Source organism: Kribbella lupini, assembly GCF_039529595.1.
GTDB classification, from domain to species: domain Bacteria; phylum Actinomycetota; class Actinomycetes; order Propionibacteriales; family Kribbellaceae; genus Kribbella; species Kribbella lupini.
Genome location: NZ_BAAANC010000002.1, coordinates 572654 through 626752 on the forward strand (window position 1 = coordinate 572654; position 54099 = coordinate 626752).

Sequence of the window (54099 nt, forward strand, 5' to 3'; positions counted from 1 at the left end):
CCACCACCAGACCCGGGCACCGACGGACCGGGCCGCCGGGTTCCCGCGGGGGGATCAGCAGCACGCCACCACCAGACCCGGGCACCGACGGACCGGGCCGCCGGGTTCCCGCGGGGGGATCAGCAGCACGCCACCACCAGACCCGGGCACCGACGGACCGGGCCACCGGGTTCCCGCGGGGGAACAGCAACACGCCACCACCAGACCCGGGCACCGACGGACCGGGCCGCCCGGGTTCCCGCGGGGGTAGGACAGCAGCGCGCCGGCCGGCAGACCAGGCACCCCCCAAGCGCGTCGCTTGCCGGCGTTGATGACCACAGAAGTTTCCGGCCGGAGCGGCCTTCACCACAGCGCGGCTGCTCGGCCGCATGCGCTTCGGCGGCAACCACAGGCCTGTTCCGGCTAGTTCGCGGGTGGTGAAGGCTGCTGCGGGGAGGCTGCGTCTGATGACGGGCCGGCGGGGGCGGGGCGCTCGACGGCCGGCTCGGTGGTGGAGGCCTGGGCGTGCTCGGTGGTGGAGGCCTGAGCGGGCTTGGTGGTGGAGGCCTGAGTGTGCTCGGCAGTGGAGGCTTCCGCGCGCTCGGCGGCGGACGGCTCCGGGGGAACAGGAGGCTGGTCGGCCTCGCGGGTGATCTTCTTCAGCTCGAGCAAGGCGCGCGCGGTGTTGCGGGTCAGTTCGGGCAGCCGGTTGGCGCCGAAGAGCAGGACCACGACGACCAGCAGCACGATCCACTCGCCGCCTTCGGGCAGCGCCAGCAGTGTCTCCATCGAAAGCCTTCTTTCTCCCCGACCACATTAGCCCCGAATACGAAACGTAGGCTGCGGGCATGGCCGGAACCCTGCCCGAACTCTTCGCCGCCGCCGTTCGCCGCGACGGCGCCAGTCCGTTCCTCACCTACTACGACGACGTCACCGGCGAGCGGATCGAGCTCAGCGCGGTGACCACCGCGAACTGGGTCGCCAAGACCGCGAACCTGCTCGTCGACGAGTACGAGCTGGAGCCGGAGGAGACCGTCGCGATCGGTCTGCCGCCGCACTGGCTCGGCGTCGTCTGGGCGCTGGCCACCTGGTCGGCCGGCGCGTCGGTGACCACCGGCGAGGGCGACCTGGCGATCACCGGCCCGGACTTCCGGGTCCGCGGCAACCGCGAGTCGGTCGCGTCCGCGCTGCTCCCGCTCGGCGGGCGCTTCCGCGACCCGGTGCCGGACGGCGTGCACGACTACGGCGCCGAGGTCTACAACCACCCGGACCTGTTCGTCCCGTTCACCCCGCCGACGCCCGGCAGTCCGGCGTACGACGGACGCACGCACGCCGAGCTGATCGCGGCCGCGACGCCGATCGCCCAGCGGATCCTGGTCACCCGCGACCTGGTCGACCCGGTCGGGCTCGGTCTGCTGGTCGGGGTGATCCTCGGAGGTGGTTCGATCGTGCTCTGCCGCAACCTCGATCCGGCCAAGCTGGAACGACGGCTCGCGGACGAGAAGGTCGACCGAGTGGTGGAGGACTGAGGTGCAGCGGTTCGCGGAGAAGGTCGCGCTGGTCACAGCGGCGGCGCAGGGCATCGGCGCCGCGGTGGCGCGGAGGATCGTCGCCGAGGGCGGCGCGGTCGTCGTCACCGACCTGCAGCAGGACAAGCTCGACGAACTGGTCGCCGAGCTCGGCAGCGACCAGGCCCTCGCGGTCAAGCTCGACGTCACCAGCCGCGAGGAGATCGACGCGGCCGTCGGGGCGGCGGTCGAGCGCTTCGGCCGGCTCGACGTCCTGGTGAACAACGCCGGCGCCTGCATCATCAACTCCAGGCCCGAGGACACCCTGCCCGAGGACTGGCACCGCCAGCTCGACCTCACGCTGGTCAGCGCCGCGCAGTGCATCCAGTCCGCGCTCCCGCACCTGCTCGAGTCCCGCGGCAACGTGGTGACGATCAGCTCGGTCAACGGTCTCGCCGCCTTCGGCAACACCGAGTACTCCGCCGCCAAAGCGGGCCAGGTCGCGATGACCCAGAACTTCGCCGCTCGCTTCGGATCCCGGGGCGTCCGCTTCAACGTCGTTGCCCCCGGCACCATTCGGACGCCCAACTGGGACAACCAGCCGGGCGCGCTGGAGCGGCTCGGCAAGCTGTACCCGCTGCGCCGCGTCGGCGAGCCCGAGGACATCGCCGCCGCCGTCGCCTACCTCGCCTCCGACGACGCCGCCTGGGTCACCGGTCTCACCCTCCCGATCGAAGGCGGGGTCCTGCTCGGCGCCGCCGCCCTCAACCTCGGCGTGACGGACTAACTCGCGAGCTGCTCCAGTACGGCGTACCCGCTCTCCAGCCCCGCCTCGAAGCCCGAGGCGAGCACGGCGTCGCGATTCGCCTTGTCCCGCGAGCGAATCAGCACGCTGAGCGCCGTCGTCCCCTCGCCGGCGTCGGCGAACTCGGCGGTGACCACCGTGCTCTCCTCCTCGGGCGCACCCTCGTAGACCTCGCTCCACACCAACCGCTCGAACGGCACCACCTCGGCGTACTCTCCGTGAAAGCTCACCTCGCCGCCATCGGCCATCAGCAGCACGTACCGCCAGGCTCCACCCGGCCGCAGGTCGACGTCGGCGACGGTGTGCTCGCCGAAACCACCGCTCCACCAGCGGCGGATCAGGTCAGGCGTCGTCCAGGCCCGCCACACCGAGGATCGCGGCGCGGCCAGCGACGTGCGCACCAGGATCGTGGTGTCGTCCGGCGTGGTGATCTCCAGAGGCTCCATCGGCCCAGTGTTCACCATGTGGACGGTCACCCGAGGTGAATGTGTAGTAACTCTATCGTCTTTGTATGACTACTACCCCGAGCTGGTCCTTCGAGACGCGGCAGATCCACGCCGGTCAGACCTCCGACGCGGTCACCAAGGCGCGGGCGCTGCCGATCTACCAGACCACGTCGTACACCTTCGACAGCACCGACCACGCGGCCAGCCTGTTCGGGCTGCAGGAGTTCGGGAACATCTACACCCGGATCCAGAACCCGACCCAGGACGCCGTCGAGCAGCGGATCGCCAGCCTGGAAGGCGGAACGGCGGCGCTGCTGGTCTCGTCCGGCCAGGCCGCGACGTCGCTCGCGCTGCTCAACGTCGCGGAGGCCGGCGACCACGTGGTCAGCAGCCCGAGCCTGTACGGCGGCACGTACAACCTGTTCCACTACACGTTCCCGAAGCTCGGCATCGAGGTGAGCTTCGTCGAGGACCCGAGCGACCTGGAGTCCTGGAAGGCCGCGATCAGGCCGAACACGAAGGCGTTCTTCGGCGAGACGATCGCCAACCCGAAGAGCGAGATCTTCGACATCGAGGGCATCGCGGGCGTCGCGCACGAGTTCGGCGTCCCGCTGATCGTCGACAACACCGTCGCCACGCCGTACGTCCTGCGTCCGCTCGAGCACGGCGCCGACGTCGTCGTGCACTCGGCCACGAAGTACCTGGGCGGTCACGGTACGGCGATCGCCGGCGTGATCGTCGACTCCGGCAAGTTCGACTACGCCGCCGATCCCGAGCGCTTCCCCGGCTTCAACCAGCCGGACGCGAGCTACCACGGCCTGACCTACGGCACCGCGCTCGGCGTCGGCTCCGACCTCGGCAACCTGGCCTACATCCTGAAGGCCCGGGTCCAGTGGCTGCGTGACCTCGGGACGGCGGTGTCGCCGTTCAACGCGTTCCTGATCGCCCAAGGCCTGGAGACCCTGTCGTTGCGGATCGAGCGGCACCTCGACAACGCACTCGAGGTCGCCCAGTGGCTCGAAGCGCGCGACGAGGTGGACAGCGTCGCGTACGCGAGCCTGCCGTCGAGCAAGTACTACGAGCTCGCGCAGAAGTACACGCCGCGCGGCGCCGGTGCCGTGGTCGCGTTCGAGATCAAGGGCGGTGTCGACGCGGGCAAGCGGTTCGTCAACGCGCTGCAGCTGCACAGCCACGTCGCCAACATCGGCGACGTCCGGTCGCTGGTGATCCACCCGGCCTCGACCACGCACAGCCAGCTGTCCGGCGACGACCAGCTCGCCTCCGGCGTCACGCCGGGCCTGGTCCGGCTCGCCGTCGGCCTGGAGCACATCGACGACATCCTGGCCGACCTGGAGGTCGGGTTCGCCGCGGCCAAGTCGGCCTGACCCATGGACCAGGATCGCCCGCCCGTGGAGGCGGACCTCTCACCAGGTCAGGTGGCCGGTGGGTGGCGGGCGGGCGATCCTGCCGGCGCCCGGAAGTTCGCCGGCCTCGGCGGACTACCGCTGGAGTACGGCGGAACGCTGCCGGACGTGACGATCGCGTACGAGACCTGGGGGCGGCTGAACGCGGCCGCCGACAACGCCGTACTGATCTGCCATGCGCTGACTGGGGATGCGCATGTGGTCGGTCCCGCCGGGCCGGGGCAACCGACTCCGGGCTGGTGGGACGGACTGATCCCGACGTACCTGAATCCGGACGACTGGTTCGTCGTGGCGGCCAACGTGCTCGGCGGATGCCAGGGCTCGACCGGGCCGTCGTCGCAGGCGCCCGACGGGCAGGCCTGGGGCAGCCGGTTCCCCGCGATCACCATTCGCGACCAGGTCGCCGCCGAGGCCTCGCTCGCCGACCAGCTGGGCATCGACCGCTGGGCCGCGGTGATCGGCGGCTCGATGGGTGGGATGCGGGCGCTCGAGTGGCCGCTGCTCTATCCGGATCGCGTGGCGACGTCCGTCGTCCTGGCGTCGACCGGGTACGCGACCGCGGAGCAGATCGCCTGGTGCGCGCCGCAGCTCGCCGCGATCGAGTCCGACCCGCACTGGTTCGGCGGCGACTACTACGCGACCGGCAAGGCTCCGGTCGCAGGGCTCGGCATCGCCCGGCGGATCGCGCACGTGACCTACCGATCCGAGTACGAGCTCGCGACGCGCTTCGGGCGCGATCCCCAGGGCGACGGCCGGTTCGCGGTCGAGTCCTACCTCGACCACCACGCGACCAAGCTGGCCCAGCGGTTCGACGCCGGCTCGTACGTCGTCCTGACGCGGGCGATGAACTCCCACGACGTCGGCCGCGACCGCGGCGGGCTGAGCGAGGCGCTCAGCGGCCTGAAAGCGCGGCTGGTCGTCGCCGCCGTCGACTCCGACCGGCTCTACCCGCCGCGGCTGTCCGCCGAACTCGCCGAAGCGAGCACCGGCCCGCTGCACCTGGTGAAATCGCCGTACGGCCACGACGGCTTCCTGCTCGAACTCGACCAGGTCGGCCACCTGATCGCCGAGGCGCTGATCCGGTAAGAGATCCTATGACGCATGCGGACGACCCGTAGACACACCGTGACCACCCGCCTACAGTGTGCGGAATTCATCGGATCTCTGTGGGGGCTCGGATGCGCACAGCTGGTTTCGCCCTACTCGCTGCGGCAACCCTGATGGCCGGACTGACGATGCCGTCCGAGCCGTCCGAAGCGGCGCCTCCGCCGAAGAGCCCCGGCGAGCTGGCGCTCTGGTACACCGCGCCGGCGACCGACTGGGAGTCCGAGGCGTTACCGATCGGCAACGGCGCGAGCGGCGCGATGGTGTTCGGTGACACCGGGACCGAGCACCTGCAGCTGAACGAGAAGACCTTGTGGACCGGCGGGCCCGGTTCCCAGCAGGGCTACGACTTCGGCAACTGGCGCACGCCGCGGCCGAACGCGCTGACCGACATCCGCACCATGATCAACCGCGATCTCAAGGTCGCGCCCGACGTGGCCACGAACATGCTGGCCCAGAACGAGATCGGCTTCGGCGACTACCAGCCACTGCTCGACCTGAAGCTCGCGATGCGGCACGGCGGCGCCGCGACGGCGTACCGCAGGCACCTCGACATCGAGAACTCGCTCGCCGGCGTCCAGTACGCCGTGGACGGCGTCCGCCACTCCCGCGAGTACTTCGCCAGCGCGCCCGGCAACGTGATCGTCGCGCGGATCGGCGCCGACCAGCGGGGCAAGGTCGGCTTCACCGCCGGCCTGACCGGCGAGGCGAACCGCACGCTCACGGCGACCGCCCGGCGCGGCCGGATCACCGTCAAGGGCGCGCTGCTCGACAACGGACTCAAGTACGAGTTGCAGGCCCAGATCCTCACCACCGGTGGCACGAGGACCGACAACGCCGACGGCACGGTCACGGTCGCAGGCGCTGACTCGGCCGTGATCGTCATGAGCTCCGGGACCGACTACTCCGACGTCTACCCGACGTACCGGGGCCAGGATCCGCAGGCCGGCGTGACGAGCCGGGTCGATGCCGCGAGCAAGCTTCCGTACGGCGTACTGAAGGCGCGGCACGTCGCCGATCACCGGAAGCTGTTCGACCGGGTGAACCTGGAGCTCGGGCAGGTGATGCCGGACGTGCCGACCGACGAGCTGCTCGCGCAGTACCAGCAAGGGACGGCGACGCCCGAGGCGCGGAAGGCGCTGGAGACGCTGTTCTTCCAGTACGGGCGGTACCTGCTGATCGCATCGTCGCGCGGGAACTCGCCGCTGCCCGCGAACCTGCAGGGCGTCTGGAACCACTCGACGACGCCGCCGTGGCGCTCGGACTACCACGTCAACATCAACCTGCAGATGAACTACTGGCCGGCCGAGACCACGAACCTGAGCGAGACGACGGCGCCGCTGTTCGACTTCGTCGACGCGCTGGTGCCGCCTGGCCGGGTGACCGCGAAGGAGATGTTCGGGGCGGACGGCTGGGTGGTGCACAGCCAGACGAATCCGTTCGGCTTCACCGGCGTGATCGGGTACCCGCTGGCGTTCTGGATGCCGGACGCCGGCGGCTGGCTCGCGCAGCACTACTGGGAGCACTACCGGTTCACGCAGGACAAGCGGTTCCTGAAGGAGCGGGCGTACCCGCTGATGAAGGAGCTGGCCGCGTTCTGGATCGACGAGCTGCAGGTCGACCCGCGCGACGGGAAGCTGGTGGTCAGTCCGAGTTTCTCGCCGGAGCACGGCGACTACTCGGCCGGGGCGGCGATGCCGCAGCAGATCGTGTGGGACCTGTTCACCAACCTGTCCGAGGCGGCGCCGCTGGTCGGCGAGTCCTCGGCGTACCGGGCTCAGCTTGCGTCGATCCTCGAGCGGCTCGATCCGGGCACGAAGGTTGGTTCGTGGGGGCAGTTGCAGGAGTGGAAGGAGGACTGGGACGACCCGACCGACCAGCACCGGCACACGTCGCAGCTCTTCGGGCTGCATCCTGGGCGACAGATCCTGCCTCTGGAGAACCCCGCGCTGGCTGCTGCCGCGGTGAAGACGCTGGAGGGTCGCGGCGACGGCGGCACCGGGTGGAGCAAGGCGTGGAAGATCAACTTCTGGGCTCGCCTGCTCGACGGCAACCACTCGCACAAGATGCTGTCCGAGCTGCTCAAGACGAGCACGCTGAAGAACCTGTGGGACACCCACCCGCCGTTCCAGATCGACGGCAACTTCGGCGCGACCGCCGGAGTCGCGGAGATGCTGCTGCAGAGCCACGCCGGGGTGGTCGACGTACTGCCCGCACTGCCCGACTCCTGGGCTGCCCAGGGCTCGTACGACGGCCTGCGGGCGCGCGGAGCGATCACAGTCGGCGCGACCTGGCAGTCGGGCACCGCGTCGGAGCTGCGGATCCGGCTGGACCGCGTCGGGAACGTTGCCCTGCGCAACAAGATCTTCGCGGGGCCGTTCACGCTGACCGATCCGCACGGGCGGGCGGTCAAGTACCAGCGCACCGGGGCCGACACGATCACCTTCGATGCCGCGGGTGGGCGTACGTACTTTGTCCGGTCCAAGGCTCAACTGCAGCTCACGGCACCGGCTGCCGCGGCACTGAAACCCGTTGAGGTGAAGGCGTCGCTGACCGGCACGCTCGCCGCCGGCGATCTCGAACTGACTGCGCCGGACGGTTGGACGGTCTCTCCCGCTGTCAAGGTTCCTGCGGTGAAGCCGGGCAAGCCCTTCACCACAACCTTCACCGTCACCCCCACGATGGCTTCCGGCGAAGGCGACTTCACGCTGACAGCCACGCACACCAGCCCCGACGGCACTCTCACCGCCCGCGCCGGTACCGGCCTGTGGCGCGTCAACCTCGCCCGCGGCAAACCCGCCACCCAGAGCACCACGGCACACAATGCCGACGCTTCCCGCGCAGTCGACGGCAACACCAGCGGCAGCTGGGGTGACAACTCCGTCACCCACACCGCCGAGCCCTCCACCGAAGCCTGGTGGCAGGTTGACCTCGGCCAGTCCGAAGCGCTGTCCCAGCTGGCCCTCTACAACCGCACCGACTGCTGCTCCGACCGCCTCAGCAACTACTGGATCCTCACGTCGGAGTCCCCCATCACCGCTGTCTCGCTGGAGGACGCCCGCAACACCCCCGGCGTCACAGCCCTCCACCAAACCACGACCGCCGGCAGCCCGTCCCTCGTGAACCTCGACACCACCGCCCGCTTCGTCCGCATCCAACTCGCGTCCCGGTCCGACCCGCTCTCCATCGCCGAGGTCAAGCTGCACCCCGCGGGTGGTTAGCGTGATCAGGTGGAGATCACCCGCGAGGTAGCCGACCAGTACGACGAACTACCGCTGTGGTCGGCGCCGTTCGGCCAGCTGATCCTCGACCGCGTCCCGTTGCGACGCGGCCAGACGATCCTGGACATCGGCGCCGGCACCGGCTTCCTGACCGTCGAACTCGCCCAGCGCTCAGCCGCCCGCGTGATCGCCGTCGACCCGTGGGCCGATGCGATGGACGTACTTCGCCGCAAGGTCGAGTACCTCGGCCTTGAGGACGTCGAACTCGTCGTCTCGGACGCGGCGTCGCTCGACCTGCCGGACGAGTCGGTCGACGTCGTGGTTTCCAACCTCGGCATCAACAACTTCGCCAACGCGTCCGTCGTACTGACCGAATGCCACCGCGTCCTGCGTCCGGGCGGACACCTGCTGATCAGCACGAACCTGGTCGGACACATGCAGGAGTTCTACGACGTACTGCGCGAGCACGTCGACCAGCAAGCGCTGGACGAGCACCTAGCTCACCGCGCGACAATCGACGGCACTCTGGAGCTGCTGACCGCAGCAGGCTTCGAGGCAACGGTCGACCACACCGCCTTCACCTGGCGCTTCGCCGACGGAACCGCCCTGCTCAACCACTACTTCATCCGCCTCGGCTTCCTCGACGGCTGGCTCGAGGTCGCCGACGACCTGACCGCCGTCGAGCAAGAACTCAACCGCCGAGGCGAGCTCACCCTGACCATCCCCGCCGCCTGCTTCGACGCGATCAGACGCTGACCTCTGTGCCGCCGTTGTCGTCGCGCAGGGAGTGGATCATGCTCTGCAGGATCGTGAACGCGCGTGCTTGGTCGGTCTCGGTCAGGCCGGTCAGCATTCTGCGTTCGACGGCGCGGACCGCCGCGGAGGCCTCCTTGAGGCTGGCTCGGCCGCTGGGTGTGAGCTGCGTGGGAAGCACCTTCCCGACGGGCGCCTGCGCGGGTCTGACCACGTAGCCGTCTCGTTCCAGGGCCTGGAGCAGGACGTTCATCGACTGCCGGGTGACGAACGCGCCGCGGGCGAGCTCGGAGTTCGACAGGCCCGGGCGTTGCGCCAGCAGCTCCAGACAGGAGTAGTGCGTCACCGTCATCCCGAGCGGTCGCAGGACTTCCTCCATGGCCGCGCGCAGGGCGCTCGACGCCTCCTTGAGCAGGTAGCCCAGTGACGTCGGCAGGTCGACACCGTCTTGACTCATGTCAGTATCCTGACATAGCTTAGGCGTGTCAGGAAACTGACACAACCTCGAAGGAGCCTCACCGTGCCCGTCACCGGACCCGACTTCATCTCGTTGCAGGCGCGCGACCTCGCCGCCTCTCAGGCGTTCTACGAGCAGTACCTCGGCCTCGTCCGCTCGCCGGCCGGCCCGCCGCACGCCGTTGTCTTCGAGACGAAGCCGATCGCGTTCGCCCTCCGCGACGTCGTCCCCGGCACCGACCTCGACGCCGTCCCCCAGCCCGGCATCGGCGCCGCGATCTGGCTGCACGCCACCGATGTTCAGGCCATCCATGACGCCCTCGCCGCCGACGGCCACCCCATCGTCGCGGCCCCCGTCGACGGCCCCTTCGGCCGAACCTTCACCTTCGCCGACCCCGACGGCTACCAGATCACCCTCCACGACCGCGGCTGAGGTACGGGCGCGGTACGGGCAGTACGACGACAGCCGCGGCTCCTAGCCTGGCGCCGTCCGAGACCCACCGAAGGAGCGTCCGTGAAGTTGCCCGTACGAAGTGCGTCGATGCCGAACCGAGCCGCGTCGATCGTCCTGCTGCTCGCCGCGACCAGCCTGTCCCTGACCGTCGGCACCACCCCGGCCGAGGCCCGTGAGCCGTCGCCGCCGACCAACTGCGTCTCAGGCGTCGACCGCAGGGCGCAGGCGTGGGCGATGTGCAAGTCCGGGTACGGCACCTTCCGCGTCTGGGCCCGCTGCAACTGGAGCGCGTCCAAGGTGCACGGCCCCTGGATGCGTCCGAGCAAGTTCGGAGACTCTTCCGTCTTCTGCGCAACCAGCGGCAACCCGGCCGGCATCGTGATGGCCTACGGCATCGAGAAGCGCGACGGCTGACTCGCCTGGAGCTGACCGGTCGCCGGTGCGCGGGTGGAGATCACCCCCGCGGCAGGCACCGATGACGTCCTAAGCCCGCGGCCAGGACTCCCACGCGGAGGCGAACATCTCGTCGACCGTGTGGGTGTTCTTCCACTCCAGGTCGCGGGCGGCGAGTTCGCCGGAGGCCACGACGCGGGAGGGGTCGCCGGGGCGGCGGGGGGCCTCGCCGGGGGTGAAGTCGATGCCGGTGACGCGGCGGGCGGCGTCCATGATCTGGCGGACGCTGGTGCCGGTGCCGGAGCCGAGGTTGTAGACGGGCTCGAGGGTCTTGCCCGAGTCCAGCGCGCGGGCGGCGGTGACGTGCGCGCGGGCGAGGTCGGCGACGTGGACGTAGTCCTTGACCGACGTACCGTCCGGCGTCGGGTGGTCGGTGCCGTAGATCTGCGGCACCTTGCCCTGGGTCAGCAGGTTGCAGACGATCGGGAACAGGTTGTACGGGCTCGCGTCGTAGACCTTCGGGTCGCCCGAGCCGACCACGTTGAAGTAGCGCAGCGAGGTGTGGTTCAGCTCGACGGCCTTCGCCTGGTCCGCGAGCAGCCACTCACCGACGAGCTTCGTCTCGCCGTACGGGCTCTGCGGGTCGGGCGTCGTCTGCTCGGTGACGACCTCGTCCTCCGGCGTGCCGTAGACGCCCGCGCTGGAGGAGAAGACGATGTTGCGGACGCCGGTCTCGGCCATCGCGTTCAGCAGCGAGACCATCGCGGTGACGTTCTGGGTGTAGGTGTGCATCGGCTTCTCGACCGACACCCCGGCGTACTTGTAGCCGGCCAGGTGCACCACGCCGCTCACGCCGGCGAGCGTCTTCCGCACGACCTCGGTGTCGAGCAGGTTCGCCTCGACGAACGGCACCCCCTCGACGAGGAACTCCGGCTTCCCGCTGGACAGGTCGTCGATCACCACGACGTCGATCCCGTCCGCCGCGAAGGCCCGCACCACGTGCGCGCCGATGTACCCCGCCCCACCAGTCACCAGCCAAGTCATGAGGCCCATCCTGCCAGTTCGCCGATCCCCTGTCCGAACAGGCCCGAATCGGTATCCTCGGCCAATGATCGGACTAGTTCTCGCCGCCGGGGCCGGCCGCCGCCTGCGCCCGTACACGGACACGTTGCCCAAGGCGCTGGTTCCGATCGACGCGGAGACCACCCCGCTCGACCTGACCTTGGCCAACTTCGCCGAGGTCGGCCTGACCGACGTCGCGATCGTCGTCGGGTACGCCGCGGGCGCGATCGAGGCCCGCGTCCCCGACCTGCAGAACCGGTACGGCGTCCGCCTGCGGCTCGTCCACAACGACAAGGCGGAGATCTGGAACAACGCGTACTCGCTGTGGTGCGCGCGGGACCTGTTCGCCGAGGGGGTCGTGCTCGCCAACGGCGACACCGTGCACCCGGTCTCGGTGGAGCGCACCCTGCTCGACGCCCGCGGCGACGACCGCCGGATCATCCTCGCGCTCGACACCGAGAAGACGCTCGCGGACGAGGAGATGAAGGTGGTCTGGCACGACGACCACGGCGTCCGCAGCATCACCAAGCTGATGGACCCGGCGACCGCGAGCGGCGAGTACATCGGCGTCACGCTGATCGAGGCCAGCGCGGCCGACGACCTGACCGCCGCGCTGCGCAAGACCTGGGAGAACGACCCCGACCTGTACTACGAGGACGGGTACCAGGTGCTCGCCGACGCGGGCTTCCGGATCGACGTCGCCCCGATCGGCAAGCTCGACTGGGTCGAGATCGACAACCACGCCGACCTGGCCCGGGCCCGCGAGATCGTATGCCCGTCCTAGCCCGCTTCGTCACCGCGCCGCTGGTCGTCGACGTCCGCCGCGGCGCGCTGAAGGAACTGGCCCAGGTGCTGGCCGACCAGCGCATCTCGACCTCCGGCCGGGTCGCGATCGCGGTCGGCCCGACGTACGGGCCGATCGTGCAGAACACCTTCGAGCACGGGCTGGTCGACGCCGACTGGTTCACCGTCGACGGCGGCACGATCAACACCGCGATCCGGCTGGTCGACCAGATCAAGCAGCAGCGGTACGACGCGATCGTCGGGATCGGCGGCGGCACGGTGCTGGACGTGACCAAGTTCGCCGCCGCCCGGCTCGGACTGCCCATGGTCGCGGTCGCCACCAGCCTGGCCCACGACGGCATCGGCTCCCCGATCAGCACGCTGGACAACGACGCCGGGCGCGGCTCGTACGGCGTACCGGCGCCGATCGCGGTGGTCGTCGACCTCGACCTGATCGCCCAGGCCCCGCCGCGGTCGGTCCGCTCGGGCATCGGCGAGATCGTCTCGAACCTGTCCGCGATCGCCGACTGGGAGGCCGCGCACGCCGCGCACGGCGAGGAGATCGACGGTCTCGCGGTGTCGCTCGCGCGGACGTCGGCGCAGGCCGTGGCCAACCACCCCGGCGGGATCGCCGACGAGGTCTTCCTGGCGACGCTGGCCGAGGGCCTGGTGCTGTCCGGGATCTCGATGGTGGTCGCCGGGACGTCGCGGCCGTCGTCGGGCGCGTGCCACGAGATCTCGCATGCCATCGACCTGCTGCACCCGGAACGGCGCGCCTTCCACGGCGAGCAGGTCGGGCTCGGGGCCGCGTTCGCGTGGTACCTGCGCGGCGACGAGGCGGCGTTCGCGACCACGGTCGACTGCCTGTACCGGCACGGGTTGCCGGTCCGGCCGGCCGAGCTCGGCTTCGGGCTGGAGGAGTTCGGCGAGGTCGTCGCCTACGCCCCGCAGACCAGGCCCGGGAGGATCACCATTCTCGAAGAGTCCGCGCTGACGCCGGAAGGCATCGCGAAAGCGGTCGCCGACTTCGACGACCAGGTCAGTACGCGGATCAGCTGATGAAGCTGGACTGGCCGGAGTGCCGCAACGTCCGTGATCTCGGTGGGCTGCCGACCACCGACGGCGGGCGGATCCGCGAGAACGCGCTGATCCGCGCGGACAGCCTGCAGTACGTGACGCCCGCCGCCGTCGAGACGATCCGCGCGGCCGGGGTGAGCCGGATCATCGACCTGCGTTCGCACGGCGAGGTGAGCGGCTTCCCGACGCCGTTCACGCAGGACCCGCTCGGCCTGCACCTGCCGCTGCAGGACCCGGCCGACCCACCCAGTACGGCGACCACGATCGTCGACTCCTGCAACGAGATGCTCGACCTGCACCCCGACCTGTTCGCCGCGGTCTTCCGCGCGATCGTCGACGCACCCGAGGGCGCGGTGGTCGTGCACTGCTACGGCGGCAAGGACCGGACCGGCGTGATCGTCGCCCTCGCGCTCGCGGTGGCCGGCGTCCCGGAGGACGAGATCGTCGCCGACTACTTCCTCACCCGGGACAACCTGGCCTCGATGATGGCCGAGCAGTTGGCCGCCGAGCCGGACGAGTCCCTGCACCCGGAGATGCTGGAGTTCCGCGAGACCCGTGCCGAGTCGATGACGGCGATCCTGCGCCACCTCGACACGACGTACGGCGGCCCGGTCGCCTACCTGCGCCAGGCCGGCCTGACCGACGACGAGCTGGACGCCCTGAGGGCCCGCCTGACGAGTTAGACCCGCGCGGTCGTGGCGGCGCTCGCGCGGGTGACCTCGACCGGCTGCTCGATCAGCTCGGTGACGATCGAGCCCTCGGCCGGGATCAGCCATGGCGTGCCCGGCGCTCCCTCGGGGTTCGCCTTCCACTCGCGGCAGACCTCCGGGACCTTGATCGGGTAGATCGTCAGCGCGCCCTCCCGGTCGATGTGCAAGCGCAGGAAACCCTTGTAGTCCTCGAGACTCTGCCCCGCGAACACCTCGTTGGTGTTGAACCCGAACCGGCAAGCCACGAGCAGGTAGACGCCGACCACCAACGAGTCCACGAAGCCCACCACCACCGGCGTACCGACCAGCGCGACCACCACGGTGATCCACTGCTCGGCACTGGCCTCCAGCCGGTACAGCACCACCGCCCAGAACCCGGCGAGCGCCAGATGCGCCGCCGAGTGCAGTACGCCGGCAACCCCGGCAGCGAACGAACTTCGCTCCAACCCCAACCGGGCGAACAGCACTCCACCGACCACGGTCCCCAATGCGGCAAAGGCAGCCGGCGTCCAGACCGCCAGCGTCCCGAACACCCCCTGCGGATCCGACGCCAGCCCGAACTGCACCAGCAACGCGATCACCGTCTGCAGGAACGCGGTCAGCCCCCAGAACCCGGGATTGCGCCAGGGCAGGCGGAAGATCCCGTTCGCCAGCCGCGACGACTGCTCGCGCGACGGGTACGTCTGCGCGCGGTCGAACTTCGTGTGCTCGTCGGTCTCGGTCACCCGCGACGTCTTCGGCGGCAGCTCGAGCGTCTTCGGCAGCAGGTGCGTGGCGGTCAGGTAAGCGCCACCGCCGCCGCTCGTGATCCGCTGCCCGGTCCCGTCCTGCTCGGCGTACCGGGCGTAGTGGTGCGAGTCGCCGGACAGCATCACGTGCACGGTCGCTCCGGCGGGCCGGACGATCTCCCGCTCGAAGAACCGGATCGCGTCGTACCCGCGGGCGTCCCCGCCCGAACCGGCCTTGATCCACGCGGGTTTCGGCGTGCACAGGATCACGCCGTCGCCCTCGCGCATCTGCGTCGTCGCGCGGCGGAAGTACGCCAGTTGCGGGGCGTCGATGTACTCGTCGAACTGGGTGTCGATCGCCAGCAGCCACCAGCGCTGCGGCAGCTGGATCGCGAAGTAGCTGCGGGCCTGCTCGGTGTCCCACCCGCCGACCGGCCGGCTCTGCGCGAACACCCGCAGGAACGCCGTCAGGCCGTCGTACCAGTCGTGGTTGCCCGGCAGGGCGAACAACGTCGGGCGATCCGGTACGTCGTCCTCGCGGGGAAACGCCGCCCGGTACGGGCCCTTCGTGCGGTCCTCGTACGCCGTCGCGGACGCGGCCGGGTAGGCCTGGTCGCCGCCCATCACGAGCACCTGGCCACGCGGCAGATGCAGGTTGTCGGCGGGCGACAGCTGCGGCGCCGCGAGCACCGACGCGATCGAGTACGTCGCGTCGAAGCCGTCGCCGAGATCGGCCACGAAGTCGAACCACAGCTCGTCGTCGCCGTGGTGGTAGATCTCGGCCTGCAGGCCGCTCTGCAGCTCGCGCTTGTCGGCGTACGCGCCGAAGATGCCGGCCAGCACGGCCTTCAGTCCGGCGCTCGCGAGGACGGTCGGGAGGAGCCAGCGAACAGCTCCCCGGCGGCGGAATCCGAGCTGCTCCTCGGACAGGTCGTGCGGGCGGGAATCCTTCACCCGCAGAAGGTATGCGGTGCCCGGCGCGCCCGCGCAGACCGTGGCGAATTGTTGTGGAGCCGCGACCTTCCGTCACCGACTGAAACGGTTCAGAGCGCGCCGATGTGAGGACACGGGCCAGGGCCCAGTAGATTGGCCCGCATGTCAACCGCCGCCGAGTCGGCCACCACCGCGGACGCCGCGGCACTGGCCGAACGCTACGGGTTGTCCAAGAGCGCGGCACGTCCGCCGTTCTGGGGCTACCTCCGTGAACTGTGGGGCCGTCGCCAGTTCATCTACAGCTACGCCCGCGCGCGCACGTACGCGCTCTACGCGGGTGCGCGGCTGGGATCGGTCTGGCAGATCCTCACCCCACTGCTGAACGCCGGGGTCTACTACCTGGCCTTCGGACTGCTGCTGGGCACCGCCAAGGGCATCGCCAACTACCCGGCGTTCCTGATCTGCGGCATGTTCGTGTTCACCTACACGCAGCGGTCGATGACCGAGGGTTCGCGGGCGATCTCGACGAACATGTCGCTGATCCGCACGCTGCACTTCCCGCGCGCCACCCTGCCGCTGGCCTACGTGGTCAACGAGCTCAACCAGATGTTCATCTCGATGGGCATCCTGCTTGTACTGGTCGGCGCGACCGACGGGGTGGCCTGGCGGTGGGCGCTGATCGTGCCGGCGCTGCTGCTGCAGACGATGTTCAACATCGGCATGACGCTGATCTTCGCCCGGCTGGGCACCTTCCTGACCGACATCAGCCAGCTGCTGCCGTTCATCACCCGGACCTGGCTCTACGCCTCCGGCATCTTCTTCTCGATCCCGGACAAGCTGGCCTCGCTGGACGCTCCGAGCTGGGTGATCCACGCGCTGGCGCTGAACCCGATCTCGGCCTACATCGACATCGCCCGGCGGGCCCTGCTCGACGAGCACAGCAAGCACGCGCTGCCGAACGCGTGGCCGATCGCGATCGGCTGGGCCGTGGTGGCCATGGTCGGCGGATTCATCTACTTCTGGCGGGCGGAGGACAGGTATGGCCGTGGCTGAGACGGCAGCTCCGACGCCGGCGGCACCCGCGCCGGCGTCCGACGCTGTCCCGACGGTGATCGCCGACAACGTCAACATCATCTACAAGGTGACGGCCGGCTCCGGCGGCAAGGGCACCGCGGCGACCGCGTTCCGGCGCATCCTCAAGCGCCAGGACCGGCCGACCATCCGCGAGGTGCACGCGGTCAAGAACGTCACCTTCACCGCGCACAAGGGCGACGCGATCGGCCTGATCGGGCGCAACGGCTCGGGCAAGTCGACGCTGCTGCGCGCGATCGCCGGGCTGCTGCCGCCGGCCTCGGGCGCGATCTACACCGGCGGCCAGCCGTCGCTGCTGGGCGTCAACGCCGCGATGATGAACGACCTGACCGGCGACCGGAACGTCGTGCTCGGCTGCCTGGCGATGGGCATGACGCCGGAGGAGATCGACAAGCGCTACGACGAGATCGTCGAGTTCTCCGGGATCGGCGACTTCATCGACCTGCCGATGTCGACGTACTCCTCGGGCATGTCGGCCCGGCTGAAGTTCGCGATCGCCTCGGCCAAGACGCACGACATCCTGCTGGTCGACGAGGCGCTGGCCACCGGCGACGCGGAGTTCCGGGTCCGCTCGGAGCAGAAGATCAAGGACCTGCGCGACCAGGCCGGCACGGTCTTCCTGGTCAGCCACTCGCTCGACGTCGTGCTGGACACCTGCAACCGGGCGATCTGGCTGGACAAGGGCGTCCTGCGGATGGACGGCGACGTCAAGGAAGTCGTCGACGCGTACAACCAGGAAGCCACCGGCAAGCGCTGAGCCTGCTCGAACCCCCGGAACCCGCGTGGTCCCGGGGGTTCTTCTGTGAGGGCTTGTGCAACCGACGGTTGCGTGACTACAGTGATGTGCAACCAAACGTTGCAGATCATTCAGGAGTCCCCTCATGGAGTACGGCACCCTCGAACGCGAGATCCACATCGACGCCAGCCCGGACGTGGTGTTCGAAGTGGTCAGCAGCCCCGAGCACCTGACCGAGTGGTGGCCCGACGAGGCCGACTTCCCGCTCGTCCCCGGTGGCACCGGCCGGGTCGTCTTCGACCAGGGCACGGACGACCCGAAGGCGGTCGCGATCACCGTGGTCGAGGTCGAGAAGCCCCGGCTGTTCTCGTTCCGCTGGACCCACCCGGTCGGCGAGCCGGCCGCCACGGCGAACTCGCTGCTGGTCACCTTCGAGCTCGTCCCGAGCGGGACCGGCACGACGCTCAAGCTGACCGAGACCGGCTTCCGCGAGCAGGGCTGGGAGGTCGCCGTGCTGGAGGAGCAGTACCGCGACCACGAGAACGGCTGGGACCACTTCCTGCCCCGGCTCGCCCGGTACGTCGGCAAGCTGGCCGCGCGATGATCGACGACGACCTCTGGTCCGCCATCGGCGACCCGACCAGGCGCCGGCTCCTCGACCTGCTGCTCGCCGACGGTCCCGGTACGGCGACCAGCCTCAGCGACCAGCTCCCCGTGACCCGCCAGGCGGTCGCCAAGCACCTCGGCGTCCTCGACCGGGTCGGGCTCGTGCACGTCGCCCCCGCGGGCCGCGAGATGCGCTACCAGGTCGACGACGCGCAGCTGGCCCGGGCAGCAGCCCAGCTGGCCGACGTCGGCGCCACCTGGGACCGCCGCCTGCAGCGCATCAAGCGCCTCGCCGAAACCATCCAGAAGAAGTCCGAATCCGTTCCACCGAAGAAGAAGGAGCACTGACCATGCCCGACATCCTGCACCGCATCGCCACCAAGTCCACCACCGCGGCCGACGTCCTGCCGGCCCTCACCACCATCGACGGCCTGGCGTCGTGGTGGACCACCGACACCGAGGGCGACGCGTCGGTGGACGGGATCATCAAGTTCCGCTTCGTTCCCGGCGGGTTCGACATGAAGGTGGTCGAGATCAAGCCCGACCGGGTCCGCTGGGAGGTCGCCGAAGGCCCCGAGGAGTGGATGGGCACGACGATCACCTTCGACCTGAAGCAGGACGGCGAGCACACCGTCGTGCTGTTCGCCCACGAGGGCTGGAGGGAGCCGGTCGAGTTCATGAACCACTGCTCGACCAAGTGGGCGTCGTACCTGCTGAGCCTCAAGGACTACGTCGAGACCGGCAAGGGCGCGCCGTCCCCGGACGACGTGCAGATCTCCAACTGGCACTAGAGATTCTCGGCCCGGGTCCGCAGGTAGCGGCGTTCGACCTCGTTCGCGGTGAGGTCGGCTGCGGCCAGATAGGCGGCCCGGGCTTCGTCCTGACGGCCTGTGGACTCGAGCAGGTGCGCCCGTACGGCGGCCGCGCGGTGGTGGACCAGCGGGTCCCCGGCCAGGTCGAGATCGTCCAGCAGCGCCAGGGCGCGGTGCGGGCCGAAGGCCTTGGACACCGCGACAACTCGGCTCAGGCGGATCGGGGCCGTGGGGGTGAGCCGTTCGAGCCAGAGGTAGAGCGCCGCGATCTGTGGCCAGTCGGTCTCCGCGGCGTCCTTGGACTGGGCGTGAATGGCGGCGATGGCCGCTTGGAGTTGGTACGGCCCGACCTGGCGATGGACCCAGGCGCCCTCGATCAGCGCGACGCCCTCGGTGATCAGCGCCTGGTCCCATCGCGAGCGGTCCTGGTCCTCGAGCTGGACCAGCTGGTTCTGCTCGTCGGCGCGGGTCGCGTCGCGGGAGACGGTCAGCAGCATCAACGCGAGCAGGCCGGCGACCTCGTGATCGTCGGGGAGCAGGCGATGCAGCATGCGGGTCAGGCGAATGGCTTCGGCGGACAGGTCGGTCCGGGCCAACTGGTCGCCGCCGCTGGCCGTGTAGCCCTCGTTGAAGATCAGGTAGAGCACGTGCATGACGGCCGCGATCCGCTCGTCCTGGTCGTCGGCCGGCGCGCTGAAGCGGGCGCCGCTGTCCTTGAGGGTCTGCTTGGCCCGGCTGATCCGGGTCGACATCGACCGCTCGGCGGCGCCGTACGCACGGGCGATCTCCGCGGTGGTCAGGCCGCCGACGGCGCGCAGCGTCAGGGCGACCTGGGACGGCGGGGAGAGCGCCGGGTGGCAGCAGAGGAAGAGCAGCAGGAGGCTGTCGTCCTGGTCGGGGACCTGCGGCGCGGGGCCGGTCGGGTCGGCCTGGGCTCGGGCTGCTTCCTGCTCGCGGCGGCGGTCCGCCTGCTCGGAGCGCAGCAGGTCGACCATCCGGCGGTAGCCGACGCGGATCAGCCAGCTCCGCGGTTCGTCCGGGATCCCTTCCTCGGGCCAGCGCCGGCTCGCCACCAGCAGGGCCTCCTGGGTTGCGTCCTCGGCGGTGTCGAAGCGGCTGAACCGCCGGACGAGCGCACCGAGCACCTGCGGCGCCTCGGTGCGCAGCAGGTGCTCGATCTCTTCCGGTGAAGGCATCTCAGGAGGCGAAGTCGTCGCCCATGATCGGCCGGATCTCCATCGGCTCGCCCAGGACGTCGACCATCCGCTTCACGATGTCGGTCGCCCGCTCCAAGCTCACGCAGTCGATCACCGCGAAGCTCGCCAGCACCTCCTTCAACTCCGCGAACGGCCCGTCGGTCGCCACCACCCCCGCGCTCGTCTTCCGCACGGTCGTCGACACCACCGGATGCCCGAGCCCCTCACTGGTGACGAACTCCCCCGTCTCCCGCAGCTCCTTCTCGAACACCTGGTACGCCGCGAACGCCGCCAACGCCTCCTCCGACGGCACGTCCGCCGTCTCCCCGTCCCAGCTGTCGGCCGGGGTGTAACTCAGCACCAGAAACTTCATCGCGTCCTCCGGTCGGTCAGGCGCCGCAGCTGTACGGCGTACAGAGTGGTCCACGTGAAGGCCACGACCCCAGTCAACGCGATCTGCAGGCTCGACTCGGTCGGCGACATGGGCAGCAACATCACCACCGCGACGACGCCGTGCCCGACAGCGGCCTTGGCGGACCGGCGCCGGACCGCGTCGACGACCAGAACGATGCACGCGACCGCGAGCGCGGTGAAGGCGACCACCGCGCCGATCGAGTGGACGACGCTGTGCCACGACAGCGCGACGGGCCCGGCGGGTGCGCCGGCCGGGAAGCCGTTCTGCGGGTCCATCGGGAACAGGCCGGCGACGACGAAGCCGCCGCCGTACAGGCCGAGCAGCAGCGGGACCGCGCGGCGACCGGTGCCTTCGGTGATCAGGCGGCGACGGGCTAGGGCGAGCGCGATCACGCCCAGGCCGGTGAGTACGAAACTGATCATCTGGATCCAGCCGAGTGATCCGGTGGCCAGCTGACTGATCGGGTGTTCCCGCAGGTCGAAGCCGTCGCGGGTCAGCATCTGCGCGATCGCGACGGCGTAGAAGAACGGCCCGGCGATGGCCGCGGCGGTCAGCAACGGGCGGGTGGTGGACGGTCTGGTGGCGGTGAGAGTGGTCATCGGGTGCTCCTCGGGGTCGAAGTGTCACCGCTACCTCGGTGCCGACCGAGCTGCTTCAACATCGACCGACGTGACCCAGGTCACAGCAGCTGGGATGTTGAAGCAGGCGCGGCAGGTCCGAGGTGGCGGTGAGTGTGCAGGAGCTGCGCACCGGAACCGAGGAGACTGCGATGACCGAGAACCACGTGCCGCCTGCCCCGACCGCCGGACTGAAGGCTCTCGACCGCCTGGTCGGCGAGTGGACCGTGACCGGCGGCGCCGAGGGCGTCGTGAAGTACGAGTGGATGGACGGTGGCTACTTCCTGCTGCAGACCGTGGAGCTCGAGCAGTACGGGCAGCAGGTCCGCGGGATGGAGATCATCGGCAACCTGCGTCCGTTCGGCGAGCCGGCCAGTGCCGACGTCCACTCGCGCTTCTACGACTCGACCGGCAACACGCTCGACTACACCTACGAGCTGGACGGCGACAAGCTGACCATCTGGGGTGGCCCGAAGGGCAGCCCGGCGTACTTCGAGGGCACCTTCACCGACGGCGACCGGGTGATGTCCGGCGACTGGATCTACCCCGGCGGTGGCGGCTACGCATCCACGATGACCCGCCGCTGACGCCGTACGACGCTCAGAACGCGTAGCGGCGTACGGACTCCGGGTGGATGACGATCCGGAGCAGGTCGGCGCCCAGCATCTCGCGCAGGGCGCCGGCCAGCGCCTCGTCGCCGAGGTCCCAGTACCGGGCGGCGAGGCGGGAGCACAGCTCGTGCGCGCCGTCGTCCTCCACCGTCGCCCGGCCGACCACGGAGACCCAGCGCTCGGGTTCACCCACCGGTGCCGCGACCACGATCGAGGCGCGCGGGTCGCGGCGCAGGCGCCGGACCTTCAACGCGCCGGGCTCGGTGAAGAGCTGGATCGTCCCGTCGGCGGTCGCCTCGAACCACACCGGACGCGGCTGCGCCGGGACGGGACTCTCGGCGACGGTCAGGAAGCCGTGCAGCGGGCGGGCGAGGAACTCGAGGTCCTCGGCGGTCAGGCTGTCGTTGCTCATACCAGCGATTCAACCTGACCGGACCGGGCCGACTCCATGTCCGAGCGGCCCGATCGCCTGTGTCGTCGTACCGTCAGGCCGGGCCGGGCGTGGTGAGCGCCGGGCCGGTCGGCTTCTCCTGGAGGCCGACGATGAAGCCAAGACCCCAGGACACGTGCATGGTGGCGATCACGGCCGGGAGCCAGAAGAGCGCCTTCCAGGGCAGGTAGCGGCCTTCCATCGCGGAACCGGCGATGACGGCGAGGCCGTAGCCGAGCGGGATGATGAAGCCCAGGTCGAGGATCGCGCTGCCGACGATCAGACCGACGATGCCGAGGATCGTGCCGACCGCGAGCAGGCCGACGGCGACCGGCGGGGCCAGGTACCGCTTGCTGGCGGTCTCGGGGTGCCGGCGGATCACCTCGCGGCGCCACTGACCGGTGTGGAAGAACTGCTTGGCGACCGCGGACAGCGACGAGCGCGGCCGGTACGTCACCGACAGGTCGGGGCTGAACCAGATCAGCCCGCCGGTCTTGCGGATCCGGTAGTTCAGCTCCCAGTCCTGGGCGCGGTGCATCGACTCGTCGAAGCCGCCGACCCGCTCCAGCGCCGTCCGCTTGAAGACGCCGAGGTACACGGTGTCGGCCGGTCCGGCCTTGCCGCCCTGATGGAACGTCGAGGCGCCGAGCCCGAGCCGGGACCGGTACGCACAGGCCACCGCCATCTCGAACGGCGTCCGGCCCTCGGCCGCCATCACGCCGCCGACGTTGTCCGCGCCGCTCTCGTCCAGCACCTCGACCGCGCGGGTGATGTAGCCCTGCGTCAGCACACCGTGGCCGTCGACCCGTACGACGATGTCGTGCCGGGCGTGCGCGATGCCGACGTTCAGCCCGGCCGGCGTCTTGCCGGTCGGGTTCGGCACGATCGTGATCCGGGCGTCCGCGGCGGCCAGCCGGGCGGCGATCTCCTCGGTCCGGTCCTTGCTCGGGCCGATCGCGAGCACGACCTCCAGCTCGCCGGGGTACTCCTGGTCGAGAACGCGGCCGACCGCCTCCTCGAGGTGGCGTTCCTCGTTCAGCACGGGCATCACGACGGAGACCGGGGGCCAGTTGGACAGCATCTTCAGGTCAGGCCTTACAGACTTGTGCGACGTCGTCGACGTCGGTGGATGGCTTGGACGGGGTCTTGCCGGGCGTACTCGGCTTCTTGGTAGGAGACACGCTACTCGGTGTGCCCGACTTCTTACCGTCCCCGTCGTCGGATCCCTTGTCCAGTGCCTCGGACTTGCCCACCGCCTCGGCGACCTTCGCCCGGATCAGCTCGAAGTCCGGGTCGCCGGTCTTGATCAACGGAGGGACCGGCGAGAAGGATGACACCGGAAGCTTCTTCGAGTCCAGCGCCAGGTCCGTGAAGGTGCCCAGCTCACCGGACGGGATGTTGGTCTGGACCACCTCCTTGCTGGCCGAGGCGATGCCCTGGAACTTGGTCAGCACCTTCTGCGGCGAGAGCTGGTTCAGCATCGCGGTCATCACGCACTTCTGCCGCGTCATCCGCTCGTAGTCGCTGGCCCCGGCCCGCGACCGGGCGAACCACATCGCGTGGTACCCGTCCAGGTGCTGGTCCTTGCCCGGCTTGATGTAGCCCTTGATCGGCCCGCCGATGCCACCGATCGGGACCTTCTTGCCGACGTCGACGGTGATCCCGCCGACCGCGTCGAGCAGGTGCTGGAACCCCGCGATGTCGATCAGCACGTAGTAGTTGACCTTCAGCCCGGTCAGTCCCTCGACCGCTTGCTGGGTCGCCACCAGGCCCGGCTCCTTCACGCCCGGGAAGTGCTGCTTGTGGCCCATCGCCCAGGTGTAGACGCCGTTCAGGTAGCAGTCGTGGCCGCACCCGTCCCACTCGAAGCCGTTCGGGAACTGCTTGGCCATCTCGGTCCCGGCCGGGAACGGCACCTTGGCCATGTTCCGCGGCAGGCCGATCAGCACGGTCCGGCCGGTCTCGGCGTCGATGCTGGCCAGCGTCAGACTGTCCGGCCGTACGCCGATCCGGTTGGCGCCGGAGTCCCCGCCGAGCAGGAGCACGTTGTAGCGGCCTTTGTCCGCCTTGGACTTCTCGCCGTTGCCGAACACGCTGGCGACGAAGTCGCGCTGCGCCGACACGATCGTGCTGCTCCAGATCAGCACCGTCATCACCAGGACGACGAGCACGCCGTCCAGGATGCTCGCGGTCAGCCGGTGGTTGCGTTCCAGCGTGAGCGGCCGGCCGAGCCGGTAGGCGTCGACGAACAACGCGGCCCATCCGACGGCGAGCAGGATCAGCAGGACCTGCACGATCCGCAGCGTGGTCGGCGACACGATGAGGTTGATCGTCCCGGACCGCCAGACCAGCGACAGCAGCACCAGGAACACGACGATCGCGACCAGCCCGGCGATCACCCGCCACGCGTACCGGCCGGCCTTCTTGCTGCCCGCCACGATCTGCGCGGACCCGGGCAGGACCAGCGTCATCAGCAGCAACGCCAACGCCCGTTTGAACCGGACCGGCTCACTGAGATTGCGCAGCTCCGGCTTGTCCTGCCGCATGACGTCCTTCCGGTTCGCAGTTCCCCCTACCGCTGTGTACGACGTCGATGGTAGAGGTGTGGTTCGGGCAGAAACGGAGGGTAACAGCCTGACTGCGGAGGGAAACCCCTGCATCGGCAGGTTTCACACGTCTGTGATGGTCGCGGCCACGTCCGATCGGATACCAAGAGTTCCGGGGCCACCACGCCCTGTCTGCGACCGCCCCGTGCGCGGACAACCTGTGAGGACAAAGGATCACCGCCCATGAAACTCGTCCGTTCAGTTCTCGTCTCCGCTCTCGCCTGCAGCGCCGTGCTGCTCGGCGGCAGCCAGGCCCACGCCGTGGAGGTCGCCGAACCGTCGGCGGCGCCCGCGCGACTGGCCGCGCCAGGTGCCGACTACACCGGTATCGCCGCGCTCAGCAACTGCTCCGCCTCGCTGGTCCGGTACGCCGAGTCGGTCGGTACCGACAAGGCGATGGTGCTCACCAACGGCCACTGCTACGAAGGCGGATTCCTCAACCCGGGCGTCGTTCTGGTCAACCGTTCCTCGACCCGCGCGATCACGCTGCTGCGTCCGAACGCCAGTACCGCGGGGACCGTCCGGGCGAGCCGGATCCTGTACGGCACGATGACCAAGACCGACATGATCGTGTACGAGGTCAACGAGACCTACAACTCGATCAGGACCCGCCTCAACGTCACGCCGCTGACGCTGGCCAAGCAGGGCCCGGCCAACGGCGCCGGCATGGCCGTCGTGTCCGGTTACTGGAAGCGGATCTACACCTGCTCGGTGCAGGCCACGATCCCCGAGCTGCGCGAGGGCAACTGGGTCTGGAAGAGCTCGATCAAGTACCGGCAGCCGGGCTGCGAGACGATCGGCGGCACGTCGGGCTCACCGATCGTGAGCACCAGCACCGGTGAGGTGATCGGCGTCAACAACACCGGCAACGAGGACGGCGCCCGCTGCACGGTGAACAACCCGTGCGAGGTCGATGCGAACGGCAACGTCACCGTCGACCAGGGAGCGGCGTACGGCCAGCAGACCTGGTGGCTCTACACCTGCCTGACCGCCTCGCGCACGATCGACCTGAACAAGACGGGCTGCCAGCTGCCGAAACCGGCGCGCCGCTAGTTCAAAGTCGTACGAGGGGTGACGTACGCCACTGTGATGGGTAATGTCGCCGCCCATGGCAGTCGACTCGTCAACCCCTCGTACGACCGAACCTCCCCGGTGGCAGAGTCCGATCGGGGTCAGACCCCGATTGGTTGCCGCCAGCGCGCTGATGCTGTTCCTGGAGCTCGCGCTGATCCGCTGGACCGGGTCGAACGTGGTCCACCTCAGCTACTTCTCCAACTTCGTGCTGCTGGGCTCGTTCCTCGGCATCGGGATCGGCATCCTGCGGGCCGGCAAGGCCAAGCGGTTGCCGTACTACTCCCCGATCATGCTCGGCCTGCTGGTGCTGGTGATCGCGTGGAAGCCGGTGACCGTCAACCGGTCCGGCGACAGCGTCATCTACTTCACCAGCCTGGACACCACCGGCCCGCCGGTCTGGGTGATCTTGCCGATCATCTTCGTCGCCGCGGCCGTCGTGCTGGCCGGGCCCGCCGAGCTGGTCGGCCGCTGCTTCACCGAGCTGCCGCGGCTGACGGCGTACCGCTACGACCTGATCGGCAGCCTGACCGGGATCGTGACGTTCACGATCCTGTCGTTCCTGGGCGCGCCGCCGATCTGGTGGGGGCTGCTGGTCACCGTCGGGTTCCTGGCGCTGATGGTGCCGGGCAAGAAGGCGACCGCGGCCGCGCTGAGCGGCGCGCTGGTGGCGGCCCCGCTGCTGGTGATGCTCGGCGTGCTGCTGCACGAGTCGACCCGGCCGGAGAACAGCTGGTCTCCGTACTACAAGGTGCAGACCTCCTCCTCGACGTACGAGAACACGCCGCTGCTGACGATCACCGTGAACGGCGTCCCGCACCAGCAGGCGATCCCGGCCGAGAAGCGGCTGCAGTGGGAACCGCAGTACGGGCTGCCGTACGAGCGGGCCGCGAAGAAGAACCCGGAGAACGTGCTGATCATCGGCGCCGGCTCCGGCACCGACGTGGCCGTTGCCCTGCGCAACGGCGCCAAGCACGTCGACGCGGTCGAGATCGACCCGCGGCTGCGCGACATCGGCCGCGAGCAGCACCCGGACCACCCGTACCAGGACCCGCGCGTCACCTCGCACATCGACGACGGGCGGGCGTTCCTGTCCCGGACCGACAAGAAGTACGACCTGATCCTGCTGGCGCTGCCGGACTCGCTGACGCTGGTGAACGGCGCGAGCTCGCTGCGGCTGGAGAGCTACCTGTTCACCGAGCAGGCGTTCAAGAGCGCGCAGGAGCACCTCGCGCCGGGCGGCGCGTTCGCGATGTACAACTACTACCGCGAGACCTGGCTGATCGACCGGCTCGCGTCGACGGCGCAGAAGGCGTTCGGACACAAGCCGTGCGTCGACAAGGTCGGCGACGACCTGCAGCAGGCCGTCGTCACCGTCGGCCTGACGTCCGCCGACCAGGCCTGCGGGGCGGAGTGGGCCGGCGCGTCCGCGACCACGCCGCCGCCTGCGACGGACAACCGGCCGTTCCTGTACCTGTTCACCGACCGGATCCCGCCGCTGTACCTGATCACGCTGGGCCTGATCCTGGTCGCCGGTCTGATCGGCGTGGGGATCGCGGGCGGCGGTTCGTCGTACCGGCGGATGCGGCCGTACGCCGACCTGTTCCTGCTCGGCGCCGGCTTCATGCTGCTGGAGACCAAGTCGATCACCGGCTTCGCCCTGCTGTTCGGGACGACCTGGGTGGTCAACGCGATCGTCTTCGCCGGCGTCCTGGTCGCCGTCCTGGCCGCCGTCGAAGTCACCAGACGCTTCAAGACACCACCCCTGAAGACCATGTACGTCGTGCTGTTCGGCGGTCTCCTGCTGTCCTGGGTCTTCCCCGACAGCTGGCTGCTCGGCATGCCGATCGGCCTGCGCGCGCTGGTCGCGGTCGTGATCGCGTTCCTGCCGATCTTCGCCGCGAACGTGATCTTCGCCAAGCGCTTCACCGACACCGCCGACGGCACCGCCAGCTTCGGCGCCAACCTCCTCGGCGCCCTCCTCGGCGGCTGCCTCGAGTACGCCGCCCTGCTGATCGGCTTCGACGGCTTGATCATCATCGCCGCCCTGCTCTACGTCGGAGCGTTCCTGCTGCGTCCGAAGGCGGCGGTGGGAACGAGTTCCTAGCCCGGCCCTGAAACCCGAAAGAGCTCGACCACCACCTGGTGGTCGAGCTCTTTCAGTTCCTACGGGCTAGCTGCGGGGCGGGGCCGGGTAGTCGGGGTCGACGCCGTCGGTCTCCGCGGGCGGGGCCGGGTAGTCGGGGTCCACGCCGTCGGTCTCGGCCGGCGGGGCCGGGTAGTCCGGGTCGACGCCGTCGTTGCCCGGGCCGGGCGGGGCCGGCTGGGGGGCCGGGTAGTCGGGGTCCACGCCGTCGTTGCCGGTGCCGGGGCCGCCGTACTGGGTGTAGCCGCGGGGCTGGTCGGCGGGCGGGACCGGGTAGTCCGGGTCCACACCGTTCTGGCCGATGGTCGGGAACGTGCTGGCCTGGGTGGGCGGGTTGTTCGGGCCGGGATTAGCCATGGTTGCCTTTCTGACGCGGCGTCTGCGGACGTTGTCGACGATGATCAGCACGATGCCGATCAGGAAGAAGAACAGGAACGAGCCGATCGCCAGCAGCACCGACACCACCAGGGAGCCGAGTGCGAGCTTGGGGCCGGCGTAGAAGGTTCCTCCGGTCCCGGCGGCGTCGCAGTCGACCACGACCTCCTGGGCCGGGACCTTGCGGACCGACTGGGCGACGACGTACCAGGTGTCGCCGTTCAGGGTGATCTGCTGCGACCCCTTCACCGGTTCCATCGGGATGTCGGCGCCGGAGGCGTCCTTCGCCGTACAGGGCGGGATCAGGGCCGGGACCGTCGAGTACACGGTCAGTCCGTCCGCGGTCAACTGGACGGTCCCGCCGTCGACCCGGGTCGGGGCCTTCGGCAGGTTCTGCACCAGGCGGACCACGAAGATCCCGCTCAGCACCAGCCCGAGGACGAAGCAGCCGACCGCGATCCACGTCAGGGTCCGCTTCGGCGCCGCTGGTCCCCCGGAGTAGCTCGTCATACCCCGCACGCTAACCCGCCGGAGGATCCTCCCCGCCCGATCTGCCCGAAAGGGCGACGTAGGCTGCGGTGCGTGGAACAGGTGCTGCGCTGGGTGAGCGAACAGACCGGCAGCGACGTCGCCACGGTCACGCCGCTGCGCGGCGGCTGGACGGCCGAGATGCGCCGCGTCCGGCTCGCCGACGGGCGCGACGTCGTGGTCCGCTCGTTCGTGACCGAGTTCTTCCGCCGGCACGCCGAAGGACTGCTCGAGCGCGAGGCCGGGATGCTCCGCGCTCTCGCCGACGTCGACAGCATCCCCGCGCCCCGCCTGCTGGCCGTCGACTCCACCGGCCGGTACGGCGAAGCGCCGTCGCTCGTGATGTCCATGCTGCCGGGCGCGGTCGACGTTCACACCGACCGTTCCGCTCAGCTCGCCGGGCAACTGGTCGCGATCCACCGCGTCCAGGTCGACCCCAGGCCGCGCGAGTTCCAGGTCTGGGTCTCGCCCGGCACCGTCCGGGTGCCTGCGGCAACCAATCGGCCGCAGGTCTGGACGCAGGCCGTCGAGATCATCGCGCGCGAGCTTCCGCCGTACGACGGCGTGCTGCTGCACCGGGACTTCCATCCGGGCAACGTGCTCTTCGACGGCGACCAGGTCAGCGGCGTCGTCGACTGGGTCGAGACCTCCTGGGGACCGGCCGACCTGGATGTCGCGCACTGTTCGACGGCGCTGGCGTTGCTGCACGGGCCGGAGGTCGGTGTGCGGTTCGCCGACCAGTACGTCGCGGCCGGCGGGCAGTTGTCCGAGGATCTCCGGCACTGGCAGGTCCTCGACGCGCTCGGCTTCGCACCGGATGCCGAGAAGGTCGCCGGTCCGTGGCGCGAGCTCGGACGCATCGACCTGACGTCCGGCGTACTGCAGGATCGGCTGGAGCACTACCTGCAGCAGGTGCTCTAGGGAACGCCGAGCAGGCGAAGCCCCGCGGCCGTTGCCGCGGCGGCGACCACGACCAGCACGAACGGCGCGCGACGCCACGCGAGCAGCCCGCCAACCAGTACGCCGAGAGGCCGCGCGATGCCGGCGTGGGTGTGACCCGCGGTGAAGGTCGCGGTCGCGACCAAGGCCGCGAGCAGGACGATCGCGGCGGTGGAGAGCAGTTGCCGCGTCCGCTCGGAGAGTTCGAAGCGCGCGCGCATCAGCGGGCCGGCGACCCGCAGCGAAAAGGTGCCTGCGGCAAGGATCAGGATCGCGGCGAGGATCAGGGGCTCGTTCATCAGGCGGGTTCCAGGGCTCGGATCGGGCGGTAGAAGAGCAGGCCGGCGAGCGCCAGCAGGACCGGCAGCCCGGCCGGCAGGAACGGCGTCGCCGCGAGCGCGACGACCGAGCCGACCAGCGCCGCCGTACGGGTCGCCTTGTCCTTCAGCGCGGGCAGCACCAGCGCGAGCAGTACGGCGGGGAACGCCGCGTCGAGCCCGAAAGCGTCCGTGTCCGTGATCACCGATCCGGCCAGCGCGCCGACCACCACCCCGACGTTCCAGCTGATGAAGATCCCGATCCCGCACAGCCAGTACGCCGCGCGCTTGTGCCGCAGCTCCTCCTGGCCGATCGCGAACGCGACGTTCTCGTCGGTCATCAGGTGACTGCCGGCGAACCGGCGCCAGCCGCCGCCGAGCACATCGCTGACCGCGAGCCCGAAGGCGACGTGCCGGCTGTTCACCAGCAGCCCGGCGACGGTCGCCGCGATCGGCGAGCCGCCGGCAGCGACGATCCCGACGAACAGGAACTGCGACGCGCCCGCGAACACCAGCAACGACATCGCGACCGGCACCCACAGGCTGAGGCCCCCGCCGACGCTGATCGCGCCGTACGAGAGCCCGACCACGCAGTCGGCCAGGCAGACGAGTGCGATGTCGCGGGCCAGGGCCGGGTCGAGTGTTCGCCAGATCGAACGCATGGGTTTTATGATGAACAAACCGCACGGCGTTCGTCAAGGCGAACACATGGACCGATGGAGCGAACACTGATGGACGCCAAGGCACCGCTCGACGTGATCGCGGGCTCGTTGCGCCGGGAACGCGCCCGGACCGGGCTGTCGCTGAGCGAGGTCGCCAAACGGGCCGGGGTCGCCAAGTCCACGCTGTCCCAGCTGGAGTCGGGGACCGGCAACCCCAGCGTCGAGACGCTGTGGGCGCTCTGCGTCGCGCTCGAGATCCAGTTCGGCGACCTGATCGACCCGCCGCGCCCGAAGGTGCAGGTGATCCGGGCCAACGAGGGCCCGGCGATCCGCTCCGAGAAGGCCGACTACAGCGCGACCCTGGTCGCGTCCTGCCCGCCGAACGCGCGCCGCGACATCTACCGGCTGGCGATCGCCCCCGGCCCGGGCCGCCTGTCCGAGCCGCACATGCCGGGCACGATCGAGCACGTCGTACTGGGCACGGGCCGTGCCCTGGTGGGCCTCGCCGGCGAACCGGTCGAGCTCAACCCGGGCGACTACATCGCCTACCCGGGTGACCTGCCGCACGTGTTCCGCGCGCTGGAGCCGGGCACGACCGCCGTACTGGTGTCGGAGACTTCTTAGATCTTCCGGCCGACGGCGCCGACGATGCACTCCTCGACCTGGTTCAGCGGCTTGAGCCGTGGGCCGTCCGGCCACCAGTCGTCGCACAGCACCAGGCCCGGCTCGACCAGCTCCTGGCCGGGGAAGAACTCCATCAGTTCCTTGCGGGTGCGGAACCTGCCGCTGCCCATCGGGCTGTGGATGAACTTCTCCTCCATCCTCTGGGCGACCTCGGTGTGCTCCGGAGTCTCCGGGTCGAAGAAGTGCGAGATCGCCGTGTACGACCCGGGTACCACCGCGTCGACGTACTTCTGCATGATCTGCGCACCTTCGGTGCCGATGTAGTGGTGCAGCGTGCCGGCCTGCATCACGGCGATCGGCTGGCTGAAGTCGAGGAATTCACGCACGCCGGGCTTGCTCAGCACCTCGTCCGGCTCGAAGATGTCGGCGCTGAGGAACAGCGTGTTCTCGTTCTCCTCGAGCAGCGCGCGGCCGTGCGCGAGCACCACCGGGTCGTTGTCGATGTAGAGCACCTTGGCGCTGGGCTGGATCCGCTGCACGACCTGGTGGGTGTTCTCGGCGGTCGGCAGACCGGATCCGCAGTCCAGGTACTGCGTGATCCCCGCCTGGCCCGCCAGGAACCGGCACGAGCGGATCAGGAAGTTCCGGTTCGACCAGGCCAGGTCCTGGGCCTGCGGCGCGGCGGCCTGGACCCCACGCAGCACCTCGCGGTCGACCTCGAAGTTGTCCTTGCCGCCCAAGAAGGCGTCGTACACGCGGGCGATGCTGGCCCGGGTGGTGTCCACACCCACCGGGACGGAACTCGGAGCCTTGGTGGCATCGGACATGCGGCGACCTCGCAGGGGAAGGTTCGGCTGAAGCTCCGAGCCTATCCGCATCGGAGCGGAAATATCACGCCCAGTAGCGAGTTCGGACTCCCCTCGGCCGACCCGGACGTGCAAAGATCGGCGGGCACGTCGCGGGAGAGAGTCGATGGGGAGGGTCCTGGTGACCGAGGAGCAGGGCGCGCCGGGCGGTCCGACCGCCCTGCGGATCATGCTTGGGGCCCACTTGCGCCGGATGCGCGAGGAGGCCGGGATCAGCCGCGGTGACGCGGGCTGGGCGATCCGCGGGTCGGAGTCGAAGATCAGCCGCCTCGAGCTCGGCAAGGTCGGCTTCAAGCCGCGCGACGTCGACGACCTGCTGACGCTGTACCGGATGAACGACGCCGAGGAGCGCGAGCGGCTGCTCGACCTCGCCCAGGAGGCGAACAACCCCGGCTGGTGGCAGCGCTACGACGACGTCACGCCGAACTGGTTCCACGCCTACCTCGGACTCGAGGTCGCCGCGGACATGATCCGGACCTTCGAGTCGCAGTTCATTCCCGGGCTGCTGCAGACCGCCGGGTACGCCCGCGCCGTCATGCAGCTCGGGCACAGCGAGGCCCCACTGCCGCCGGCCGAGATCGAGCAACTCGTCGCCTTGCGGATCGAGCGCCAGGCCGTCCTGAACCGCGCGCTGCGCCCCCTGCGTTTCTGGGCAGTTCTCGACGAAGCCGTGCTGCGGCGCGGCGTCGGCGAGCCCGGCGTACTGCGTGAGCAGCTCGAGCACCTGCTGGAGGTCTCCCGGCGCCCGAACGTCACGCTGCAGATCATCCCGTTCGGCAAGGGCCTGTACGCCGCGACCGGCGGCGCCTTCAGCATCCTGCGCTTCGCCGAGACCGACCTGCCCGACGTCGTCTACATCGAGCACCTGACCAGCGCGGTCTACCTGGACAAGCGCGAGGACCTCGACAAGTACGTCGTCACCATGGACGCCCTGTCGATCGCCGCCGGTACGCCCCGCGAGACCGAAGCCCTGCTGAAGGAAATCATCAAGACCACCGAGTGATCCCTTGCCTCAAAAGGAAAAGGCGGCGCGGACCGCTTCCACCCGGTGCTTGACGTTGTGCAGGAAGCGCTTCGGGACCGACCGGTCGGTGAACTGCGGGAGGGCCTCACACTCCTGATGGCCGGGCGCGAGGCGGACGGTCATCACCCGGGTCAGACGGGTGCCTTCGGCAACTGGTTCGAAGAGGTAGTCGACTTGGGCGCCGACCCCGCGCCAGCCGTACCGGTCGGTGGTGACGGTCCACTGCCGGCCCCATTCGGCGCGACCGACCGTCCAGGTGGCGGAGAACATCTCGTCGCCACTGGCCAGCACCTGGGTGACCTGGTCGCCGGCGACGGCGCAGCGGTCGGTGACGCCGGTCGTGTGCACCACCAGCGGATGGGTGCGCAGCACGTTGCGCGGCATGGTCAGGAAGAAGTACGTGTCCTGGGGGTCCCGCTCGACGACCACCTGGTCGCGAACCCGGATCACGCCCCCACTCGTCGGCCCCGGCATCCCAGCGATGCTACTGACGCGGCCCGGGCCCAGGAACCGGGTGCACGGCGGCTTAACCCATTCTTACTCCGACGACGTGTGGTGGTCGGTCCTGGTGAAGAAGTCGCTCGGATCGGCCGTCGGCCGGGGAGTCGTTTCCAGCCAGGCGGCGAAGTTCTCCGGCTGCCGGCGTTCGAGCTCGTCGAGGTAGCTGAGCCGGGTCTCGGTGATCGCCATCCGCTCGTCCGCACTCGCCGCGGACTCCAGCGCCGTACTACTCAGGCACCAGGCCAGGCAGAGCTCCTCGTCGGAGTACTGCTCGACCGTCGAGGCCGGGGTCCAGAAGTGCTTCACCACGTACGGCGAAGTGGCGGCGACCGCGACGGCGAGCGCGATCGTCGTCCAGCCGGCGGTGACGGCGTACCCGCAGACGGCCAGCGTCAGCGAGCCCGAGCGCAGCGACCACTTGGCGACCTGGCGGGCGACGTACCGGGCGGGCCGGCCGTCGGCCAGACCGGCGCTGAGGTAGACCGAGCCGACCGTGCCCGCGCCCATCACGAACGTCATCAGACAGGTGGTCGGGCTGATCAGCAGGACGGCGGCACCGGCGCCGGCCAGCAGCAGGAAGCCGACCACGGCCGTCCAGACGATCCGATAGCGCTGCCCACCGAAGAAACCCGTAGCCGCCATCTCTACCTCCTTCTCCCAGTAGAGTGCCCACACCGGATGTGGTCAATCCATGACGCCGGGTGTCGGAGAAGTGGCTCGGGAGACCGGCGGCTCAACCCGCCGCGACGGGTGCAGGCAGGTCCACGGCCTCGGCGTGCGGGACGCGGGCGAGTTCGGCCCGAACCAGGCGTCCAGCACGACGTCCTCGCCGGTCGCCTCGACCAGCTCGCCCGGCTCCCGCTCGACCAGCCGCAGCAGCGCGATCAGCCGCCACGCCTGCTCCCCCGTCATTTTCATTGCCTCCGGCCCCCTCTCTCCCGTCTATCGGAGAACAGGGCCCGAACGTTTCACCGGCCTGCCACCTGGTGGACCCGGCGCGCTCGCCAGTCGTCCTCGCGGAGGGCGTAGACGAGGTCGTCGATCCACTCGCCCTTGAAGAAGGCGGCGTGCACGAAGTGGGCCTCCTGGCGCATCCCGAGCCGGGTCGCGAGCTGGACGGAGGCGTCGTTGCCGTCCACGATGACGGCGACGATCCGGTGCAGGCCGAGGTCGTCGAAGCCGAGCTCGAGCATCGCCTCGGCGGCTTCGGCGGCGTACCCGCGGCCGTGGTACTCCGCGTTCAGCGCGTAACCGAGCTCACCCTGGCGGTCGGTGTCACTGGCCCACTTGAGCAGGACCTCTCCGATCACCGTGCGGGTCTCGCGCAGTTCGATCGCCAGGACGAGCCACTGACCTGGCTCGGTCAACTCCCCCTGGCCGAGCTTCGTCTCGAGCGTCGCCCTGGTCTGCTCACGGTCCCGAACGGGCCACGGGGTGTACCGCACGACGTCAGGATCGGAGTGAAAGGCGAGCAGATCGTCCAGGTCCTCACGGCGATGCGGCCGCAGGTCGAGCCGCTCGGTCCGCACGGGGTAGTCGGGACGCAGTCCTCCGGGCATGGTGATCCTCTCGTCTAACAACGTTAGACAGCTAGGCTAGTGAGATTGCACAGGTTCGGACAAGGGAGAATTCCGCGATGTCGGTACGGCGTGACGCCGGACCCGCGCAGGGCGCCTCGGCGCGGAGCGCCGGGCCGCGCGACGCCTCGTCCCACGTCGCGGCCGGACTGACCGTTGCCGCGATCGTCGACGCCGCACTGGCGGTGATCCGGGTCGACGGGGTGGGCGGGTTGACCATGCGCTCGCTGGCCGAGCGGCTGGCGGTTCGGGCGCCGTCGCTCTACCACCACGTGCGGAACAAGGACGAGCTGCTCGAACTGGTCGCCCGGAACGCGTTCGACGCGTTCGCGGCCGACCGTACGGCGTACGCGGAAGTGCGCACGCTGGACGACTGGATCGCGGTGACGACCTCGGGGTCGCATCGGCTGCGGGCGTTCTACGCCGAGCACCCGGGCCTGGCCGCGCTGATCCAGACGAAGGCGACGCCGTACCGGGACGTCGGCGACGGCTCGCGAGCCGCGCTGGTGCGCGCACAGATCGGCGCCTTGGTCGCGCTCGGCGTCCCCGAGAGCACAGCCCGCGAGACCTTCGAGACGATCGCCCACTGGACCCTCGCCGCGGTGGCAGCGGACGGCCCGGACGAGTTGTTCAGCGCCGGCCTGGACCTCCTGATGCTGGGCGTACGCTCCCGCCTGTCGGACTGAAGTCGGCAGGCGCACGCGCGAAGCGCGTAGCGCTCGGGGGCGGCCGCTCCCCCTCCCCTCACTCCCCTGTCCCGGCACCAGCGAGGACGAGCGTTCGGCTGCTTGTTGTCGGTGGGTGGGGTTAGGGTCGAAATCATGGGTGGTTACCGCGAGTACCGGGCGCCGGTGGGCCTCGAGCCGCTGGTTGCTTGCTTGTGGGAGAGCGAGCCGGTCGCGGGGAAGAGCACGCGGGTGATTCCGGATGGCTGTGTCGATCTGGTGTGGCTTGGGGCCGAGCGGGGGCTGGTTGTGGCGGGGCCGGACACCGGGCCTTGGGTGACCGGACCGGGGAGTGAGAGCAGTTACGCGATTCGCCTGCGGCCGGGGGCTGCGGGGGCGGTGCTGGGGTTGCCGGCCACTGAGTTGCGGGATCTTCGAGTCGGGATCGACCTGGTGTGGGGAGCTGAGGGACGGGCGCTCGGGGACGCGCTGGGAACGGCGGATCCAGGGCAGCGGCTGCGGATTCTGACCGAGACCGTGCTGCAGCGGCGGGCGGCTCCCGATCCGCTGGCGGTGGCGGCGGCGCGGAAGCTGGCGGAGCCGGCGGCGAAGGTGTCCACGGCGGCCGCCGATCTGGGGATCAGTGAGCGGCAGCTCAACCGGCGGATGCAGAACGCCGTCGGGTACGGGCCGAAGATGCTGGCCCGCGTGGCCAGGCTGCGAAGGTTGATCGTCCAGCCGGGCGACGACGCGCTGGCGACCCGCGCGTTCGCCGCCGGGTACGCGAGCCAGGCGCACATGAACGACGAGGTCCGTCGGCTGACCGGGCTGACGCCGGTCCAGTTCCTGAAGGACGCCACCCTCACCGCCGCGTGACCAGCCGACCGCGCCCCGCGTGACCCGCCGACAGCGGACCTTCCCACCACGTGACCGTTTCCTGGAAGACCTGCTGACTGCAACGCCCTAGCGTCAGAGGCATGATCGACCTCACCGCAGCAGAACAGTTCGTCTACGCCAACGCCCGGCTGATCGACCGGCACCGGCTCGCCGTCCTCCTGCACGGCGCACCCAAGCACCAGGTCGTCGACGCATTACGCGCCTACCGCACCCCCGACGGCGGCTTCGGGCACGCTCTCGAGCCCGACGTGCGCTGCCCGGGCAGCCAGCCGTCCGCCGTACTGCACGCGCTGGACGTGCTCGCGGGCGCCGACGCGCTCGACGACCCGATCGTCGACGAGATCGGCGACTGGCTGACCACGATCACCAATCCCGACGGCGGCGTACCAACCGTCCTGCCGAGCGCCGACGGTTATCCGCGAGCGCCCTGGATGGTCCCGGTGGCGGAGAGCGGGTTCCTCACCTACGCGATCGCCGGCAAGCTCTGGCAGGCCGGGTCGAAGCACGACTGGTTGCCGAGGGCCACCGAGTGGTGCTGGACGACGATCGAGCGGGCCGACGGCGTCGGCGGGTACACGGTGAAGTTCGCGCTCGACTTCCTCGACGCCGTCCCGGACCCGGCCCGGGCCGCCACGGCGGTCGAGCGACTGAGCACCTCACTCGATGCCGAGGGCAATCTCCCGGTCGAGGGCGGTACCGAGGACGAGAAGATCACCCCGATCACCATGTCCCCGCACCCCGGCACCCCGAGCCGCGCGCTGTTCAGCACCGCGCAGCTCGACGCCGACCTCGACCGGCTGGCCGCCGACCAGCACGACGACGGCGGCTGGGACGTCGACTACCTGCACTGGTCGCCGGGCCAGGCCCTCGACTGGCGCGGCATCGCCACCGTCAACGCCGTCGCCACCCTCCGCGCCAACGGCAGGCTTTGACCCTGGGCGTAAAACGCTCGCCGTCGGCGCCACGGCTTCGTACAGTGCCGGCATGCCCACGACTGTCCGCCGCGCCGTTCCCGAGGACGCCGAGCTGGTCCGAACGCTGATCGGCGAGATCGCCGACCACCAGGACGAAGGCCAGTACGTCACCGTCACCGCCGACCGCTGGCGCGAGCTGCTCGCCGACGACACGGTGACCGTGCTCATCGCCGAGTACGACGGGGAGCCCGCCGGCTACGTCTCCGCCGTCCGGCGTCTGCACCTGTGGACCGGCGGCGACGTGCTCGGCCTGGACGACCTCTACGTCCGCGAACGCTTCCGCGGCCAGCGCGTCGGCGAGCTGCTGATGCTGGAGCTCGCCCGCCAGGTCGCGCTCCCCCACAAGCTGACCATCACCTGGGGCATGCGGGAGAGCAACGAAGGCGCCCAGCGCTTCTACGCGCGGCTGGGCGCCAACCTGAAGACCAAGGTCATGGCCTCCTGGCCGTACGAGGCCTACTCGAAGTCCCTCTAGAACAGCCGGACCTCGCTCGGCTCTTCCAGGTTTAGCAGGAGCTGCTTGCGACTCAGCCCTCCGGCGTACCCGGTGAGCTTGCCGCCCTTGCCGACCACGCGGTGGCACGGGACGACCACACAAACGGGGTTCTGCCCGACCGCCTGGCCGACTTTCTGGGCCAGGGCCTTGTCGCCGAGCCGTGCCGCCAGTTCGCCGTACGTCGTGGTGGCGCCGTACGGGATCTCGGTCAGCAGGGCCCAGACCCGCCGCTGGAAGCCGTCCCCGTCCAGCGCGAGCGGTACGTCGAACGTCCGCCGCGCGCCGGCCAGGTACTCGTGCAGCTCGGTCGCCGCCTGGGTCAGCACCCGATCGCCCTCGGCCGTGACCTCGTCTCCGAGGGCCGTCCGGTCGGGCCTGGTCCAGTGGTGCGGGAAGTAGACGCCCGCCAGCGCGTCGCCGGACGCGACCAGGGTCAGGTCGCCCAGCGTCGTACCGACGACCGCGTGCCGGATGCTCATGCTGCTCTCCTCGTCTCGTTGTCCCCCATGGAACGGGCGAGCGGGCGAGCGTGTGAGGGCCGAAGCGCGGTCACCCTCCGTACAGGTGGTCCAGGTCACCGAAACCCGCGACCGGGTCAGGCATCGACCGCCACTAAGGTGGAGGCGCCGGAACGTAGGCACACAGCAGCACGTAGGCACACTGGGAGCGGAGTACACGGTGACTGACCCGACCATCATCTACACCCACACCGACGAGGCGCCGGCACTGGCGACGTACTCGTTCCTGCCGGTGATCCAGGCGTACGCCGGGCAGGCCGGGGTCGCCGTCGAGACCCGGGACATCTCGCTGGCCGGGCGGATCATCGCGCTGTTCCCCGAGTACCTGACCGAGAACCAGCGGATCGCCGACGCGCTGGCCGAGCTCGGTGAGCTGGCCAAGACGCCCGAGGCGAACATCATCAAGCTGCCGAACGTGTCGGCCTCGATCCCGCAACTGAAGGCCGCGGTCGCCGAGCTGCAGGGCCAGGGCTACGCCCTGCCGGACTACCCCGACGAGCCGAAGACCGACGAGGAGCGGGAGATCCAGGCCCGCTACGACAAGGTCAAGGGCTCGGCCGTGAACCCGGTGCTGCGCGAGGGCAACTCCGACCGCCGCGCGCCCGCCTCGGTGAAGAACTACGCCAAGACCCACCCGCACCGGATGGGCGCGTGGACGCCGGACTCCAAGACCAACGTCGCCACGATGGGCGCCGAGGACTTCCGCTCGACCGAGAAGTCGGTCGTGGTGCCCGCCGACGGCGCGCTGCGGATCGAGCTCGTCGGTGACGACGGCACGACCACCGTGCTGCGCGAGTCGGTGCCGGTGCTGGCCGGCGAGGTCGTCGACGCGTCGGTGATGCACGTCGCGCCGCTGCGCGAGTTCCTGACCGCTCAGGTCGCCCGGGCCAAGGCCGAGGACGTGCTGTTCTCGGTGCACCTGAAGGCCACGATGATGAAGGTCTCCGACCCGATCGTCTTCGGCCACGTGGTCCGCGCGTTCTTCCCGAAGACCTTCGCGGCGTACGGCGAGGTGCTGGCCAAGGCCGGCCTGACCCCGAACGACGGCCTCGGCGGCATCCTGAACGGCCTGGCCGGGCTCCCGGAGGGCGCCGAGATCAAGGCCTCCTTCGACGCCGAGCTGGCCGACGGCCCGGCGCTGGCGATGGTCGACTCCGACAAGGGCATCACCAACCTGCACGTGCCGTCCGACGTGATCGTCGACGCCTCGATGCCGGCGATGATCCGGACGTCCGGCCACATGTGGGGCCCGGACGGCCAGGAGCACGACACCCTCGCCGTGCTGCCGGACAGCAGCTACGCCGGGATCTACCAGGTCGTGCTCGACGACTGCCGCGCCAACGGCGCCTTCGACCCGGCGACGATGGGCTCGGTCCCGAACGTCGGCCTGATGGCGCAGAAGGCCGAGGAGTACGGCAGCCACGACAAGACCTTCGAGATCGCCACCACCGGGACCGTCCGGCTGGTCGATGCCGACGGCAACGCCGTGCTGGAGCAGACCGTCTCGGCCGGTGACATCTTCCGCGCCTGCCAGACCAAGGACGCGCCGATCCGCGACTGGGTCAAGCTGGCCGTCACCCGGGCCCGCGCGACCGGCGACCCGGCGGTGTTCTGGCTGGACGAGACCCGCGCGCACGACGCGCAGATCATTGCCAAGGTCAACGAGTACCTGGGCGAGCACGACACCGACGGCCTGGACCTGAAGATCCTGGCCCCGGTGGACGCGATCAAGCTGTCGCTGGAGCGGATCCGCCGCGGCGAGAACACCATCTCGGTGACCGGCAACGTGCTGCGCGACTACCTGACCGATCTGTTCCCGATCCTCGAGCTGGGCACCAGCGCGAAGATGCTGTCCGTCGTACCGCTGATGGCCGGTGGCGGGCTGTTCGAGACCGGTGCGGGCGGCTCGGCACCCAAGCACGTGCAGCAGTTCGCGAAGGAGAACTACCTGCGCTGGGACAGCCTGGGCGAGTTCTTCGCGCTGGCCGCGAGCTTCGAGCACCTGGCCCAGACCACCGGCAACGGCAAGGCCCAGATCCTCGCCGACACCCTGGACCGGGCGACCGCGACGTTCCTGAACGAGGACAAGTCGCCGACCCGCCGCGTCGGTGGCATCGACAACCGCGGCAGCCACTTCTACCTGTCGCTGTACTGGGCGCAGGAGCTGGCCAAGCAGACCGACGACGCGGACCTGGCCAAGCTGTTCACCGCCGTCGCCGAGACGCTGGCGTCCAACGAGCAGACGATCGTCGAGGAGCTGCTCGCGGTCCAGGGCAGCCCGGTCGAGCTGGGCGGCTACTACCACCCGAACCCGGAGCTCGCCGCCGCGGCGATGCGTCCGTCGAAGACGTGGAACGACGCGCTGGCGACGCTGTCCTGATCCGTCGCGAAGGGGCGCTCACCGGATCCGGTGAGCGCCCCTTCGGCGTACTCAGTGCTGGTGCTGGTACTCCTGCTGGGTCATTTCCTTCAGCTCGTACGCCGGGGTCGTGGTCTTGTTCTGCGCGCTGCCGCCGCCGACGTCACCGCCGCCGAAGCGGATGTTCGCCCAGTTGTTCTGGGTGGTCAGCGTCGTGGTGCGGCCGTCCCGGTTGACGTCGAAGGCGCCGGTGTCGGCGGTGTCGCCGTCACAGTTCCAGTCGATCGGAAGGTTGGCCGCGCCCGAGGTACGGGTGGTGTTGTTCGGGCACTTCCACTTGGTCTTCCAGGCCGAGGCCGCGCTGCCCAGACCGGTCGACTCGCGCAGGCTGGTCTCGGTCAGCGACGGCGGGGCGAAGTTCGAGTAGCTGAACCAGTTGGCGCCGCTGGTCCGCGGGACGCCGTCGAACTGGAAGTGGTAGTTCATCACGCTCAGGTAGTTCGGCTTGTAGTTGACCGAGTCGGTACCGCCGTGGGTCAGGCCGAGGTCGTGGCCGAGCTCGTGGATGAACGTGCCGACGTTCATGTTCTCGGTGACGGTCCAGTTGCACTTGGGGCCCATCGTCACGATGAACGTGTCGTTCGGGATCGCGAACGCGTTGCCGCTGCTGCAGCTGTTGTCGTAGTCGTCGGCCCAGAGCATGTAGTGGAAGACCGCCTTGCGGGCCGAGGCGAAGTGGGTCGCCTTGATTGCGTCGGTCTGCTGCACGGCCGGCTGCAGGTTGCTGTCGTACGGCACCTGGTTGCCGCCGCCGAGGTTGTACGCCGCACCGCGGGCGGAGCCGGCGTCGAGGTGGATCCGGATGCCGGTGCTGCCGTCGGGGTTGCTGATCGGCGCGGCCGCGAAGCTCTGCACGATCCGGTCGAGCGCCGCCGTACTGGCCAGGCGCCCGTCCATGTAGTCCATCTCGACGAACAGGTCCTTCTTGTTCGGCGTCGCGCCCATCCCGGGCAGGTCGACGTCCACGACACCGTCGCCGTTGGCGTCGTACCCGTTCGTCTCCCAGGTGTCGGGCAGCGAGTCGCCGTCGGTGTCGGTCGCGGCGGGCGCCTTGACCTGGGGTACGGCGGCCGCGGTGTCCGGCGCGGCGGCGGCGGCGACGGCACCGCCGGCCGCGGCGGCGACCAGGGCGAACGAGCTCAGGGTGGCGAGCACGAGGGGGCGGGGGCGGAATGTCATCGGATCTCCTCAGTCCGGTCAGCGGCTGGGAAAGCTCCCTCACAGAGCCGCTGAACAGTTGCTGCGTACAACCTCGGGGACTACAACCTTCCGCAGCATGTATCCGATCGACCACTCAGCGCAATGGGGATAACCCGAAAGTTTCGGTTTCGGCCCCGCGCAGTGTGCGGGTTGTCACCCCGCGTGAATCACCGGCAGGACGCTGAGCGACGTCACCGCGATCCCGGTGAGACGAGCCCGGCCGACGCCGGCCGCGCCGAGCACCTCCATACCGCGGGTGAGCGCGACGAAGTACGCCGCCAGCTCGCCGGCGTTCGCGGACTCGTCGACCTCACCGCTGGCCTGCGCATCCTCGATGCACTGCCGGTAGATCGCCTCGAGCTGCTCGTACGCCGCCAGCGCCGACCGGGCGACCTCCTCGTCCTGGTCGGCCATCTCGACGGCGGCCTTGGTGACGAAGAACCCGGCCGGCGCCGGGTCGCTGAAGGTGATCGCCAGCCGGAGTACCTGGGCCTTGATCCGCTCCAGCGGCGTCGACCCCTCGCCGCCGAGCTCCTCGTCGACCAGCGCGAGCGCCTCGGCGGTCTTGGCCGACAGCGCCTTGAGGAACAGCTCGCGCTTGCCGCCGAACGCGTTGTAGAGACTCTGCTTGCCGACGCCGGTCGCCCGGGCCAGGTCGTCGACACTGGTCCCGCCGTACCCCTGCCGGGCGAAGGTCTCGCCGGCCCGGGTCAGCACGTCGGCCTCCACGAACTTCCGCGGTCGTCCCATGGGTCCGAGCGTACCGCTTACTTGACCATCCGGTCCAAAACTGCGTCAGCCGCCGGCGTTTCTCACCGACGGCTGGGACCAGCTGGCGAGCAGGGTCAGGGCCTCGCGGGACGAGGAGTCCGGAGCGGTCGAGTAGACGTAGAGGGTCTGCTCGGGATCGCCGGGGAAGGTGAGCGCCTCGAAGTCGACGGTCAGGTCGCCGACGACGGGATGGTGCAGGCGCTTGGCGCCGTACGTGCGCTGGTGGACGTGGTGCTCGGACCACCACTGGCGGAACTCCGCGCTCGCCAGGGACAGCTCGCCGACCAGCTTCTGCGCGTCGGGATCGTCGGGCGCGTTGCCCGCGTCGAAGCGCAGACTCTCGACCGCGTTGCGCGCCTGGTGCTCCCAGTCGACGAAGAGGTTGCGGGCTTCGTCCGACAGCAGCATCCAGCGCGCGTAGTTGCGCTCCCGGGGCGGCATCCGGTCGAAGTCGGTGAACAGCGCCCGCGCCAGCCGGTTCGTCGCCAGGACGTCGGTACGCCGTCCGAGCACCAACGCGGGCTGGGAATCGAGCGAGTCGAGCAACTGGTAGAGACCTGGTCGCACGCGCTGGACCGGGCGAACCCGCGGCCGGGGCGCGCGCGGCGCACCGACGAGGTTGCGCAGGTGGGTCCGGCCGGCGGCGTCGAGGTCCAGCGCCGTCGCGATCGCGTCGACCACCTGCGCGGACGGGACGATCCGGCGTCCTTGCTCCAGCCGGGTGTAGTAGTCGGTCGAGACGCCGGCCAGCATCGCGACCTCCTCGCGGCGCAGGCCTGCCACCCGGCGTACGCGACCGTCGGCGGGCAGACCGGTGGTCTGCGGGTCGCGGGCAGCGCGCGCCCGGCGCAGGAAGTCCGCGAGTTCACGGTTGAGGTCGGCCACCGGCCCATGATCGCAGGGCGATGCCGCTCGCCGCCTGGGTCGCTGAGTCCTAGGTTGCGGCCGACCAGGACGAAGGGGGCCGGTTGTCCGCCGTTCGGCAGGCACTTGCCGCGGAAGGCTGGAGACACCGGCCACCGAGGGCCGGCCGATCCGGAAGGAAGCCTCAAATGCCCTACCCCACCAGCGGTTCCGCCACCTGGTTCGTCACCGGTGCCTCGCGCGGACTGGGCCTCGAACTCGTCGGCCAGCTCCTGCGGCGCGGCGACAACGTGGCCGCCACGACTCGTTCGGTCGAACGCCTCACGGCCGCGCTCGGCGACGTCGACCAAGCGCGCCTGCTCGCACTGGAGGTCGACCTGACCGACGAGGCGGCCGTCCGTACGGCGGTCGCGACCGCGCAGGAGCGCTTCGGCCAGCTCGACGTCGTGGTGAACAACGCCGGGTACGGATTCCTCGGCGCGGTCGAGGAGGTCAGCGACAGCGAGGCGCGGGAGATGTTCGACGTCCAGATCTTCGGCACGTGGAACGTGCTGCGCGCGGTCCTGCCGCAGTTCCGTGAGCGCCGCAGCGGTCACATCCTGAACGTGTCCTCGATCCTCGGCCTGACTTCCTTCCCAGGTTGGGGTTTGTACTGCTCGGCCAAGTACGCTCTGGAAGGTCTGACCGAGTCGCTCGCGGCCGAGGTCGCCGAGCTCGGCGTCGAGGTCACGCTGGTCGAGCCGGGGTACATGCGGACGGACTTCCTGCGGTCCCAGTCGCTCGGCCTTCCCGCCAGGACACTCGACGCGTACCCGGCCGTGCGCGAGATGACCGCGACGCACCAGGCGATGCCCGGTACGCAGCTGGGCGATCCCGCGAAGGCGGCTGCCGCGATCATCGAGGTCGCCACCACCGGCTCCGCGCCGCTGCATCAGCTGCTCGGCTCGGACTCGGTCGGGCTCGCGGACGCGCGACTCGATGCGCTGCGGGCCGACTTCGACGCCGGACGCGCGCTGGCGCGGTCGACCGACATTCAGGCGAGCTAGGCCGGTACGGGCTGCTTCTGGCGGGTTCTGGTGGGCCACTGGATCACCAGTACGGCGCTGAGGACGACGGCGCCGCCGGCGAGTTGGGTGGGGCTGAGCGACTCGTGGAAGATCATTGCCGCTAGCAACACGGTGACGACCGGTTCGAGGGTGGACAGGATCGACGCGGCCGACGGGCCAACCCGGGCCAGGCCGACGAAGAAGGTGAGGATCGCGGCGACGGTGCTGACCACGGCGATCGCGGCCAGCCAGAGCCAGCCGCTCGGTGCGAAGTCGAGGCGCGGACCGCCTTGTACGACGGAGAAAGCGGCGAACGTGCAGGCCGCGCCGGTGCAGACCAGGGACGACAAGGCGATGGGTGACATACCTGCACCGACGCGGTCGCCGGCCAGGATGTAGAGCGTGTAGGCCACGGCGGCGCCGAAGCCCATCGCCGCGCCCAGTGGGTCCAGGCTCCCCGACGCCGCGCCACCCAGCACCAACGCCGTACCGGCCGAGGCGATCACCAGAGCAGCGACCCTCCGCGCCGAGGCACGCTCGCGGCGCAGCACGATCGCGCCGATCGTCACCAGCGCCGGGTACGCGTACAGGATCAGCGCGAGCAGCGAGGCGTCGATCCGTTCGAGCGCGCCGAAGAACAGGCCGGACTGCGTCGCGTACCCGATCCCGCCCATCGCGAGACCGGCGACCAGCGCGCGCCGCGGTACGCCGCGCAGCGCGCCCGTCGTCCCGGCGACGACGAGCAGCAGGACGGCGGCGACCGCGAAGCGCACCAGCAGCAGGTCGCCGACGTCGACGCCCGCGTCGTACGCGAGCTTGCCGAAGATCGCCATGGCACCGAAGCAGGCGGCGGACAGGAGGCAGAGGAAGGCACCCACGCGACGATGCTCGCAGCGCTCAACTGTTCACGTCTATCTCACGTTTCTGCATGACACCAGATAGCTTTGGTGAACGATGCTCGATCTCCGAAGACTCCGCCTGCTCCGCGAGCTGCACGCCCGCGGGACGATGCACGGCGCCGCGAAGGCGCTCGGCTACAACCCCAGCGCGATCTCCCAGCAGCTCGCGGTCCTCGAACGCGAAGCCGGCGCCAAGCTGCTCGAACGCACCGGCCGCAACGTCCGCCTCACCGACGCCGGTCAGGCCCTCGTCCGCCATGCGGCCGTCCTGCTCGACGGCCTGGAAGCTGCCGAGGCCGAGGTCGCCGCGATCGCCGCCGGGCACCCGGCCGGCGTCGTACGGGTGTCGGCTTTCCAGTCGGCCTTCCTGCGCATCGTCGCCCCGGCCGTCGCGGCTCTCGCCGAGAGTCACCCCGGCGTTCGCGTCGAGGTGACCGAGGCCGAGGTCGAGGAGTCGATCCCGGCGTTGCGCCTGCGCCAGCTCGACGCCGTCGTCGGCGACGAGTACTCCGGCCAACCGCGTCCCGTGCACACCGACCTGGCCCGCGAGTCACTGGTCCGCGAGCAGGTTCGTCTCGTCCTCCCCGAGTCGCATCCCCAAGCAGGCAACGCGAAAGTCCGGATGGCCGACCTGGCCGGCGAGCGCTGGGCCGCGTGCCAACCCGGCACCGGTCACCGCGACATGCAGATCCGCGCCTGCCGCGAGCTCGGCCACTTCGAGCCCGACCTGCGCTACGCGTCCGACGACTTCCTCATCCTCGTCGAGATGGTCCGCACCGCCGGCGCGTGTGCGCTGCTGCCCGACCTGGTCCTCGGGTACGGCGTACCGGGTGTCGCCGTTCGTCCGCTCGCCGAAGGCCCGATCGACCGCGAGGTCTTCCTCCTCACCCGCGCGACCAGGACCCCCGCGGTGCATGCCGTAGCCGCGGCGCTCCACGCCGCCGCGGCGACCCGTGGGTGATCGCGGTCAGTCCCCCGTACGGCGAGCCGCCCGGCGGACAGCCTGCCGGCGGATCTTCTCGCGGACGCCACAGGTCTCGGTCGCGCACCACCGGCGGGAGCCGTTGCGCGTCTGGTCGATGAACAACCAGCCGCAGGTCGGCCGACAGACCTTCACCCGATCGAGCTGCGGCGTGTTCAACAGGCGGACAGCATCTTCCGCGAGCAGATACCGAGGCCGCTCGAGGTCGTCGGTCGGCCAGGTCCACCGCACGCGGTCGTCCCAGCGCGGAACGGCCTGCGCAACGGCCTCGGCGTACATGTCGCGGATCGAGCACAGCGCCTCGTCAGGAGGAACACCGCCGGTCGCGATCGCCTGGAACACCTGGTACGTCGCCTCACGCAGCTCGATCGCCCGGCCGTGCGCGGCCGCCGCCGCGGAGGTGTCCGCCTGTCGCCGCAGCGTGCGGGCGCCGGCGGTGGTCAGCAGTCCCGCCTTGACCGACCACCCGAGCAACGCCCGGTAGTCGGGCACGTAGTCGCTCATCGGCGCCGGCTCGTACCGCGGCTCGACGGTGTTGACGAAGTCGAGGCACGGGGCGCCCGCCACGAAGTCCACGGGTCCCTCTGATTCCATCGACAGTGGTTTTGCCTGCATCATACCGGGCACCGGACTTCCATGATGCGACCAAAACCCGCTACGACTGCATCAGGTCTCGGCCGCTACCTGGGAGCCGCGGTGGTGATCCGGGCGGTCAACGACGGAGCCTCGGTCGGTCTCGCCCTGCTGGCGTTGACGATCCGGCCGGCGGTGGCCGGTGCCCTGGTGGCCGCGCTGGTCGCACCGCACCTGCTCGGGCCGTGGCTCAGCCGCATCCTGTCGTGGACGGACGCACGTCACGTCCTGGCCGGATCGTTCCTCCTGTACGGCGTCGCCGTCGCCGCGGCGGCCGTCGTGATGGACGACGTGCCCACCGCGCTCACGGTGCTGCTCGTCGTACTCGCCGGATGTGCGGGACCGATGCTCGCCGGCGGACTCACCAGCAGGCTGCCGCGCGGCGACACCGCACGATCGAGATCGCTCGACAGCGCGACCTGGGGAGTCGCGACGACGGCCGGGCCCGGACTTGCCGCGGTCACCAACTTGCTGGTCGGTCCGGTCGCCGCGGTGCTGCTGATGGCGTTCGGCGCGGTCGTCGCGGCGGGACTGGTGCTCACCTTGCCACCGGAGGTCAGCTCGCCCGAGCGCGCCGCCGGCATCCGCGAGTGCTTGCGGCACGCCTTCCACACCAGGGATCTGCGCAACCTGCTGCTCGCGATCGGCCTCGCCGGTCTCGGCCTCGGCGCGCTCCCGGTGGCCGCGCCACTCCTTGCCGCTGATCTCGGGCATCCCCCAGGCAGCGGCGGGCTGCTCATCACCGTGTACGGCGTCACCAGCCTTCTCGGCTCACTCGTCAGCGCCCGTCGGCCGTTCGGCGGACCACCGCTGCGAGTGGCCGCCGGCAGCCTGGCCGTGATGAGCCTCGGAGTCGGCGCCGCGGCCGCCGCACCGGCGTACGCGCCGGCTGTTGCCGCCTTCGTCCTGCTTGGCCTCGCGAACGGGACGCTGCTGCCGACCGTGCTGGCTGTCTGCCGTTCGTACGCGCCGGCGAACGGTCACGCGCAACTGCTCGTGCTCACCAGCAGCGTGAAGATCACCGGCTCGGCGCTGGCGGGCGTCTGGTCCGGCCTCCTCACTCCCACCGGCGGACGCACGCTCGTGGCCGTCGCCGCCGGTGCCCTGCTCGCTGCCGCGACGGCCGCCTTCGGCCCGTGGACGCGGTCAGCCTGATCCGATCCAACAAAACCGAGATCCTATACGATCTAGTATTTTCCGAATTAATTCTCTACGCTCCTGCGAGTCCGCCCACGACAGACAGGGGATCGCTGTGTTGACAGCAGGCCTCACCCGCCGCCGGATCACGTCCGCGCTGCTGGGATTCACCCTCCTCACCGGGTTCGTCGGTACGCCGGCCGCCCACGCCCAACCGGGCACCGACCAGACCAACCTCGCCCTCGGCCGTACGGCGAGCCAGAGCTCGGAGTACGAGACCGCCGCCCCGGCCGCCCGGGCCGTCGACGGCAACCGCGACGGCGGGTTCTGGAACGGCTCGCTGTCCCACACCGCCGAGCAGGACGAAGCCTGGTGGCAGGTCGACCTGGAGTCGCGGCGGCCGATCGGCGGCGTCACGATCTTCAACCGGACCGACTGCTGCATCGCCCGCCTGGCCGACTTCTACGTGCTGGTGTCGAACACGCCGTTCACCTCGAACTCCCTCGAGGCGACCCGCAAGCAGTCCGGCGTCACGGCGATCCACGTCGACCGCGTGGCGACGAAGGTCGAGGTCCCGGTCGGCCGCGACGGCCGGTACGTCCGGATCCAGCTGGCCGGTCACAACCCGTTGGCGCTGGCCGAGGTCGAGGTCCGCAGCGCGATGCCGGCCAAGCCTTCGCCGTACCGGAACCTGGCGCTCGCGGCGAAGACCTCGCAATCGAGCGTCGCGGACGGCGGCGCCTCGACGCGCGCTCAGGACGGCAACACCAACGGCGCCTGGAGCGGCAGCTCGCTGAGCAACACGACCAGCGAGGCAAACCCTTGGTGGCAAGCCGATCTCGGGACGTCGAAGCCGCTGACCTCGGTCCGCGTCTTCAACCGCACCGACTGCTGCACCGACCGTCTGCGCGACTTCTACGTGCTGACGTCGGACCGCCCGTTCGCCTCCACAGACCTGCAGCAGACGCTGCGTCAGCCGGGCGTGACCGCGATCCGCGTCCGCAACATCGGCGCCGACAAGAGCCTCGACCTTCGCGGGACCGCCCGCTACGTGAGGATCCAGTCGACACTGACGGGCTACCTGACGCTCGCCGAGGTGCAGATCTTCGGCACCGAGCCGCTGACCCAGCCGAACGTCGCCGAGCACATCCGGACCAACCAGTTCGGCATGTTCATCCACTACGGCCCGGGCACGTACACCAACGAGCAGTGGGCTACGCCCGGTACTTCGCCGAGCGTCTTCAACCCGACCGCGCTCGACACCGACCAGTGGGCCGCGGCCGCGAAGAGCGCCGGCATGTCGTACGGCGTACTGACCACCAAGCACCACGACGGCTTCGCCCTCTGGGACACCGCGTCGAACACCTACGACGTTGCCTCCAGCCCCTATCAGGGTGATGTCGTCCAGCGGTACGCCGACTCGTTCCGCAAGGCGGGGCTCGGTGTCGGGCTCTACTACTCGATCTGGGACCGCACCAATGGCGAAACGACGGAGCTCGTGATCAACCAGCTGCGCGAACTGCTCACGCGGTACGGGTTCGTGAACCAGCTGTGGTTCGACGCGTGGACCTTCGCGCCGGGCTACGCGAAGATCCCGTACGAGCAGGTCCGCGACTTCGTCCGGAACGTGTCGCCGGGCACCGTGATCGCCAACAACGACAAGAACGACACGATCGCGACGTCCGACGTGCTGGAGTACGAGGACGGACGACCGCCGGCCGGCATCACCGAGCCGGTGCAGATGTCGGACATGATCAGCACCAGCAACTGGGACTGGTTCAACACCGACCAGTCCCTGCCGCCGCGAACCACCGAGGACATCGTCGCCGAGGAGACCTACCAGCGCGACCACGGCTACCAGTACCTGCTGAACGTCGGACCAGGCAAGGACGGGCGAATGGCCGAGGTCTACACCAACCGCCTCGCCGAGGTCGGCGCGGCTCTGCGCTAGGCCCGGGAAGACCTGATAGTCATTATTGGTTACTATCACCTATGGTGACTATCAGGTCTTTCGCTGAACGGAGCTCGTCGTGACCACCTCTTCGCCCACCCGGTTCCGGCTGGTGCCGATGCGCCCGCGCGACCCCTCGGAGCCGGGGCGCACCGCTTCCCCGCTGGAACTGTTCTTCGACCTGGTGTTCGTCGTCGCGGTCAGCATCGCGGCCTCGGAGTTCCACCACACGCTGACCGAGGGTCACGTCGTCGACGGCCTGGTGAACTACGGCCTGGTCTTCTTCAGCATCTGGTGGGCCTGGATGAACTTCACCTGGTTCGCCACGTCGTTCGCCACCGACGACTGGCTGTACCGCGTGCTCACCTTCGTCCAGATGGGCGGCGTCCTGGTCCTGGCCGCGGGGATCGGCCCGGCGTTCGCCGAAGGCGACTACCACGTGATGGTCTTCAGCTACGTCGTGATGCGGATCGCGATGGTCGCCCAGTGGCTCCGCGCCTCGCGCAACCCCGACCCGTTGCGCACGACCACCCGGATCTACGCGGCGGGCATCGTCTTCACCCAGGTGTTCTGGCTGCTCCAGCTCACCTTGTCCGGCACGGCGCACGCCGTCGCCCTGCTCGTGCTGATCGCGGCCGAACTGGCCATCCCCGTGGTCGCGGAGAAGGGCGGCGTGACGCCGTGGCACCCGCACCACATCACCGAGCGGTACGGGCTGTTCGCGCTGATCCTGCTCGGCGAGAGCCTGCTCGGCTCGGCCAACGCGATCATCGAGGCGTTGCACGACGACGTCGCGCTCGGCCCGCTGATCTCGGTCTCGATCCTCACCCTGGTCGTCACCGCCGCGCTGTGGTGGATCTACTTCTGGCCGCCGCACCACCGGGCGATCAGCAGCTTCGCCAACTCCGTGCGCTACGGCTACGTCCACTACTTCATCTTCGCCGCCGCGGGCGCCTTCTCGGCCGGCATCGAGGTCACGATCGACGCCCTCACCGGCCACACCGAGCTCGGCAGCATCGCCGCGTCGTTCACGGTGACGATCCCGATCGCGGTCTTCGTGCTCGGCACCTGGCTGATCGCCGTCCGCCCGTACGCCGACCGCCTGGTCAACACGGTCGTCCCGACGGCCGTCGTACTGGTCCTCCTCGACCCGATCCTGCCGATCCCGTTCGCCCTCACCGCGATCGTGCTCACCCTCGTCATCACCGTGCTGGTCCTACGCCCGGCGCCGGACCCGACCGACTGATCGCGCCGGGTCGTGCGCGTCCTTGGGGCAGTCCATCAGCCGTCGCGCCCCTGCCAGGTGGTCACGCAGGCTTCGTTGCCCTCCCGGTCGGCCAGCACCCAGAACGCGGGCGCACGCGTCGCGGACACCAGCCGGCCGCCGGCGGCCACCGCGGCCTCGACGCGTCGTACTGCCTCGTCGTGCGGAACGCTGATGTCGAAGTGAATCCGATTGCGCTGCGGGCGCGCCCGATCCATCTGCTGAAACCAGACAGCCGGCCCTTGCCCGACCGGGTCGACCAGCGGATCCTCCGGTCCCCCGGCGCCCGCCTCGTCGGCGTAACCCAGCACCGCCTTCCAGAACCCCCGGATCCCAGCGATGTCCAGCGCGTCGATCGCGATCTCCAGCAACTGAACGGATCGCGGCGCCCCCGCACCGATATCGGCCGTCGTCACCAGCCCGGCCTCGTCCACGTCGGCAGAGATCCGCAGCGCCAGCTCCACATCCCGGCTGGTCACCGCCGCGTGCTCCAACGACTGCAGAGTGAAGACAACCCGATCAGGCCGAACATCCACCCGAAGATGCCCGTCGGCGTCATCGCCACACACCCCAACAGCCTCCACCGCCAACCCGGCCGCCTGACCCAACGACCCGACCACGACCGACGTACGCAACGTCCCCAGCAGGAACCGCCACCCGACGTCCTGCACCGCCTCCGACGCTTCCCGCCGACTCAGCACCTGTTCCATGACCGCATCCTCGCAGCCACGCCCGCCGCCCGCCTGCCCTTTCCTAGTTGAGGGTACAAGCGGAGGGCGGCGTGGCCGGTGGGTTATCCACAGGTGGCAGTCCAGGTCAGGGTGTAGCGCCAGAACAGGCCTCGCCTCAGGCGCGCGCCGGGGAGGATGCGTTCAGCGGTGCCGGCGATCTCGTCGAACGTTTCCGCGGCCATGGCGGTGGGCGCGGTCATCTGCGACGGGGTCTCGCGCGCTCGCCGCGGATGCACGACGAGGCCGACGACGGGGTTCAGGATCAGCGACGCGATCGACCAGGGAAGGTCTGCGGGCGACTCCCGGCTGACGCCGACCACGACGAGCCGGCCACCTGGGCGTAGCAGTTCGCGCGCCTTCTCGAGCGTGGCCTGCAACGGCAGATGATGCAGCACCGCGACGAAGGTGATGAGGTCGTAGCGGTCCCTGTGGGACTCGTCGAACGGTTGGCTCTGGATGCGGACATTGGGGAAGTCCGCGGTAGTACGCCGAGCCAGCGCCGCGGTAGGCGCATCGGGCTCGAGGCCGGTGACCGCGGGAAGCACGCTCGCGAGCCGGCGTACGAGGTTCCCCGTCCCGCACCCCACGTCCAGCGCCGCCGTCCCACCGGCCGCGCGCACCCGCCGCGCGTGGTGGAGGACGAAGGCGGCATAGGCGTCGTTGTGGGACCAGGGATGGGCGTCGCAGAAGCGACCCACGGCGGCCAGCGCTTTCTGCAGTGCGGGAGCCATGGTCCGACACTACCGACCGCGAAGGGCCTCGACCGGTTGTCGTCGAGGCCCCTGGACGTGCGGGTCGGAATCAGCTGGTCTTGGCTGCTCGGAGGATCAGGTCGGCGACGACTCAGGACTTGATGAACTCGAGCAGGTCGGCGTTGATGACGTCGGCCTGACTCGTCGGCATCCCGTGCGGGAAGCCGGGGTAGGTCTTCAGCGTGCTGTTCTGCAGCAGCCGCGCCGACAGCGGGGCGGAGTCGGCGTACGGCACGACCTGGTCGTCGTCGCCGTGCATGACCAACGTCGGTACGGTGATCTTCTTGAGGTCCTCGGTGAAGTCGGTCTCCGA

The 54099-nt window shown here is 69.8% G+C and carries 60 protein-coding genes (1 of these 60 running past the window's edge); 32 read left to right on the forward strand and 28 right to left on the reverse strand.

What is annotated here, in order from left to right:
- Positions 1-402 precede the first annotated feature (402 nt).
- On the reverse strand, positions 403-768 hold the full coding sequence (locus ABD235_RS15905; RefSeq protein WP_344174883.1) for a twin-arginine translocase TatA/TatE family subunit: 366 nt from the start codon (positions 766-768) through the stop codon (positions 403-405).
- Positions 769-827: 59 nt separating this feature from the next.
- Here ABD235_RS15905 and ABD235_RS15910 point away from each other — a divergent pair, with 59 nt between their 5' ends.
- Positions 828-1508, forward strand: a complete 681-nt coding sequence (locus ABD235_RS15910; protein ID WP_344174884.1) for a TIGR03089 family protein — start codon at positions 828-830, stop codon at positions 1506-1508.
- A 1-nt stretch (position 1509) separates the two neighbouring features.
- Positions 1510-2274: an SDR family NAD(P)-dependent oxidoreductase gene (locus ABD235_RS15915; RefSeq protein ID WP_344174885.1), complete on the forward strand. Its 765-nt coding sequence runs from the start codon at positions 1510-1512 to the stop codon at positions 2272-2274.
- Here the strand turns inward: ABD235_RS15915 and ABD235_RS15920 are convergent.
- Positions 2271-2738, reverse strand: coding sequence for an SRPBCC domain-containing protein (locus ABD235_RS15920; RefSeq protein ID WP_344174886.1), 468 nt, complete (start codon positions 2736-2738; stop codon positions 2271-2273). The two genes, ABD235_RS15915 and ABD235_RS15920, sit on opposite strands and share 4 nt — an antisense overlap.
- Positions 2739-2803: 65 nt before the next feature.
- Here ABD235_RS15920 and ABD235_RS15925 point away from each other — a divergent pair, with 65 nt between their 5' ends.
- The 4 genes from ABD235_RS15925 (at position 2804) to ABD235_RS15940 (ending at position 9243) form a co-directional block, all read left to right on the forward strand.
- The gene (locus ABD235_RS15925; RefSeq protein ID WP_344174887.1) at positions 2804-4123 is read left to right on the forward strand and encodes a bifunctional o-acetylhomoserine/o-acetylserine sulfhydrylase; all 1320 of its coding nucleotides are present in this window, start codon (positions 2804-2806) and stop codon (positions 4121-4123) included.
- A gap of 3 nt (positions 4124-4126) precedes the next feature.
- Positions 4127-5248 (forward strand): homoserine O-acetyltransferase MetX, encoded by a 1122-nt coding sequence (gene metX / locus ABD235_RS15930; RefSeq protein ID WP_344174888.1) that lies wholly within the window; start codon positions 4127-4129, stop codon positions 5246-5248.
- Between the two features lie 92 nt (positions 5249-5340).
- Entirely contained in the window at positions 5341-8487 is a 3147-nt protein-coding gene (locus ABD235_RS15935) for a glycosyl hydrolase family 95 catalytic domain-containing protein (RefSeq protein ID WP_344174889.1), read from the forward strand.
- A gap of 9 nt (positions 8488-8496) precedes the next feature.
- Positions 8497-9243, forward strand: a complete 747-nt coding sequence (locus ABD235_RS15940; RefSeq protein ID WP_344174890.1) for a class I SAM-dependent methyltransferase — start codon at positions 8497-8499, stop codon at positions 9241-9243.
- Here ABD235_RS15940 and ABD235_RS15945 read toward each other — a convergent pair.
- Positions 9233-9697, reverse strand: coding sequence for a MarR family winged helix-turn-helix transcriptional regulator (locus ABD235_RS15945; RefSeq protein WP_344174891.1), 465 nt, complete (start codon positions 9695-9697; stop codon positions 9233-9235). The genes ABD235_RS15940 and ABD235_RS15945 overlap by 11 nt on opposite strands.
- Positions 9698-9760: 63 nt before the next feature.
- Here ABD235_RS15945 and ABD235_RS15950 point away from each other — a divergent pair, with 63 nt between their 5' ends.
- A complete protein-coding gene (locus tag ABD235_RS15950; RefSeq protein WP_344174892.1) occupies positions 9761-10129 on the forward strand; it encodes a VOC family protein in 369 nt (122 codons plus the stop codon).
- A gap of 81 nt (positions 10130-10210) precedes the next feature.
- A complete protein-coding gene (locus ABD235_RS15955) occupies positions 10211-10564 on the forward strand; it encodes a hypothetical protein (RefSeq protein ID WP_344174893.1) in 354 nt (117 codons plus the stop codon).
- Positions 10565-10633: 69 nt separating this feature from the next.
- On the opposite strand, the gene galE is transcribed toward ABD235_RS15955, so the two are convergent.
- A complete protein-coding gene (gene galE / locus ABD235_RS15960) occupies positions 10634-11587 on the reverse strand; it encodes a UDP-glucose 4-epimerase GalE (RefSeq protein WP_344174894.1) in 954 nt (317 codons plus the stop codon).
- Between the two features lie 64 nt (positions 11588-11651).
- Between galE and ABD235_RS15965 the strand changes: the two genes are divergently transcribed.
- From ABD235_RS15965 to ABD235_RS15975, 3 genes are read left to right on the forward strand one after another with little or no spacing between them, the layout of a single operon-like run.
- On the forward strand, positions 11652-12389 hold the full coding sequence (locus ABD235_RS15965; protein ID WP_344174895.1) for a phosphocholine cytidylyltransferase family protein: 738 nt from the start codon (positions 11652-11654) through the stop codon (positions 12387-12389).
- On the forward strand, positions 12377-13447 hold the full coding sequence (locus ABD235_RS15970; RefSeq protein WP_344174896.1) for an iron-containing alcohol dehydrogenase family protein: 1071 nt from the start codon (positions 12377-12379) through the stop codon (positions 13445-13447). The genes ABD235_RS15965 and ABD235_RS15970 overlap by 13 nt, the downstream gene beginning before the upstream one ends.
- Entirely contained in the window at positions 13447-14148 is a 702-nt protein-coding gene (locus ABD235_RS15975; RefSeq protein WP_344174897.1) for a tyrosine-protein phosphatase, read from the forward strand. Before ABD235_RS15970 ends, ABD235_RS15975 begins: the two co-directional genes overlap by 1 nt.
- Here ABD235_RS15975 and ABD235_RS15980 read toward each other — a convergent pair.
- The gene (locus ABD235_RS15980; RefSeq protein WP_344174898.1) at positions 14145-15857 is read right to left on the reverse strand and encodes a metallophosphoesterase; all 1713 of its coding nucleotides are present in this window, start codon (positions 15855-15857) and stop codon (positions 14145-14147) included. The genes ABD235_RS15975 and ABD235_RS15980 overlap by 4 nt on opposite strands.
- Positions 15858-15998: 141 nt before the next feature.
- Here ABD235_RS15980 and ABD235_RS15985 point away from each other — a divergent pair, with 141 nt between their 5' ends.
- The 5 genes from ABD235_RS15985 to ABD235_RS16005 all read left to right on the forward strand — a co-directional run bounded on the left by ABD235_RS15985 (position 15999) and on the right by ABD235_RS16005 (position 19061).
- Positions 15999-16889: an ABC transporter permease gene (locus tag ABD235_RS15985; protein WP_344174899.1), complete on the forward strand. Its 891-nt coding sequence runs from the start codon at positions 15999-16001 to the stop codon at positions 16887-16889.
- On the forward strand, positions 16876-17685 hold the full coding sequence (locus tag ABD235_RS15990; RefSeq protein ID WP_344174900.1) for an ABC transporter ATP-binding protein: 810 nt from the start codon (positions 16876-16878) through the stop codon (positions 17683-17685). The genes ABD235_RS15985 and ABD235_RS15990 overlap by 14 nt, the downstream gene beginning before the upstream one ends.
- 124 nt (positions 17686-17809) lie before the next feature.
- Positions 17810-18268: an SRPBCC family protein gene (locus tag ABD235_RS15995; RefSeq protein WP_344174901.1), complete on the forward strand. Its 459-nt coding sequence runs from the start codon at positions 17810-17812 to the stop codon at positions 18266-18268.
- Positions 18265-18618 (forward strand): ArsR/SmtB family transcription factor, encoded by a 354-nt coding sequence (locus tag ABD235_RS16000; RefSeq protein WP_344174902.1) that lies wholly within the window; start codon positions 18265-18267, stop codon positions 18616-18618. Before ABD235_RS15995 ends, ABD235_RS16000 begins: the two co-directional genes overlap by 4 nt.
- A 2-nt stretch (positions 18619-18620) precedes the next feature.
- Positions 18621-19061 (forward strand): SRPBCC family protein, encoded by a 441-nt coding sequence (locus ABD235_RS16005; protein WP_344174903.1) that lies wholly within the window; start codon positions 18621-18623, stop codon positions 19059-19061.
- On the opposite strand, the gene ABD235_RS16010 is transcribed toward ABD235_RS16005, so the two are convergent.
- Genes ABD235_RS16010 through ABD235_RS16020 form a run of 3 tightly spaced genes read right to left on the reverse strand, consistent with a single transcriptional unit; the run spans position 19058 to position 21292 of the window.
- Positions 19058-20278 (reverse strand): RNA polymerase sigma factor, encoded by a 1221-nt coding sequence (locus ABD235_RS16010; RefSeq protein WP_344174904.1) that lies wholly within the window; start codon positions 20276-20278, stop codon positions 19058-19060. The genes ABD235_RS16005 and ABD235_RS16010 overlap by 4 nt on opposite strands.
- A gap of 1 nt (position 20279) precedes the next feature.
- Positions 20280-20651: a YciI family protein gene (locus ABD235_RS16015; protein WP_344174905.1), complete on the reverse strand. Its 372-nt coding sequence runs from the start codon at positions 20649-20651 to the stop codon at positions 20280-20282.
- Positions 20648-21292: a DUF998 domain-containing protein gene (locus tag ABD235_RS16020; RefSeq protein ID WP_344174907.1), complete on the reverse strand. Its 645-nt coding sequence runs from the start codon at positions 21290-21292 to the stop codon at positions 20648-20650. The genes ABD235_RS16015 and ABD235_RS16020 overlap by 4 nt, the downstream gene beginning before the upstream one ends.
- A 170-nt stretch (positions 21293-21462) precedes the next feature.
- Between ABD235_RS16020 and ABD235_RS16025 the strand changes: the two genes are divergently transcribed.
- The gene (locus ABD235_RS16025; RefSeq protein WP_344174909.1) at positions 21463-21897 is read left to right on the forward strand and encodes a hypothetical protein; all 435 of its coding nucleotides are present in this window, start codon (positions 21463-21465) and stop codon (positions 21895-21897) included.
- 13 nt (positions 21898-21910) lie between these two features.
- Here ABD235_RS16025 and ABD235_RS16030 read toward each other — a convergent pair whose 3' ends face one another.
- From ABD235_RS16030 to ABD235_RS16040, 3 genes are all read right to left on the reverse strand, one after another.
- Positions 21911-22333 carry a pyridoxamine 5'-phosphate oxidase family protein gene (locus ABD235_RS16030; RefSeq protein ID WP_344174910.1) on the reverse strand — a complete coding sequence of 141 codons (423 nt, stop codon included), beginning with the start codon at positions 22331-22333 and terminating at the stop codon, positions 21911-21913.
- A 73-nt stretch (positions 22334-22406) separates the two neighbouring features.
- Positions 22407-23429, reverse strand: coding sequence for a glycosyltransferase family 2 protein (locus ABD235_RS16035; RefSeq protein WP_344178667.1), 1023 nt, complete (start codon positions 23427-23429; stop codon positions 22407-22409).
- A gap of 10 nt (positions 23430-23439) precedes the next feature.
- Positions 23440-24897: an LCP family protein gene (locus ABD235_RS16040; RefSeq protein ID WP_344174911.1), complete on the reverse strand. Its 1458-nt coding sequence runs from the start codon at positions 24895-24897 to the stop codon at positions 23440-23442.
- Positions 24898-25140: 243 nt separating this feature from the next.
- Here ABD235_RS16040 and ABD235_RS16045 point away from each other — a divergent pair, with 243 nt between their 5' ends.
- Positions 25141-26010 carry a trypsin-like peptidase domain-containing protein gene (locus ABD235_RS16045; RefSeq protein WP_344174912.1) on the forward strand — a complete coding sequence of 290 codons (870 nt, stop codon included), beginning with the start codon at positions 25141-25143 and terminating at the stop codon, positions 26008-26010.
- Positions 26011-26140: 130 nt separating this feature from the next.
- Entirely contained in the window at positions 26141-28135 is a 1995-nt protein-coding gene (locus tag ABD235_RS16050) for a spermine/spermidine synthase domain-containing protein (protein WP_344174913.1), read from the forward strand.
- A gap of 66 nt (positions 28136-28201) precedes the next feature.
- Here the strand turns inward: ABD235_RS16050 and ABD235_RS16055 are convergent, their stop codons facing one another.
- Positions 28202-29059 (reverse strand): hypothetical protein, encoded by an 858-nt coding sequence (locus ABD235_RS16055; protein WP_344174914.1) that lies wholly within the window; start codon positions 29057-29059, stop codon positions 28202-28204.
- A 72-nt stretch (positions 29060-29131) separates the two neighbouring features.
- On the opposite strand from ABD235_RS16055, the gene ABD235_RS16060 reads away from it, so the two are divergent.
- On the forward strand, positions 29132-29998 hold the full coding sequence (locus tag ABD235_RS16060; RefSeq protein ID WP_344174915.1) for a phosphotransferase family protein: 867 nt from the start codon (positions 29132-29134) through the stop codon (positions 29996-29998).
- On the opposite strand, the gene ABD235_RS16065 is transcribed toward ABD235_RS16060, so the two are convergent.
- Complete coding sequence (locus ABD235_RS16065) at positions 29995-30315, reverse strand: AzlD domain-containing protein (RefSeq protein WP_344174916.1); 321 nt, start codon at positions 30313-30315, stop codon at positions 29995-29997. The genes ABD235_RS16060 and ABD235_RS16065 overlap by 4 nt on opposite strands.
- Positions 30315-30995 (reverse strand): AzlC family ABC transporter permease, encoded by a 681-nt coding sequence (locus ABD235_RS16070; RefSeq protein ID WP_344174917.1) that lies wholly within the window; start codon positions 30993-30995, stop codon positions 30315-30317. The genes ABD235_RS16065 and ABD235_RS16070 overlap by 1 nt, the downstream gene beginning before the upstream one ends.
- 54 nt (positions 30996-31049) lie before the next feature.
- Between ABD235_RS16070 and ABD235_RS16075 the strand changes: the two genes are divergently transcribed.
- A complete protein-coding gene (locus ABD235_RS16075; protein WP_344174918.1) occupies positions 31050-31619 on the forward strand; it encodes a helix-turn-helix domain-containing protein in 570 nt (189 codons plus the stop codon).
- Here the strand turns inward: ABD235_RS16075 and ABD235_RS16080 are convergent.
- A complete protein-coding gene (locus ABD235_RS16080) occupies positions 31616-32446 on the reverse strand; it encodes an SAM-dependent methyltransferase (RefSeq protein WP_344174920.1) in 831 nt (276 codons plus the stop codon). The genes ABD235_RS16075 and ABD235_RS16080 overlap by 4 nt on opposite strands.
- A 145-nt stretch (positions 32447-32591) precedes the next feature.
- On the opposite strand from ABD235_RS16080, the gene ABD235_RS16085 reads away from it, so the two are divergent.
- Positions 32592-33488, forward strand: a complete 897-nt coding sequence (locus tag ABD235_RS16085; RefSeq protein ID WP_344174921.1) for a helix-turn-helix domain-containing protein — start codon at positions 32592-32594, stop codon at positions 33486-33488.
- 9 nt (positions 33489-33497) lie between these two features.
- On the opposite strand, the gene ABD235_RS16090 is transcribed toward ABD235_RS16085, so the two are convergent.
- The 4 genes from ABD235_RS16090 to ABD235_RS16105 form a co-directional block, all read right to left on the reverse strand.
- Positions 33498-33983, reverse strand: a complete 486-nt coding sequence (locus ABD235_RS16090) for a hypothetical protein (RefSeq protein WP_344174922.1) — start codon at positions 33981-33983, stop codon at positions 33498-33500.
- A gap of 63 nt (positions 33984-34046) precedes the next feature.
- The gene (locus tag ABD235_RS16095; RefSeq protein WP_344174923.1) at positions 34047-34652 is read right to left on the reverse strand and encodes a hypothetical protein; all 606 of its coding nucleotides are present in this window, start codon (positions 34650-34652) and stop codon (positions 34047-34049) included.
- Between the two features lie 42 nt (positions 34653-34694).
- Entirely contained in the window at positions 34695-34922 is a 228-nt protein-coding gene (locus tag ABD235_RS16100; RefSeq protein ID WP_344174924.1) for a hypothetical protein, read from the reverse strand.
- A gap of 56 nt (positions 34923-34978) precedes the next feature.
- A complete protein-coding gene (locus ABD235_RS16105; RefSeq protein WP_344174925.1) occupies positions 34979-35569 on the reverse strand; it encodes a GNAT family N-acetyltransferase in 591 nt (196 codons plus the stop codon).
- 77 nt (positions 35570-35646) lie between these two features.
- On the opposite strand from ABD235_RS16105, the gene ABD235_RS16110 reads away from it, so the two are divergent.
- The 4 genes from ABD235_RS16110 to ABD235_RS16125 all read left to right on the forward strand — a co-directional run bounded on the left by ABD235_RS16110 (position 35647) and on the right by ABD235_RS16125 (position 38598).
- On the forward strand, positions 35647-36273 hold the full coding sequence (locus tag ABD235_RS16110) for a TetR/AcrR family transcriptional regulator (RefSeq protein WP_344174926.1): 627 nt from the start codon (positions 35647-35649) through the stop codon (positions 36271-36273).
- Positions 36274-36408: 135 nt separating this feature from the next.
- Positions 36409-37128, forward strand: coding sequence for an AraC family transcriptional regulator (locus ABD235_RS16115; protein ID WP_344174927.1), 720 nt, complete (start codon positions 36409-36411; stop codon positions 37126-37128).
- 101 nt (positions 37129-37229) lie between these two features.
- The gene (locus ABD235_RS16120; protein WP_344174928.1) at positions 37230-38081 is read left to right on the forward strand and encodes a hypothetical protein; all 852 of its coding nucleotides are present in this window, start codon (positions 37230-37232) and stop codon (positions 38079-38081) included.
- 52 nt (positions 38082-38133) lie between these two features.
- On the forward strand, positions 38134-38598 hold the full coding sequence (locus ABD235_RS16125; protein ID WP_344174929.1) for a GNAT family N-acetyltransferase: 465 nt from the start codon (positions 38134-38136) through the stop codon (positions 38596-38598).
- Here the strand turns inward: ABD235_RS16125 and ABD235_RS16130 are convergent.
- Positions 38595-39098 carry a methylated-DNA--[protein]-cysteine S-methyltransferase gene (locus tag ABD235_RS16130; RefSeq protein ID WP_344174930.1) on the reverse strand — a complete coding sequence of 168 codons (504 nt, stop codon included), beginning with the start codon at positions 39096-39098 and terminating at the stop codon, positions 38595-38597. The genes ABD235_RS16125 and ABD235_RS16130 overlap by 4 nt on opposite strands.
- Before the next feature lie 199 nt (positions 39099-39297).
- On the opposite strand from ABD235_RS16130, the gene ABD235_RS16135 reads away from it, so the two are divergent.
- Positions 39298-41517, forward strand: a complete 2220-nt coding sequence (locus ABD235_RS16135) for an NADP-dependent isocitrate dehydrogenase (protein WP_344174931.1) — start codon at positions 39298-39300, stop codon at positions 41515-41517.
- Positions 41518-41568: 51 nt separating this feature from the next.
- Here ABD235_RS16135 and ABD235_RS16140 read toward each other — a convergent pair whose 3' ends face one another.
- The 3 genes from ABD235_RS16140 to ABD235_RS16150 all read right to left on the reverse strand — a co-directional run bounded on the left by ABD235_RS16140 (position 41569) and on the right by ABD235_RS16150 (position 44412).
- Positions 41569-42735: a zinc metalloprotease gene (locus tag ABD235_RS16140; protein WP_344174932.1), complete on the reverse strand. Its 1167-nt coding sequence runs from the start codon at positions 42733-42735 to the stop codon at positions 41569-41571.
- Positions 42736-42909: 174 nt separating this feature from the next.
- Entirely contained in the window at positions 42910-43506 is a 597-nt protein-coding gene (locus ABD235_RS16145) for a TetR/AcrR family transcriptional regulator (protein WP_344174933.1), read from the reverse strand.
- Positions 43507-43551: 45 nt separating this feature from the next.
- Complete coding sequence (locus tag ABD235_RS16150; RefSeq protein WP_344174934.1) at positions 43552-44412, reverse strand: helix-turn-helix domain-containing protein; 861 nt, start codon at positions 44410-44412, stop codon at positions 43552-43554.
- Positions 44413-44579: 167 nt separating this feature from the next.
- On the opposite strand from ABD235_RS16150, the gene ABD235_RS16155 reads away from it, so the two are divergent.
- A complete protein-coding gene (locus ABD235_RS16155; RefSeq protein WP_344174935.1) occupies positions 44580-45437 on the forward strand; it encodes an SDR family NAD(P)-dependent oxidoreductase in 858 nt (285 codons plus the stop codon).
- On the opposite strand, the gene ABD235_RS16160 is transcribed toward ABD235_RS16155, so the two are convergent.
- Positions 45434-46315 (reverse strand): DMT family transporter, encoded by an 882-nt coding sequence (locus tag ABD235_RS16160; protein ID WP_344174936.1) that lies wholly within the window; start codon positions 46313-46315, stop codon positions 45434-45436. The genes ABD235_RS16155 and ABD235_RS16160 overlap by 4 nt on opposite strands.
- A 76-nt stretch (positions 46316-46391) precedes the next feature.
- Between ABD235_RS16160 and ABD235_RS16165 the strand changes: the two genes are divergently transcribed.
- A complete protein-coding gene (locus ABD235_RS16165) occupies positions 46392-47297 on the forward strand; it encodes a LysR family transcriptional regulator (RefSeq protein WP_344174937.1) in 906 nt (301 codons plus the stop codon).
- Positions 47298-47303: 6 nt separating this feature from the next.
- Here ABD235_RS16165 and ABD235_RS16170 read toward each other — a convergent pair whose 3' ends face one another.
- Positions 47304-47894 (reverse strand): CGNR zinc finger domain-containing protein, encoded by a 591-nt coding sequence (locus ABD235_RS16170; protein ID WP_344174938.1) that lies wholly within the window; start codon positions 47892-47894, stop codon positions 47304-47306.
- A gap of 120 nt (positions 47895-48014) precedes the next feature.
- Here ABD235_RS16170 and ABD235_RS16175 point away from each other — a divergent pair, with 120 nt between their 5' ends.
- From ABD235_RS16175 to ABD235_RS16185, 3 genes are all read left to right on the forward strand, one after another.
- Positions 48015-49106, forward strand: coding sequence for an MFS transporter (locus ABD235_RS16175; RefSeq protein WP_344174940.1), 1092 nt, complete (start codon positions 48015-48017; stop codon positions 49104-49106).
- 97 nt (positions 49107-49203) lie between these two features.
- Positions 49204-51039 (forward strand): alpha-L-fucosidase, encoded by a 1836-nt coding sequence (locus ABD235_RS16180; protein ID WP_344174941.1) that lies wholly within the window; start codon positions 49204-49206, stop codon positions 51037-51039.
- Between the two features lie 79 nt (positions 51040-51118).
- Positions 51119-52285 carry a low temperature requirement protein A gene (locus ABD235_RS16185; protein ID WP_344174943.1) on the forward strand — a complete coding sequence of 389 codons (1167 nt, stop codon included), beginning with the start codon at positions 51119-51121 and terminating at the stop codon, positions 52283-52285.
- Positions 52286-52320: 35 nt separating this feature from the next.
- Here the strand turns inward: ABD235_RS16185 and ABD235_RS16190 are convergent, their stop codons facing one another.
- The 3 genes from ABD235_RS16190 to ABD235_RS16200 all read right to left on the reverse strand — a co-directional run.
- The gene (locus tag ABD235_RS16190) at positions 52321-53013 is read right to left on the reverse strand and encodes a VOC family protein (RefSeq protein WP_344174944.1); all 693 of its coding nucleotides are present in this window, start codon (positions 53011-53013) and stop codon (positions 52321-52323) included.
- Between the two features lie 83 nt (positions 53014-53096).
- Positions 53097-53765 carry a class I SAM-dependent methyltransferase gene (locus ABD235_RS16195; protein ID WP_344174946.1) on the reverse strand — a complete coding sequence of 223 codons (669 nt, stop codon included), beginning with the start codon at positions 53763-53765 and terminating at the stop codon, positions 53097-53099.
- 112 nt (positions 53766-53877) lie between these two features.
- On the reverse strand, positions 53878-54099 hold the final stretch of the coding sequence (locus ABD235_RS16200) for an alpha/beta fold hydrolase (RefSeq protein ID WP_344174948.1). It continues 603 nt past the right edge of the window; 222 of the gene's 825 nt are visible here — the last part of the coding sequence; its start codon lies off the right edge, out of view; its stop codon occupies positions 53878-53880.

Coding starts and splice junctions, on each gene's coding strand:
- ABD235_RS15905 (WP_344174883.1), bottom strand. CDS start 768: ATGGAGACACTGCTGGCGCTGCCCGAAGGCGGCGAGTGGATCGTGCTG.
- ABD235_RS15910 (WP_344174884.1), top strand. CDS start 828: ATGGCCGGAACCCTGCCCGAACTCTTCGCCGCCGCCGTTCGCCGCGAC.
- ABD235_RS15920 (WP_344174886.1), bottom strand. CDS start 2,738: ATGGAGCCTCTGGAGATCACCACGCCGGACGACACCACGATCCTGGTG.
- ABD235_RS15925 (WP_344174887.1), top strand. CDS start 2,804: ATGACTACTACCCCGAGCTGGTCCTTCGAGACGCGGCAGATCCACGCC.
- metX (WP_344174888.1), top strand. CDS start 4,127: ATGGACCAGGATCGCCCGCCCGTGGAGGCGGACCTCTCACCAGGTCAG.
- ABD235_RS15935 (WP_344174889.1), top strand. CDS start 5,341: ATGCGCACAGCTGGTTTCGCCCTACTCGCTGCGGCAACCCTGATGGCC.
- ABD235_RS15945 (WP_344174891.1), bottom strand. CDS start 9,697: ATGAGTCAAGACGGTGTCGACCTGCCGACGTCACTGGGCTACCTGCTC.
- galE (WP_344174894.1), bottom strand. CDS start 11,587: ATGACTTGGCTGGTGACTGGTGGGGCGGGGTACATCGGCGCGCACGTG.
- ABD235_RS15965 (WP_344174895.1), top strand. CDS start 11,652: ATGATCGGACTAGTTCTCGCCGCCGGGGCCGGCCGCCGCCTGCGCCCG.
- ABD235_RS15970 (WP_344174896.1), top strand. CDS start 12,377: ATGCCCGTCCTAGCCCGCTTCGTCACCGCGCCGCTGGTCGTCGACGTC.
- ABD235_RS15975 (WP_344174897.1), top strand. CDS start 13,447: ATGAAGCTGGACTGGCCGGAGTGCCGCAACGTCCGTGATCTCGGTGGG.
- ABD235_RS15985 (WP_344174899.1), top strand. CDS start 15,999: ATGTCAACCGCCGCCGAGTCGGCCACCACCGCGGACGCCGCGGCACTG.
- ABD235_RS15990 (WP_344174900.1), top strand. CDS start 16,876: ATGGCCGTGGCTGAGACGGCAGCTCCGACGCCGGCGGCACCCGCGCCG.
- ABD235_RS15995 (WP_344174901.1), top strand. CDS start 17,810: ATGGAGTACGGCACCCTCGAACGCGAGATCCACATCGACGCCAGCCCG.
- ABD235_RS16000 (WP_344174902.1), top strand. CDS start 18,265: ATGATCGACGACGACCTCTGGTCCGCCATCGGCGACCCGACCAGGCGC.
- ABD235_RS16005 (WP_344174903.1), top strand. CDS start 18,621: ATGCCCGACATCCTGCACCGCATCGCCACCAAGTCCACCACCGCGGCC.
- ABD235_RS16010 (WP_344174904.1), bottom strand. CDS start 20,278: ATGCCTTCACCGGAAGAGATCGAGCACCTGCTGCGCACCGAGGCGCCG.
- ABD235_RS16015 (WP_344174905.1), bottom strand. CDS start 20,651: ATGAAGTTTCTGGTGCTGAGTTACACCCCGGCCGACAGCTGGGACGGG.
- ABD235_RS16020 (WP_344174907.1), bottom strand. CDS start 21,292: ATGACCACTCTCACCGCCACCAGACCGTCCACCACCCGCCCGTTGCTG.
- ABD235_RS16025 (WP_344174909.1), top strand. CDS start 21,463: ATGACCGAGAACCACGTGCCGCCTGCCCCGACCGCCGGACTGAAGGCT.
- ABD235_RS16030 (WP_344174910.1), bottom strand. CDS start 22,333: ATGAGCAACGACAGCCTGACCGCCGAGGACCTCGAGTTCCTCGCCCGC.
- ABD235_RS16040 (WP_344174911.1), bottom strand. CDS start 24,897: ATGCGGCAGGACAAGCCGGAGCTGCGCAATCTCAGTGAGCCGGTCCGG.
- ABD235_RS16045 (WP_344174912.1), top strand. CDS start 25,141: ATGAAACTCGTCCGTTCAGTTCTCGTCTCCGCTCTCGCCTGCAGCGCC.
- ABD235_RS16055 (WP_344174914.1), bottom strand. CDS start 29,059: ATGACGAGCTACTCCGGGGGACCAGCGGCGCCGAAGCGGACCCTGACG.
- ABD235_RS16065 (WP_344174916.1), bottom strand. CDS start 30,315: ATGAACGAGCCCCTGATCCTCGCCGCGATCCTGATCCTTGCCGCAGGC.
- ABD235_RS16070 (WP_344174917.1), bottom strand. CDS start 30,995: ATGCGTTCGATCTGGCGAACACTCGACCCGGCCCTGGCCCGCGACATC.
- ABD235_RS16075 (WP_344174918.1), top strand. CDS start 31,050: ATGGAGCGAACACTGATGGACGCCAAGGCACCGCTCGACGTGATCGCG.
- ABD235_RS16080 (WP_344174920.1), bottom strand. CDS start 32,446: ATGTCCGATGCCACCAAGGCTCCGAGTTCCGTCCCGGTGGGTGTGGAC.
- ABD235_RS16085 (WP_344174921.1), top strand. CDS start 32,592: ATGGGGAGGGTCCTGGTGACCGAGGAGCAGGGCGCGCCGGGCGGTCCG.
- ABD235_RS16090 (WP_344174922.1), bottom strand. CDS start 33,983: ATGCCGGGGCCGACGAGTGGGGGCGTGATCCGGGTTCGCGACCAGGTG.
- ABD235_RS16095 (WP_344174923.1), bottom strand. CDS start 34,652: ATGGCGGCTACGGGTTTCTTCGGTGGGCAGCGCTATCGGATCGTCTGG.
- ABD235_RS16100 (WP_344174924.1), bottom strand. CDS start 34,922: ATGACGGGGGAGCAGGCGTGGCGGCTGATCGCGCTGCTGCGGCTGGTC.
- ABD235_RS16105 (WP_344174925.1), bottom strand. CDS start 35,569: ATGCCCGGAGGACTGCGTCCCGACTACCCCGTGCGGACCGAGCGGCTC.
- ABD235_RS16110 (WP_344174926.1), top strand. CDS start 35,647: ATGTCGGTACGGCGTGACGCCGGACCCGCGCAGGGCGCCTCGGCGCGG.
- ABD235_RS16115 (WP_344174927.1), top strand. CDS start 36,409: ATGGGTGGTTACCGCGAGTACCGGGCGCCGGTGGGCCTCGAGCCGCTG.
- ABD235_RS16120 (WP_344174928.1), top strand. CDS start 37,230: ATGATCGACCTCACCGCAGCAGAACAGTTCGTCTACGCCAACGCCCGG.
- ABD235_RS16125 (WP_344174929.1), top strand. CDS start 38,134: ATGCCCACGACTGTCCGCCGCGCCGTTCCCGAGGACGCCGAGCTGGTC.
- ABD235_RS16130 (WP_344174930.1), bottom strand. CDS start 39,098: ATGAGCATCCGGCACGCGGTCGTCGGTACGACGCTGGGCGACCTGACC.
- ABD235_RS16140 (WP_344174932.1), bottom strand. CDS start 42,735: ATGACATTCCGCCCCCGCCCCCTCGTGCTCGCCACCCTGAGCTCGTTC.
- ABD235_RS16145 (WP_344174933.1), bottom strand. CDS start 43,506: ATGGGACGACCGCGGAAGTTCGTGGAGGCCGACGTGCTGACCCGGGCC.
- ABD235_RS16155 (WP_344174935.1), top strand. CDS start 44,580: ATGCCCTACCCCACCAGCGGTTCCGCCACCTGGTTCGTCACCGGTGCC.
- ABD235_RS16165 (WP_344174937.1), top strand. CDS start 46,392: ATGCTCGATCTCCGAAGACTCCGCCTGCTCCGCGAGCTGCACGCCCGC.
- ABD235_RS16190 (WP_344174944.1), bottom strand. CDS start 53,013: ATGGAACAGGTGCTGAGTCGGCGGGAAGCGTCGGAGGCGGTGCAGGAC.
- ABD235_RS16195 (WP_344174946.1), bottom strand. CDS start 53,765: ATGGCTCCCGCACTGCAGAAAGCGCTGGCCGCCGTGGGTCGCTTCTGC.